The sequence below is a fragment of the Bradyrhizobium viridifuturi genome, from assembly GCF_001238275.1.
Taxonomy (GTDB): domain Bacteria; phylum Pseudomonadota; class Alphaproteobacteria; order Rhizobiales; family Xanthobacteraceae; genus Bradyrhizobium; species Bradyrhizobium viridifuturi.
Genome location: NZ_LGTB01000001.1, coordinates 338,252 through 392,507, shown reverse-complemented (window position 1 = coordinate 392,507; position 54,256 = coordinate 338,252). Strand labels below are relative to the sequence as shown.

Annotated in this window: 61 protein-coding genes, 2 pseudogenes and 1 riboswitch (2 of these 64 cut by a window edge); of the genes and pseudogenes, 21 read left to right on the top strand and 42 right to left on the bottom strand. The window is 65.3% G+C overall.

Translation table 11 applies throughout. The features are described 5' to 3' along the window. Positions 1-66 carry the start of a PIN-like domain-containing protein gene (locus ALC15_RS01975; RefSeq protein ID WP_050625801.1) on the bottom strand. 327 nt of this gene lie to the left of the window's left edge, so the window shows 66 of its 393 coding nt (coding positions 1-66); the start codon lies at positions 64-66; the stop codon falls past the left edge of the window. Beyond that, complete coding sequence (locus tag ALC15_RS01970; protein ID WP_050625800.1) at positions 54-497, bottom strand: DUF433 domain-containing protein; 444 nt, start codon at positions 495-497, stop codon at positions 54-56. The genes ALC15_RS01975 and ALC15_RS01970 overlap by 13 nt, the downstream gene beginning before the upstream one ends. Before the next feature lie 453 nt (positions 498-950). Between ALC15_RS01970 and ALC15_RS45820 the strand changes: the two genes are divergently transcribed. Both ALC15_RS45820 and ALC15_RS01965 read left to right on the top strand, forming a co-directional pair. Beyond that, positions 951-1,142, top strand: a complete 192-nt coding sequence (locus ALC15_RS45820) for a hypothetical protein (protein ID WP_244485884.1) — start codon at positions 951-953, stop codon at positions 1,140-1,142. Between the two features lies 1 nt (position 1,143). Further along, positions 1,144-1,884 carry a sterol desaturase family protein gene (locus ALC15_RS01965; RefSeq protein ID WP_244485883.1) on the top strand — a complete coding sequence of 247 codons (741 nt, stop codon included), beginning with the start codon at positions 1,144-1,146 and terminating at the stop codon, positions 1,882-1,884. On the opposite strand, the gene ALC15_RS01960 is transcribed toward ALC15_RS01965, so the two are convergent. Continuing rightward, positions 1,881-2,891: a helix-turn-helix domain-containing protein gene (locus ALC15_RS01960; RefSeq protein ID WP_050625799.1), complete on the bottom strand. Its 1,011-nt coding sequence runs from the start codon at positions 2,889-2,891 to the stop codon at positions 1,881-1,883. The two genes, ALC15_RS01965 and ALC15_RS01960, sit on opposite strands and share 4 nt — an antisense overlap. A gap of 159 nt (positions 2,892-3,050) precedes the next feature. On the opposite strand from ALC15_RS01960, the gene ALC15_RS01955 reads away from it, so the two are divergent. Further along, positions 3,051-4,214: an alkane 1-monooxygenase gene (locus tag ALC15_RS01955; protein ID WP_050625798.1), complete on the top strand. Its 1,164-nt coding sequence runs from the start codon at positions 3,051-3,053 to the stop codon at positions 4,212-4,214. 38 nt (positions 4,215-4,252) lie between these two features. Here ALC15_RS01955 and ALC15_RS01950 read toward each other — a convergent pair whose 3' ends face one another. From ALC15_RS01950 to ALC15_RS01925, 6 genes are all read right to left on the bottom strand, one after another. Continuing rightward, positions 4,253-5,029 carry a hypothetical protein gene (locus tag ALC15_RS01950; protein ID WP_128089400.1) on the bottom strand — a complete coding sequence of 259 codons (777 nt, stop codon included), beginning with the start codon at positions 5,027-5,029 and terminating at the stop codon, positions 4,253-4,255. Between the two features lie 149 nt (positions 5,030-5,178). Continuing rightward, a complete protein-coding gene (locus tag ALC15_RS01945; protein WP_050625796.1) occupies positions 5,179-5,550 on the bottom strand; it encodes an SANT/Myb-like DNA-binding domain-containing protein in 372 nt (123 codons plus the stop codon). 140 nt (positions 5,551-5,690) lie between these two features. After that, a complete protein-coding gene (locus ALC15_RS01940; protein WP_050625795.1) occupies positions 5,691-5,984 on the bottom strand; it encodes a hypothetical protein in 294 nt (97 codons plus the stop codon). Between the two features lie 89 nt (positions 5,985-6,073). Beyond that, positions 6,074-6,619: a zinc-ribbon domain containing protein gene (locus ALC15_RS41085; RefSeq protein WP_063781759.1), complete on the bottom strand. Its 546-nt coding sequence runs from the start codon at positions 6,617-6,619 to the stop codon at positions 6,074-6,076. Positions 6,620-6,775: 156 nt separating this feature from the next. Beyond that, on the bottom strand, positions 6,776-7,228 hold the full coding sequence (locus ALC15_RS01930; protein ID WP_050625794.1) for a MaoC/PaaZ C-terminal domain-containing protein: 453 nt from the start codon (positions 7,226-7,228) through the stop codon (positions 6,776-6,778). A gap of 128 nt (positions 7,229-7,356) precedes the next feature. Beyond that, the gene (locus ALC15_RS01925) at positions 7,357-8,220 is read right to left on the bottom strand and encodes a bifunctional 5,10-methylenetetrahydrofolate dehydrogenase/5,10-methenyltetrahydrofolate cyclohydrolase (RefSeq protein WP_050625852.1); all 864 of its coding nucleotides are present in this window, start codon (positions 8,218-8,220) and stop codon (positions 7,357-7,359) included. Positions 8,221-8,234: 14 nt separating this feature from the next. Beyond that, positions 8,235-8,314, bottom strand: a riboswitch (ZMP/ZTP riboswitch). Positions 8,315-8,531: 217 nt separating this feature from the next. Between ALC15_RS01925 and ALC15_RS01920 the strand changes: the two genes are divergently transcribed. Next, positions 8,532-8,939, top strand: coding sequence for a hypothetical protein (locus ALC15_RS01920; protein WP_050625793.1), 408 nt, complete (start codon positions 8,532-8,534; stop codon positions 8,937-8,939). A 120-nt stretch (positions 8,940-9,059) separates the two neighbouring features. Here ALC15_RS01920 and ALC15_RS01915 read toward each other — a convergent pair whose 3' ends face one another. Together ALC15_RS01915 and ALC15_RS01910 are read right to left on the bottom strand one after the other, a co-directional pair. Next, positions 9,060-9,593 (bottom strand): hypothetical protein, encoded by a 534-nt coding sequence (locus tag ALC15_RS01915; RefSeq protein WP_050625792.1) that lies wholly within the window; start codon positions 9,591-9,593, stop codon positions 9,060-9,062. Positions 9,594-9,811: 218 nt separating this feature from the next. Continuing rightward, positions 9,812-10,540, bottom strand: coding sequence for a hypothetical protein (locus ALC15_RS01910; RefSeq protein ID WP_050625791.1), 729 nt, complete (start codon positions 10,538-10,540; stop codon positions 9,812-9,814). 141 nt (positions 10,541-10,681) lie between these two features. On the opposite strand from ALC15_RS01910, the gene ALC15_RS01905 reads away from it, so the two are divergent. Continuing rightward, positions 10,682-11,068, top strand: coding sequence for a VOC family protein (locus tag ALC15_RS01905; RefSeq protein WP_050625851.1), 387 nt, complete (start codon positions 10,682-10,684; stop codon positions 11,066-11,068). A gap of 15 nt (positions 11,069-11,083) precedes the next feature. Here the strand turns inward: ALC15_RS01905 and ALC15_RS01900 are convergent, their stop codons facing one another. Then, positions 11,084-11,440 carry a hypothetical protein gene (locus ALC15_RS01900; protein ID WP_244485887.1) on the bottom strand — a complete coding sequence of 119 codons (357 nt, stop codon included), beginning with the start codon at positions 11,438-11,440 and terminating at the stop codon, positions 11,084-11,086. Positions 11,441-11,764: 324 nt separating this feature from the next. Between ALC15_RS01900 and ALC15_RS01895 the strand changes: the two genes are divergently transcribed. Next, positions 11,765-12,115, top strand: a complete 351-nt coding sequence (locus ALC15_RS01895) for a GrlR family regulatory protein (RefSeq protein ID WP_050625790.1) — start codon at positions 11,765-11,767, stop codon at positions 12,113-12,115. Positions 12,116-12,216: 101 nt separating this feature from the next. Here the strand turns inward: ALC15_RS01895 and ALC15_RS01890 are convergent. The 11 genes and pseudogenes from ALC15_RS01890 to ALC15_RS01840 all read right to left on the bottom strand — a co-directional run bounded on the left by ALC15_RS01890 (position 12,217) and on the right by ALC15_RS01840 (position 27,665). Further along, a pseudogene (locus ALC15_RS01890) lies at positions 12,217-13,300 on the bottom strand (SMP-30/gluconolactonase/LRE family protein). Between the two features lie 226 nt (positions 13,301-13,526). After that, positions 13,527-16,208, bottom strand: coding sequence for a PAS domain S-box protein (locus ALC15_RS01885; RefSeq protein WP_050625789.1), 2,682 nt, complete (start codon positions 16,206-16,208; stop codon positions 13,527-13,529). Positions 16,209-16,459: 251 nt separating this feature from the next. Next, positions 16,460-17,341: a DMT family transporter gene (locus tag ALC15_RS01880; RefSeq protein ID WP_050625849.1), complete on the bottom strand. Its 882-nt coding sequence runs from the start codon at positions 17,339-17,341 to the stop codon at positions 16,460-16,462. 35 nt (positions 17,342-17,376) lie between these two features. Then, on the bottom strand, positions 17,377-18,321 hold the full coding sequence (locus ALC15_RS01875; RefSeq protein WP_157860849.1) for an alpha/beta hydrolase: 945 nt from the start codon (positions 18,319-18,321) through the stop codon (positions 17,377-17,379). Positions 18,322-18,439: 118 nt separating this feature from the next. Next, positions 18,440-19,237: an NUDIX hydrolase gene (locus ALC15_RS01870; RefSeq protein WP_050625787.1), complete on the bottom strand. Its 798-nt coding sequence runs from the start codon at positions 19,235-19,237 to the stop codon at positions 18,440-18,442. A gap of 2 nt (positions 19,238-19,239) precedes the next feature. Further along, positions 19,240-20,196 carry a dihydrodipicolinate synthase family protein gene (locus ALC15_RS01865; RefSeq protein ID WP_050625786.1) on the bottom strand — a complete coding sequence of 319 codons (957 nt, stop codon included), beginning with the start codon at positions 20,194-20,196 and terminating at the stop codon, positions 19,240-19,242. Positions 20,197-20,321: 125 nt separating this feature from the next. Then, positions 20,322-21,200, bottom strand: coding sequence for an SDR family oxidoreductase (locus ALC15_RS01860; protein ID WP_021080621.1), 879 nt, complete (start codon positions 21,198-21,200; stop codon positions 20,322-20,324). Positions 21,201-21,279: 79 nt separating this feature from the next. Then, on the bottom strand, positions 21,280-22,140 hold the full coding sequence (locus ALC15_RS01855) for a MaoC family dehydratase (protein WP_050625785.1): 861 nt from the start codon (positions 22,138-22,140) through the stop codon (positions 21,280-21,282). 206 nt (positions 22,141-22,346) lie between these two features. Continuing rightward, the gene (locus tag ALC15_RS01850) at positions 22,347-22,736 is read right to left on the bottom strand and encodes a Zn-ribbon domain-containing OB-fold protein (RefSeq protein WP_021080623.1); all 390 of its coding nucleotides are present in this window, start codon (positions 22,734-22,736) and stop codon (positions 22,347-22,349) included. Beyond that, complete coding sequence (locus tag ALC15_RS01845) at positions 22,736-23,893, bottom strand: thiolase domain-containing protein (protein ID WP_050625784.1); 1,158 nt, start codon at positions 23,891-23,893, stop codon at positions 22,736-22,738. The genes ALC15_RS01850 and ALC15_RS01845 overlap by 1 nt, the downstream gene beginning before the upstream one ends. 277 nt (positions 23,894-24,170) lie before the next feature. Then, positions 24,171-27,665: an indolepyruvate ferredoxin oxidoreductase family protein gene (locus ALC15_RS01840; protein ID WP_050625783.1), complete on the bottom strand. Its 3,495-nt coding sequence runs from the start codon at positions 27,663-27,665 to the stop codon at positions 24,171-24,173. A gap of 234 nt (positions 27,666-27,899) precedes the next feature. Here ALC15_RS01840 and ALC15_RS01835 point away from each other — a divergent pair, with 234 nt between their 5' ends. Further along, entirely contained in the window at positions 27,900-29,198 is a 1,299-nt protein-coding gene (locus ALC15_RS01835; protein ID WP_244485881.1) for a c-type cytochrome, read from the top strand. Here the strand turns inward: ALC15_RS01835 and ALC15_RS01830 are convergent. Continuing rightward, positions 29,150-29,791, bottom strand: a complete 642-nt coding sequence (locus tag ALC15_RS01830) for a trimeric intracellular cation channel family protein (protein ID WP_050625782.1) — start codon at positions 29,789-29,791, stop codon at positions 29,150-29,152. The genes ALC15_RS01835 and ALC15_RS01830 overlap by 49 nt on opposite strands. A 145-nt stretch (positions 29,792-29,936) precedes the next feature. Here ALC15_RS01830 and ALC15_RS01825 point away from each other — a divergent pair, with 145 nt between their 5' ends. Then, positions 29,937-30,365, top strand: a complete 429-nt coding sequence (locus ALC15_RS01825; protein ID WP_050625781.1) for a hypothetical protein — start codon at positions 29,937-29,939, stop codon at positions 30,363-30,365. A 62-nt stretch (positions 30,366-30,427) separates the two neighbouring features. Here the strand turns inward: ALC15_RS01825 and ALC15_RS01820 are convergent, their stop codons facing one another. The 3 genes from ALC15_RS01820 to ALC15_RS01810 are packed head-to-tail and all read right to left on the bottom strand — an operon-like array spanning position 30,428 to position 31,994. Next, positions 30,428-31,246, bottom strand: coding sequence for an isocitrate lyase/PEP mutase family protein (locus ALC15_RS01820; RefSeq protein ID WP_050625780.1), 819 nt, complete (start codon positions 31,244-31,246; stop codon positions 30,428-30,430). Between the two features lie 56 nt (positions 31,247-31,302). After that, positions 31,303-31,653: an antibiotic biosynthesis monooxygenase family protein gene (locus tag ALC15_RS01815; protein ID WP_050625779.1), complete on the bottom strand. Its 351-nt coding sequence runs from the start codon at positions 31,651-31,653 to the stop codon at positions 31,303-31,305. A gap of 32 nt (positions 31,654-31,685) precedes the next feature. Beyond that, entirely contained in the window at positions 31,686-31,994 is a 309-nt protein-coding gene (locus ALC15_RS01810; RefSeq protein WP_050625778.1) for an NIPSNAP family protein, read from the bottom strand. Positions 31,995-32,161: 167 nt separating this feature from the next. On the opposite strand from ALC15_RS01810, the gene ALC15_RS01805 reads away from it, so the two are divergent. Then, on the top strand, positions 32,162-32,857 hold the full coding sequence (locus ALC15_RS01805; protein ID WP_050625777.1) for an ArsR/SmtB family transcription factor: 696 nt from the start codon (positions 32,162-32,164) through the stop codon (positions 32,855-32,857). 306 nt (positions 32,858-33,163) lie between these two features. Next, on the top strand, positions 33,164-33,433 hold the full coding sequence (locus tag ALC15_RS01800; protein ID WP_050625776.1) for a GCG_CRPN prefix-to-repeats domain-containing protein: 270 nt from the start codon (positions 33,164-33,166) through the stop codon (positions 33,431-33,433). A gap of 101 nt (positions 33,434-33,534) precedes the next feature. On the opposite strand, the gene ALC15_RS01795 is transcribed toward ALC15_RS01800, so the two are convergent. Beyond that, positions 33,535-33,780 (bottom strand): GCG_CRPN prefix-to-repeats domain-containing protein, encoded by a 246-nt coding sequence (locus tag ALC15_RS01795; RefSeq protein WP_050625775.1) that lies wholly within the window; start codon positions 33,778-33,780, stop codon positions 33,535-33,537. Between the two features lie 67 nt (positions 33,781-33,847). Continuing rightward, on the bottom strand, positions 33,848-34,153 hold the full coding sequence (locus ALC15_RS01790; RefSeq protein WP_050625774.1) for a twin-arginine translocation signal domain-containing protein: 306 nt from the start codon (positions 34,151-34,153) through the stop codon (positions 33,848-33,850). 290 nt (positions 34,154-34,443) lie between these two features. Between ALC15_RS01790 and ALC15_RS01785 the strand changes: the two genes are divergently transcribed. Next, positions 34,444-34,794 carry a cupin domain-containing protein gene (locus tag ALC15_RS01785; RefSeq protein ID WP_050625773.1) on the top strand — a complete coding sequence of 117 codons (351 nt, stop codon included), beginning with the start codon at positions 34,444-34,446 and terminating at the stop codon, positions 34,792-34,794. Positions 34,795-35,087: 293 nt separating this feature from the next. Here ALC15_RS01785 and ALC15_RS01780 read toward each other — a convergent pair whose 3' ends face one another. The 3 genes from ALC15_RS01780 to ALC15_RS01770 form a co-directional block, all read right to left on the bottom strand. Continuing rightward, positions 35,088-35,450, bottom strand: coding sequence for a BA14K family protein (locus tag ALC15_RS01780; RefSeq protein ID WP_244485880.1), 363 nt, complete (start codon positions 35,448-35,450; stop codon positions 35,088-35,090). Positions 35,451-35,665: 215 nt separating this feature from the next. Next, positions 35,666-36,013: a hypothetical protein gene (locus tag ALC15_RS01775; protein WP_050625771.1), complete on the bottom strand. Its 348-nt coding sequence runs from the start codon at positions 36,011-36,013 to the stop codon at positions 35,666-35,668. A 140-nt stretch (positions 36,014-36,153) separates the two neighbouring features. Further along, the gene (locus tag ALC15_RS01770; protein WP_050625770.1) at positions 36,154-37,686 is read right to left on the bottom strand and encodes an acyl-CoA carboxylase subunit beta; all 1,533 of its coding nucleotides are present in this window, start codon (positions 37,684-37,686) and stop codon (positions 36,154-36,156) included. 159 nt (positions 37,687-37,845) lie between these two features. Here ALC15_RS01770 and ALC15_RS01765 point away from each other — a divergent pair. Continuing rightward, positions 37,846-38,246, top strand: a pseudogene (locus ALC15_RS01765) (DUF4260 domain-containing protein). Here ALC15_RS01765 and ALC15_RS41310 read toward each other — a convergent pair. After that, a complete protein-coding gene (locus ALC15_RS41310; RefSeq protein ID WP_050625769.1) occupies positions 38,239-39,039 on the bottom strand; it encodes a PilZ domain-containing protein in 801 nt (266 codons plus the stop codon). The pseudogene ALC15_RS01765 and the gene ALC15_RS41310 overlap by 8 nt on opposite strands. A gap of 163 nt (positions 39,040-39,202) precedes the next feature. Between ALC15_RS41310 and ALC15_RS01755 the strand changes: the two genes are divergently transcribed. Further along, positions 39,203-40,204 carry a dienelactone hydrolase family protein gene (locus tag ALC15_RS01755; RefSeq protein ID WP_050625768.1) on the top strand — a complete coding sequence of 334 codons (1,002 nt, stop codon included), beginning with the start codon at positions 39,203-39,205 and terminating at the stop codon, positions 40,202-40,204. A gap of 3 nt (positions 40,205-40,207) precedes the next feature. Here the strand turns inward: ALC15_RS01755 and ALC15_RS01750 are convergent, their stop codons facing one another. After that, a complete protein-coding gene (locus tag ALC15_RS01750; RefSeq protein ID WP_050625767.1) occupies positions 40,208-41,119 on the bottom strand; it encodes a DMT family transporter in 912 nt (303 codons plus the stop codon). Between the two features lie 154 nt (positions 41,120-41,273). Here ALC15_RS01750 and ALC15_RS01745 point away from each other — a divergent pair, with 154 nt between their 5' ends. Then, positions 41,274-42,629, top strand: a complete 1,356-nt coding sequence (locus ALC15_RS01745; RefSeq protein WP_050625848.1) for an aminotransferase-like domain-containing protein — start codon at positions 41,274-41,276, stop codon at positions 42,627-42,629. A gap of 24 nt (positions 42,630-42,653) precedes the next feature. On the opposite strand, the gene ALC15_RS01740 is transcribed toward ALC15_RS01745, so the two are convergent. The 6 genes from ALC15_RS01740 to ALC15_RS01720 form a co-directional block, all read right to left on the bottom strand. Next, the gene (locus ALC15_RS01740) at positions 42,654-43,310 is read right to left on the bottom strand and encodes a carboxymuconolactone decarboxylase family protein (RefSeq protein WP_050625766.1); all 657 of its coding nucleotides are present in this window, start codon (positions 43,308-43,310) and stop codon (positions 42,654-42,656) included. 82 nt (positions 43,311-43,392) lie between these two features. Then, a complete protein-coding gene (gene blaOXA, locus ALC15_RS01735) occupies positions 43,393-44,205 on the bottom strand; it encodes a class D beta-lactamase (protein WP_050625847.1) in 813 nt (270 codons plus the stop codon). Between the two features lie 99 nt (positions 44,206-44,304). Beyond that, entirely contained in the window at positions 44,305-44,568 is a 264-nt protein-coding gene (locus tag ALC15_RS01730; RefSeq protein ID WP_050625765.1) for an EscU/YscU/HrcU family type III secretion system export apparatus switch protein, read from the bottom strand. After that, the gene (gene fliK, locus ALC15_RS45815) at positions 44,565-44,936 is read right to left on the bottom strand and encodes a flagellar hook-length control protein FliK (protein WP_244485879.1); all 372 of its coding nucleotides are present in this window, start codon (positions 44,934-44,936) and stop codon (positions 44,565-44,567) included. The genes ALC15_RS01730 and fliK overlap by 4 nt, the downstream gene beginning before the upstream one ends. Then, entirely contained in the window at positions 44,903-46,144 is a 1,242-nt protein-coding gene (locus ALC15_RS01725) for a hypothetical protein (protein WP_244485878.1), read from the bottom strand. Before ALC15_RS01725 ends, fliK begins: the two co-directional genes overlap by 34 nt. Positions 46,145-46,208: 64 nt before the next feature. Continuing rightward, positions 46,209-46,991 (bottom strand): ATP12 family chaperone protein, encoded by a 783-nt coding sequence (locus ALC15_RS01720; RefSeq protein ID WP_050625846.1) that lies wholly within the window; start codon positions 46,989-46,991, stop codon positions 46,209-46,211. Positions 46,992-47,061: 70 nt separating this feature from the next. Here ALC15_RS01720 and ALC15_RS01715 point away from each other — a divergent pair, with 70 nt between their 5' ends. The 7 genes from ALC15_RS01715 (at position 47,062) to ALC15_RS01695 (ending at position 53,605) form a co-directional block, all read left to right on the top strand. Beyond that, complete coding sequence (locus ALC15_RS01715; protein WP_050625764.1) at positions 47,062-47,517, top strand: hypothetical protein; 456 nt, start codon at positions 47,062-47,064, stop codon at positions 47,515-47,517. 412 nt (positions 47,518-47,929) lie between these two features. Next, on the top strand, positions 47,930-49,669 hold the full coding sequence (locus ALC15_RS01710) for a multicopper oxidase family protein (protein WP_094193595.1): 1,740 nt from the start codon (positions 47,930-47,932) through the stop codon (positions 49,667-49,669). Further along, entirely contained in the window at positions 49,669-50,604 is a 936-nt protein-coding gene (locus tag ALC15_RS47475; protein ID WP_063781758.1) for a hypothetical protein, read from the top strand. Before ALC15_RS01710 ends, ALC15_RS47475 begins: the two co-directional genes overlap by 1 nt. After that, entirely contained in the window at positions 50,550-51,158 is a 609-nt protein-coding gene (locus ALC15_RS47470) for an alkaline phosphatase family protein (protein WP_063781757.1), read from the top strand. The genes ALC15_RS47475 and ALC15_RS47470 overlap by 55 nt, the downstream gene beginning before the upstream one ends. Further along, positions 51,155-51,844: an alkaline phosphatase family protein gene (locus ALC15_RS47465; RefSeq protein WP_063781756.1), complete on the top strand. Its 690-nt coding sequence runs from the start codon at positions 51,155-51,157 to the stop codon at positions 51,842-51,844. The genes ALC15_RS47470 and ALC15_RS47465 overlap by 4 nt, the downstream gene beginning before the upstream one ends. Before the next feature lie 141 nt (positions 51,845-51,985). Next, entirely contained in the window at positions 51,986-52,444 is a 459-nt protein-coding gene (locus ALC15_RS01700) for a GNAT family N-acetyltransferase (protein WP_050625762.1), read from the top strand. Between the two features lie 102 nt (positions 52,445-52,546). Next, positions 52,547-53,605, top strand: a complete 1,059-nt coding sequence (locus ALC15_RS01695) for an MBL fold metallo-hydrolase (RefSeq protein WP_157860848.1) — start codon at positions 52,547-52,549, stop codon at positions 53,603-53,605. Between the two features lie 21 nt (positions 53,606-53,626). Here ALC15_RS01695 and ALC15_RS43980 read toward each other — a convergent pair whose 3' ends face one another. Both ALC15_RS43980 and ALC15_RS47090 read right to left on the bottom strand, forming a co-directional pair. Next, positions 53,627-53,797 carry a hypothetical protein gene (locus ALC15_RS43980; protein WP_157860847.1) on the bottom strand — a complete coding sequence of 57 codons (171 nt, stop codon included), beginning with the start codon at positions 53,795-53,797 and terminating at the stop codon, positions 53,627-53,629. Positions 53,798-54,039: 242 nt separating this feature from the next. Next, positions 54,040-54,256: the 3' portion of an amidohydrolase family protein gene (locus ALC15_RS47090; protein WP_050625760.1), read on the bottom strand. Its footprint extends 152 nt past the window's final position; 217 of the gene's 369 nt are visible here — the last part of the coding sequence; its start codon lies off the right edge, out of view; it ends in the stop codon at positions 54,040-54,042.

Here is a 54,256-nt window from a genome sequence, read left to right as displayed (position 1 = left end):
CGAAGCCAGCGCCTTTGGCAGCCGGGTACCGAATGTTCTGTCAAAGAAAAATACTAATGTGTCCACTTGTTGGGCCGATCAGGATCGACCTCAATGCGCTCAAAGCGCAGCGCTGCGGTCACCAAATCTTTTGGAAGAACGTAGTCATCAGCAATATCAGCTAGGCTGTCTCCGACCTTCCATCGGTCGCGGAGCACCCACGTCGCAATGCCGTTTACATTGGGTGAACCGAACGCGATGCGTGGATCAATCCGTATCGGGCTATCGATCCCGTCCACCTTCCATCGAAGAACAGTCCCGGCTTCCGCGTCGTATTCAAACTCTTGTAATAGGTCGCTCAGAATTTCATTCCAAGCTAGTTGCCCACGCTCAGTCACGTTCAACAACTTGTCCTTTTCGGATTGAACGATCTGGTCGTAGTCCAAAAAGAGGGCCTTGCCGTCCGTTTTGAAACGATATTGGGCGAACGGGAAAGGTGAATTAAACTCCTCTGCCATGTACTGGCGTGCGTCACGGATCGTATCAAGCTGACCTTCGACTTCCGCATTGCTGCGACGACGCCAACTTCGATGAGTTGGAGGTATGAGAGGTCCTCGCCAGTATCACGCGCGGTTACAATGCGGTGATTGCCCCTGACCTTCTCCCAATTGCGGATCGTTTGATTGGACGTGCGCGCGTAGCGCGCCGCCTCCATGATGCGGTACGCCGGCGTAGCCAATCGTTCGCGCCAGAGTTCCGTATTGGCCGTAGCCACCTTGCCGCCTCGCTTAACCCGTCCCCCACGGGAAACGTGGCATATTCGCCTCGGTTTCTCAATCGGGCGTTGATTCTTTGGTTGACGGGTATCCAGCCGCTTGCGCATGGCAAGGGCCTCAGATCGCGGGCGCGCCAGCGCCGGTCAGGGCGCGGCTAGGAATATTGTCCATGTCCAGTGCTTTGTCAAGGTTATAATGCTGCTTTTCTTCCTATTGACGCAGTCGGGAGCCAAGGTGATAGGCTACCGGCATTTCAAGGCGGCCATTTTGAATGCGCGATTTGTTGGGATTGAACCAGCTTTTGCTGGCGTTTTTGATCTTCGTGCCTTTCGAGCGACTGTTCGCTGCGAGGCCTCAGAAGATTTTCAGGCGTGGCCTGCTGACTGATATGGCCTTCCTGTTCATCAACACGTGGCTGGTGATGGCCGGCGTGATCGCCATCGTGACGGTGGCCATTCTGGTCAACCGGTCGGTGCTGCCTGCGGCTTTGACGCGGGCGGTCGGCGATCTTCCTTACCTCGTCCAGGTGCCCATCGTGATCCTGATCGCGGACCTCGGCATCTACTGGACACACCGCATCCTGCACATCGTACCCGCCATGTGGCAGATCCATTCGGTTCATCATGCGGTCGAGGACCTGGACTGGCTCGCTGCGATTCACCAGCACCCGCTCGACGTGCTCTTCATGAAGGTCGGCGCGCTGTTTCCGCTTTACGCGCTCGGCTTCTCCACCGAAGCGATCGCGACTTACCTGGCCGTCTACTTCTGGCAGACATGGCTGGTTCATGCCAATGTGCGCCTGAACTACGGACCGCTGCGCTACATCCTGGTGTCGCCGGAATTTCACCACTGGCACCACAGCAGCGAGGCCGAAGCCAGGGACAAGAACTTCGCCGGGTTCATCTCGTTCTATGATGTGCTGTTCGGGAGCGTCTACCTGCCGAAGGCGAAGAAGGCGACGACGTTCGGCATCGATCATCCAATGCCCACCAGATATCTGGCGCTGCTCGCCTACCCGTTCATTGCGTGGGCCTCGAAGCGGCGGAGCAACAATTCCTCGGCCGTGCAACATCAGCTGTCAAATGACGGCGCGCCCGCGCAGCCGCGCCAAAGCGCACCGCTGAGCTAGCCCCGCATTCCCCTCTCGCCAAACCAGCGCCGGCAGGCGCGGCTGAAGCTCGTCGCATCGGTATAGCCGAGCGCGGCCGCCATCTCGTCGCGCGAGCGCGTGCCATCCGCGAGCATGGTCCGCGCGCGCTCGCGCAGCACGCCGTCGAGCAGCGGCCGGAATGCGCAGCCCGCCTCGGCCAGCCGCCGCACCAGCGTCCGCCGCGAGGTGCCGACCAGGCGCGCGGCTTCCTCTTCGCCGAGGCGATGCGGCAGCCGTGCCGCGATCAGGCTTTCGACCATCCGCGCCAGCGCCGCAGTATCTGAACGCGGCTTCTCGACCGCCTCGAGGGCTTCGATCGCCTTGGCGTGCAATTCCGGATCGGCAAACGGCGACGGCCGCGCGCACAGAGCGTTCGGTACATCGAAGACGAAGGCGGCCGCGTTGAACTTCACGGCGCAGGAATAGTGCTGCGCCAGCCGCTCTGCGCCTTCGGGCGGCGGCCAGGGAAATTGCAACGTCGCCTGTCCGATCGCATCCTCGAGCAGCTGCACATAGGTTGCGTGGATATTGAGACTGACGGCCAACGCCACAGCGCGCCACAACACGCCTTCCATGGGCACCGCGGGTGCGATCTCAATCTGGGCCGAGCGCGCGGCCTTGCGCAACCGGTTGCGGATGAAGGGCGCGCGGGTCGATCCGAAGCGCGCGCCGATGTTCATCGCATCCGCGATGGTCGGTGCCGTCCTGGTCGCGACATCGAGCGCCCCTTGCAGTGATGTCGACCAGACCGCCGCGGCCGACAACGGCCACAGCTCGCCATGGGCACGGGTGATGTTGGCGGCCAACATCACCAGCGCAGAGACCGGCATGTAGGCGCCCGGTTGCTCGAGCAGGTCCTGGTCGACGCCGGTGCCCTCGAGCAGCTCGTCGCGCTCGCCCCGCGTCTTGCCGAACGCCCGCACCAGCGCCCGCGCATAGCTCGCGGACACCGGCACGCGAAGCGTGTCCGCCTCCGATTCCTGCATGGCGTTGGCGCCCCTCCCGCGCGTGCGTCCAGCCAAATGGTTTGGCGCAAAATGCCACAAAATTGGCCTATTGGGAACTGGCGGCGCAGGCCCGCCTCGCGGCATCCTCAGCACAACAACGGTGAATGCCGCCTCGAAAGAGCAGCTGGAGGGAATGCGATGATCTTCACGGGCACCAATGCCGCTGGCGAAACCATCACCTACAAGGACGGCAAGCGCTATCTGTGGATGCTCTCGTTCATCCCGCCGCTGATCCCGCTGCTGTCCTATTGGCTGTTCCTGCGGACGCATAATCCGCTGGTGACGCTGATCCCCTTCGTCTTCATCTTCATCCTGATCCCGCTGCTCGACGTCCTGATCGGCGAAGACACCCACAATCCGCCGGCGGAGGTGGTCGCGGCGATGGAGGCCGATCCGTATTACCTGCGACTAGCGCGCATCACCGTGGTGTTTCCCTGGATCAACTACGTCGCGCTGATCGCCTTCTTCGGCACGCAAGAGCTGCCATGGTGGTCCTACCTCGCCCTGCTGCTCGGCGTCGGCACCATCAATGGCGGCGCGCTGCTGATCGGGCACGAGCTCGGCCACAAGCCTGATCGGCTCAACATCTTCTTCGGCATGCTCGCCAATTGCGCGGTGGGTTACGCCCATTTCCGTGTCGAGCACAATCGCGGCCACCACACCTGGGTCGCAACGCCGGAGGATCCCGCCTCCGCCCGCTTCGGTGAATCGATCTATGCGTTCGCAACGCGCGAACTGCCGGGCGCCTTCAAGCGCGGCTGGCGCAACGAGGCCGAGCGGCTGACCCGTCGCGGCGAGCCGGTCTGGTCGGTCAACAACGAGATCCTGCAGGGCTTTGCGCTGACGCTCGTCGTCGCCGCCATCCTGATTGCGTTGTTCGGCTGGAAGGTCGCGCCGTTCATCGTCGCGCACCATTTCCTCGGTTGGTACGCGCTGACCCAGGCCAACTATGTCGAGCACTACGGCCTGTTGCGCGAAAAGCTGCCGAACGGCCGCTACCAAGCGGTCGAGCCGCGCCACTCCTGGAACACCAACCACATCGTCTCGAACCTGATGACGTTCCATCTGCAACGTCACTCGGATCACCACGCCAACCCGATGCGCCCCTACCAGTCGCTGCGTGATTTCGACGACATCCCGCGGCTGCCGAACGGCTACACCGGCATGTTCGGCCTTGCCGCGATCCCGCCGCTCTGGTTCCGCGTGATGGACCCGAAGACACTGGCCTGGGCTGGCGGCGACAAGAGCAGGCTGAACCTGGGCGAGCGGCCGCACACCGAGCCCGGCATTGCAACGTCGTAGCTGGCATCGCCCGGCTTCCGGGCAGGCGGCGGTGGTCCTTACGCGGACCGCCGCTTCATCGCGCCGATGCCGAGGAAGGCGCCGTTGACGGACGGATACTGGCTGGTGAACTCGAACGTGTCGAAGCCTGGCGCTTCGAATTGCTTCAGTGCCGTCCAGAGCAGCGTCGTATCCGGGCAAGCCTGGGAATGGATGTCATGATGCACGATGATCCTGGCGTGCGAGCGCACCAGCAAATGATCCAGCATCGCGCCGCGCAGGCTGTGATCCCCGTCGATGAAGACGAAATCGGGCTTCAGCTGCTCGACATGCGCCGCGACCAGCGGTGAGGTTGAAAAGTCCTGCACGTAGATCGGCTCGATGCCACCCTGCTGCTGCAGCAGATCGAAATAGGTCGAGATGAACGGCGTTGGCGCGATCGGATCGAGCGCGATCACGGTCTTGAGGTCGGCACCGCTGGTCCTGAGCCACTCCGTCACCAGAATGAACATGCCGCCCCAACGGCAGCCGATTTCCATGTAGGAGGCAATGCCGGACGCGTTGCGCGCAAGCCAGGCCAGATACGGCGCGAGCTGGTTCGGATACTGCCAGAGGTGAAGACCTCTGCCGAAATACGGCGCAAGCTCCGGCGGCTGCTCACGCAGCAGCTCGTCGTTGAGGCCCAGCGCAGGGATGAACTCCCGTTCGAGGAATTCCACGTCCAGACGTTGAGCCGGGGTCAGTGCTGCGATGATGCCGATCGCCTCGCGGACAAACGGCGCAAGATCGGCGAAACGCTGGTACCGGTCGGCTGGAGCAAACTGGGCGGTGAGCATCGGCGCAATCACGTACGGCTGGAGTGAGACGCGGAGACCCAGGTCGTCGCGCCTCCGATGATTGAACGGATAGGACATCCGTCTCGGGCGCAAAATCTTGCAATTGGCCTCAAATAGTTCCGCTGTCACGAACCGTTGCCGCGCTGCCTTCACCCACTCGGGATCTTGGCCCGCACCGCCTCCACGCCGGCATCGGTGACGCGATAGCGCCGCCCCAGCTCCGGGACGATCCAGCCCTTGTCGATCATTCCGGCAATGGTGCTCGGGCCGACGCCCGCAGGAAACGAGCGGCGGTTTCGAATCGCGTCGATCGCTACTCTTTCGAGATGGGTGGCGACGTGCGACGGGCGCGCGCGAAATGCCTTCGCCATGATGAGGACCGACAGGACCTCGGCTCGCCGCCGCACCGCCGAAGCGCTGCGGGTCAGTTCGTTGCTGATCTCGAGAGCGTTCTTGCCGGCCCTGGCGAGTTCTCTGAGCTTCTCGTCCTCGTCAGAGCTCCAGCGCCGCACGATCCCCATCTGCCCCTCACCGCCTGGATACCCATCTCGAACGATGCATACGCAGGCAGAACTGATTTGCCATGTGACTTTCGGCACCTCTTGAGGTGACGTTGGAGACTGTCGCCATCAAGAGGGCCGATCGTCGATCGTTGTCTCACTTAGTGTTTGCTGGGTTCAAGCGTGATGAGCACGCCGGTCGGCTCGGGCTCGTGCGGCCGCAGCGAGGTCAGCTCCGGATCGCTCCATTCGGCAAGGCTCACTACCTCGCCGGTTTGTCCCGCCATGTCGGAACTCTGCGCGGGTTCGAGGACCTTCAGTCCGCTGGTGTCGACGAAGAATGTGTGCTCGCCAAACACGCTGTTCAGCTGCGCCACCGCCGGATGATCGTCCGGAAGCACCTGGGCGTTCAGTTGCGTCATGGTCTGCTTGACTTGCGTGGAATTAAGCTTCATCCGCTGCTCCTTCTCGTTGGTTCCGGCCGTAGTCCTTGTCGGGTTTTCCTTGGCTGGTTCCTCCCCGCCCGCACCCCTCGCCGGGGGCTTCAAGGTCTCGAACCGATCAGGCAACGAAACGTTCCGCACGCGCGACGCATTGACCGCCCGCGCGCGGGGTTCCACATCCATCGCTGTGTGAAGTAGCGGCGTGACGCCACGCGCGCCCGCTCATGATGAGGCGGAAGGCTTCTTCCTGGCGAGCCTTCCAGATGCACGCGGCGCGCAGCGGATTTGCGCACGCGCTGCCTGGTGCGACAGGCGCGACAGCGCACGGCCTTGGTGAACACGTCGCCCTTCGCGGTCTCGTACCACCATTTCTGCTGTAGCGGCGTCCAGACCTCGGCAACGCCGCAATCCTTGCAGACGAAAGGCTCCGGCCGATAGGTTCCGCGTTCGACGAAATCCGGAATCGAAAAGCTGTTCGAGGGCGCGAGCTGGCTGGTCACCACCGGAACCTCGTCGCGCGCCAGCGCAATCTTGTAGTCACGCAGGCGCTGGCGCTCGGCCGCGCGTTGAGCCAGCGTGTGACGCCACTCCTCGGCCTTGCGCTGCTTGGCCTCGATCCCGCCACGCGTCTGCTTGCTGCGTTTCACGTCGGCACCATCCGCCCTGCACCACATCGGCGAACTTGCTGCGCGGCCTTATCAAGGACGACGTCATTGATGCGCTGCAGTTCCGCCGCAGGCCCGCCATACTAGCCGCGGCATTGCGCTAGGACCAGATCGAACGACCAACGGTCCGCGCTGAGCCTATGTCCGCGCCTGCTCCACGGGGCGCATGTGGATCAGCGCATCGAGCACGAGGACGAGCACGGGACGCTGCTCGTCATTGACGAGCTCGGTCTTGAAGATCACGACCGCGTCGCGCCGCTCCGGCCTGATCGTGATCCTCTGGATCTGGGATTGGCCCGTCAGCGTGGCGCCCGGGCGGACCGGAGCCGGCAGGCGGATCTCGAAGCTCCGCCCGACGATGCCCGCTACCTTGCTCCAGATCGCCTCCACGACGAGCCGCTGATAGATCGCGATGGTGTTGAAACCGCTTGCGATCAGGCCGCCGAACGGGCCCACCGCAGCGGCCACGGGATCGGTATGGATCGGCACCGGATCATACTTCCCCGCGAACTCCAGAATCTCCGCCTCGCCGATCGTGTAGGTCCCGAGCTTGAATGTCTGGCCCTCGGTGAGATCTTCCGCATAGAGCATCGCGCGCCTCCGTCTGTCGCATGACGATAGCCGAACGCTGCGGGCTTTCCATTACCTCCGAGGTCATGATCTTCGCGCACGGGCGCGAGCGACCTCCGCCGCTCGCGCCTAGCCCTCAGCGTTCTGCGCTATTGCAGCCGGGCCGTCCTCGCCTTGGCGGCTTTCACGGTGTTCTCCATCAGGCAGGCGATCGTCATCGGCCCGACGCCGCGCGGCACCGGCGTGATCGCGCCCGCGACCTGCACCGCCTCGTCGAACGAGACGTCGCCGCATACCGCGTAGCCGCCGTCCGGCTTCGCGACGCGCGTGGTGCCGACGTCGATCACGATCGCCTGCGGCTTGATCCAGTCGCCGCGCACGAGGCCAGCCTTGCCCACCGCGCTGACCAGGATGTCGGCCTGCCGGCAGATGCTGCTGATGCCGCGGGTGTGGATGTGGGTCTGCGTCACCGTCGCGTGCTCCTGCAGCAGCAGCGCGGCCATCGGCTTGCCGACGATGTTGGAGCTGCCGATCACCACGGCATGCGCACCGGTGAGATCCGGCCGGATCGACTTGATCAGCCTGAGACAACCGAGCGGCGTGCACGGCACCAGCGCATCGTCGCCGTGAAACAGCCGGCCGGCGTTGAGGGCATGCAGGCCGTCGACATCCTTGGCTGGATCGACCGCGGCCATCACCCGCAGGGCGTCGATATGCGCCGGCAACGGCAACTGGATCAGGATGCCGTCGACATCGTTGCGGGCATTCAGCGCCGCGATCCTGGCAAGCAGGTCGGCCTCGCCGGCATCGTCCGGCAGGCGTTCGACCTCGCCGCGCAGGCCGAGCCGCTCGGCCATCCTGACCTTGCTCTGCACATAGATCTGGCTCGCCGGGTCACAGCCAACCAGCACGACCGCAAGTCCCGGCGCGCGGGGCAGCCGGTGCAGTTCACTCGCAACCTTGTCGATAACAATTTGGGCATGTGCATGCCCATCAAGAATGTTCGCCGTCATGGCACCTCCGTTCGAAGCGGTGCCCAGGCGCGCGGCGTTCAGTCTCTGCGCTCCCCGATGGTGGTCCATCCAAGCGCCAGTCGCGCAGATGGCGCCGTGATAGCCGCCCGGCCCGGCAAAGGCAAATCACGCTTCGTTTGCAGTCGGACCGGCGACGAACTGACCTGCTTTTGCCGGTGGATCGGTGCCGGGCGGGTCATCTCTGGGGGTAGGATTCGGGCAGAACTTGCGATAAGCCTCGGCACTTGCCGGGCTTTTCCGATCCCCGGCGCCATCCTTCCGGTCATCACGCCATTTCGGACATTTTCAACATGAGACATATCATCCTCGCGCTGGCGCTCCTCTGCCCGGCTGCCGCGCTTGCCCAAGGCACCACTCCGGCCCCGGCGCCCGCCGACAAGCCGGCGGCGACCTCGCAGCCGATGGTCGGCGACAAGCCGCTGGTCCAGGTCGGCAAGAAGTCGGCGGCCAAGAAGGGCGAAAAGGCCGCAGCGCCCGGCAAGCCGCAATCGGTCGCGCAGAAGCTCCAGGCCTGTCAGGACATCGACGACGCCACCAAGGAGCGGCTGATGTGCTACGACGAGATCTTCAAGCCGCAGCCCAAGCCGAAGGCCGCCCCCGCCAAGGGCGTCAACGAGTGCCGGTTCGTGAAGGAAGAGGACGAACGGCTGACCTGCTACAACGGCTTCGCCGACAAGATTCCGCGCCTGCCGCGCTAACCGGCGTGAACGGCCCGGACGGCCGTCTGCGTCCGGTTGCCGCCCGATCTCGCGGACATGAAAATGCCGCCGCAAGCATCTGCGGCGGCGTATCGGTTGCCGGCTACGGCGCGACCCTGCCTACCAGGTGCCGAAACCGCCGAAGAAGCCCATGCGCGGCTGCTGCTGTGCGACCCGGTAGGGCTGATACATGCCGGGCTGGGCCAGCCGCATCGGCTGCTGGGGATGCGCATGGTAACGCGCAACCTTGTGCTTTTTCGGTGCCTGCGGCTGGGCCTGCAGCGGCTGGTCGGCCGGCTTGGCGTCGGCCACGATCGCGCCCTTGCGCGCGTCAGCCTTCTCCGGCGGAATGAACTGGGCGAAGGTGTCACGAACGCGGGCCTGCGCCGAGGCATCGCTGGCGGCCGCCGGGGTCGCCGCGGCAACCGCGTTGACCTGCGCCGGAACGATGGTCGGCAGGTTGGTATCATAGACCACCCGCTCCGGCAGTTTCTGGGTCGACCTGATCCGGACCATGGTCTTGTCGACGCCCGGCGATGAGATGGTCTGGCTTTGGCCAGGAACCACCGCCTCCTGCGGCACGATAGCGTTGACGACGAAGAGCAGCGCGAGCAGCACGCCACCAACGAACAGGAAATAACGCGCCACAGGCATCTTGGTAGCTCCCCCCGCGCCACGGGCGCGGTTCATCTCTGCGCGACGACAACAGTCATCGCGCGGGCGAATTCATCGTCTGCGCATGATCACCCGGACAGACGCCATCCCGCGCTTCCGGGTCGTTCTCTAACGGTCGGCTTATTAGTTAGTTCCTGCCTGGCCGTTACGGTTCACCCGGCAAGTCAATTCCCGCTCACTTTTTCGAGATGCAGGTTTCAGGCGCGGCTGGCGGTCACGACAGAGCATTTCGCCTTGTTTGCGTTAACGTTTACGAAGCCGATGAGCATCTGCGAATAGGTCTTGCGGCTCTTCATGGCGATGGTGTCCGGAATCAGGCGCTTGCGCTCGGTCATCGGGCTGCCGTCGCGGCGGATGAAGGCGCAGGCGATCTCGATGTCCTTGACCGCAAAATCATTGGCGTTGCGCAGCGTCAGGGTGACCAGCACCTTGGATCCCAGCCCGCCGCGGCGCCACGATTGCGAGGCGATCCGCACCCGGTCCAGCGGCGATCGTTCGGCGCCCGAGCCGGGCTGTCTGGCCTCCTCGGCCGGCTGCTGGGCGGTGGCGACGCCGACCGTGGCCGGCTCATCGGCCGGTGCGGCGAGCGCCTCCCTCGCGACCTGGGTCGGCTGCGCCCCGGTCGGCACATCCTGCGCGGTGCGGATGGCGGCCGATGGCACCGGCCAGGTATCCTGATCTCCGGCGTCGCTCGGCTCGGGGAGCATGAACCAGGCGGCGATCCCGGCGATTGCGATCAACGACAGCAGCAGGCTGGCATAGAAGCCGCCGTCACCGAGACGTCCGGCGGCAACCTTTCGAAACGACGCCAAGCCGATCCGCATCGTCGTGCCCTCACCCCTCGACGCCCGACCGTGCCGCCCCATCGCCGCATACGGCATGCAGGACGGCCGCAGGTCGAGCGGCCACGCAAGAACAATCGCCATCGGCCGAAATGGTTTCATTCCGGGACGACAATCTTGCGACGCGCAGCACGGGATGGCATCGGAGCCAGCCGATCGCTAGATTGCGCCGCCCGAGCGCGGGTGCCGCGCACCGCAGCGCGCGAGAACAACAAGGAGATCGCAATGCCCGTCGTCGTCACCTGGGACCACGTCCATCTGCGCAGTCCCGATCCCGAGGCCACCGCGGCCTGGCTGCGCGACATTCTCGGCGGCGAGATCATCCGCGGTCCCGGCCGCATCGACGTCCAGCTCGGCGGCGCCAAGGTCTTCATCGCGGAAGTGACACAAGGCGACGGCGTCAACGCCCCGCCGGTGACGCCCTATCAGGGGCTCGATCATTTCGGGCTGACCGTGAAGGACATCGACACGGTCGCAGCCGAGATCAGGGCCAAGGGGGTCGAGTTCACCAAGGAGCCGACCACGATCCGCCCGGGCGTGCGGATCTGCTTCATCCGCGGCCCGCAGGGCATCTCGATCGAGCTGCTCGAGCGCGACAAGAAGTACGCGTGAGCGACGACTGCCGCGCTACGTCATGCTGCCAGGCATGAAGCAGCGGATCGTCACGCCCATGTAGCTCTTGATCGGCCAGACCATCGCGCGGCCGGCCCGGTTGGGTTCGGTGACCACCGCCTCGTCGGGCACGTCGATCCACGTCCCGTCGAGGCGCACGCGATAGTGCCCGTCTTTCGATTCCCAATCGACATCGCTGACCGCACTGCCGTCGGCATCCGAGCAGCACGGCCCCTTGCCGCTGCGCAGACCGTCGAACCATTCCTTCAGCGGCGAATTGGCGTAGCGGCCGTCTGGATCGCGCGCCTGCGCAAGCTGCGCAGCGGTGACCGATACAAGCGCGACCAGACCAAGCGGCAGAAACACTTTCATCCGGCCGCGGCGACGGCCAACCAAGGTTCCGGGATCGTCATTCCGGCCTGCCAAGCGGCCGCCAGCTTCCAACCTGTCTGTCATGTATGTTGCTCCAGCACTCACCGGCCAGTGCAACCAGAGCTATGCATTTCGCGGGCCAGTTCGATTCGCGCGCACGGTCCGCTGTCATCGCGCCGTCACACCGACTGGCAGGAACCGAGGGTTCACGGTCACTCCGGACACCCCCCGGAATCAACCTGCCGCATTGCACGAGGTTGCTCGCTTTGGCATAAAAAACCAATCCGGATTGCTGCGGGCGCGGCAGCCGGACCATGGGACGTTATGAAGAACGGGCTGTATTCAATCCACGTCACCCTGCTTGACGGACGCGTCGGCAAGGGCAGCGGAGTGATTCTCTTCCGCAACGGGCAAATTCTCGGCGGCGATGCCTATCTCTATTACACCGGCAGCTACACGGTGAAGGGTGACGCGTTCAAGGGCGAGGTCCTGGTGCAACGCCACACCACGCCACGCGACACCGACAACCCGCTGTTCGGCGGGCCCGCGCCGGTCGGTATCGGCGTCTCCGGCACCTTCACCGACACCCGCGGCACCATGAGCGGAACCGCGCTGGTCGGCAAGGCGAGCCTGATTTTCAGCGCCACGCTGCACAAGCTCGCGGATATCAATTAGCGGTTTGGGAGTTTTCTGACCTGTCATCCCAGCGACAAAGGCAAAGCCTTTGCGCGGGGATGACGGGGATCGTGCGCGACTGTAGCTGCTTTCCCTATCCCTCACGTCGCGCCGTGCGCGTCGACGTAGAGCGCGTAGATCGAATGGCATGACGCCATGTACAGGCGGTTGTTCTTCGGCCCGCCGAAAGTCAGGTTCTCGCAGCGCTCCGGCAGGCGGATAAAGCCGAGCGGCTTGCCCTGCGGGCTGAACACCATCACGCCGTCGAGATCCTCGGGCCTGCCCTTGAGCTGATAGACCTTGCGGCCATTGACATCCGTTGGCTCCGACTGCAGGGCGCCGTTGCTGCCCCAGCCGCACCACAGATTGCCGTCGCGATCGACGCGGAAGCCGTCGAGCGATCCCTGGTCGGCGGCGTCGATCAGCTTGCTCTTGTTGCCGACAGTGCCGTCGGCGTTGACGTCGTAACTCCAGATGCTGCGGTTCGGCGTGCCCTTCCACTCGACCACGTAGAGCTTCTTCTCGTCCGGCGAGAACGCGAGCCCGTTCGGATTGACCAGATCGGTGATGACGGCCGTCAGCTTGCCGTTGGCGCCGATCCGGAACACGTTGGTGTTGTCCTGCTCGCGCTTGGCCTTGAAGCCTCCCACTCGCCGGCGATGCCGAACACCGGATCGGTGAACCAGATCGTGTCGTCGGACTTCACCACGATGTCGTTCGGCGCATTGAGGCGCTTGCCCTCGAAACTGTCGGCCAGCACGGTGATCTTGCCGTTCTTCTCGGTCCGTGTGATCCGCCGCGTCACCGAGTGCTCGCAGGTCACGAGCGGCCCTGGCGGTCGCGGGTGTTGCCGTTGGCGAAATTGGCGGGGCTGCGGAAGACGGTGAGACTGCCGTCCTTCTCGCTGTACTTCATGATGCGGTTGTTGGGGATGTCGCTGAACAGGAGATAGCCGCCATCGGAGAAATAGGCGGGCCCTTCCGCCCAGCGCAGGCCGGTCGCGACCTGCTCCAGCGTAGAGCTGTAGAGGCGGTACTTGGCAAAGCTCGGGTCGAGGATTTCGACGGCCGGATCCGGATAGCGCTGATTGGGCTTGAACGGGAACGACTGCGCCATGGCACGGCCGGCCGCAGCACTCGCCACGCCTGCGCCAATGCCGGCTACCAGATTGCGCCGTGAAATCATGTCTTCCTCCCCTGCTCAGACCGCCCGTTGATCCCAGGGTCGGCTGAGCGAGCCGTAGGTGCGTTGTCGCACACGGTCCAATGCCGTTCGGGCATTGATCGATGCCAATCGAATATGGATTGTCGCGCGCACCTCCACGATCGCGCACCCACTGCCCAACCCGTCATCCCGAGGCGCGAGCCTCTTCGGCGAGCCTCAGGATGACGGGTTGGGCAGCGCGACTTCGCTACTCCGCGGCCTGCTCCAGCGGCGCGACGCGCGGCAGGATCATCTGGATGCGCGTGCCGTTGCCCGGTGCGGAATCCAGCGAGAGCCGGCCGCCGAGGCGCGTGGTGACGATGCTGTAGACGATGTGCAGCCCGAGCCCGGTGCCGCCCTGGTCGCGCCGCGTCGTGAAGAACGGATCGAAGGCGCGGCGGCGAACGTCGAGGCTCATGCCGCAGCCATTGTCGGCGAAGATCACCTCGACATAGTCGTTGCCGGAGGCGTGGACCTGGATCTCGACCTCGCCGGCCTTGCCGTCCGGGAACGCATGCGCGACCGCATTGAGGAACAAATTGGTCAGCACCTGGCCATACGGTCCCGGATAGGAATTCATGATGAGGTTCGGCTCACAATCGACGTTGAGCATCAGATTGTGCTTGCGCAGGCCGGGCCGCAGGCTCATCACCACCTGCTCGGTGAGATCGCCGAGATCGAAGGTGCGCTGGTCGGAATAGTTGCGGTCGGCAGCGACCTGCTTGAACGACTGGATCAGCTCCGCGGCGCGGTTCAGATTGGCGACGAGCTGCGAGGAGGCGTCCCGCGCCGTGTTCAGGAAATCGTTCAGGCTGGAGCGGCGCAGATCGCCGCGCTCGACCTGGGCGCCGAAATTCGCGGTCTTGCGCTCCAGCGCGGAAGCGACGGTGAGGCTGATGCCGACGGGATTGTTGACCTCGTGGGCGACGCCGGCCACCAGGCGGCCGAGTGCGGCGAGCTTCTCGGCCTCGATCAGCGAGTTCTGGGTTTCCCGCAGATTGCGCAGCGCGGCCTCGGCGGAATCCCTCGCCTTGCGCATCTCCTGCTCCGATCGCTTGCGATCGCCGATGTCGAGCGCCACTGTCACGATGTTCTCGATGTCGCCCTGCGCATCGAGGATCGGCAGCTTGTTGACGAGCCATTGCCGCATGTTACCGGCTGCGTCCTTGTACTCCTCCTCATAGAAGCCGAGCTCGCGCCGCACCGACAGCACGCGCTTGTCGTTCTCGTCGGTCTTGGCGGCGCCATAGCGCTGCATCAGCTCGGCGGTGGTCCGGCCGATCGCGTCCTGCGGCTCGACGCCGAAGATGCCCGCCATGTAGCGGTTCATCAGCACATAGCGCAGATTGCGCTCCTTGACGTTGATGACGGCCGGCACCGTGTCGATCACCATCTGCAACATGCGGCGGCCTTCGGCAACGGCATCTTCGGCGCGCTTCTGGTCGGTGATGTCGCGAACCGTGCCCTCGTAGCGAACCACCTCACCCTCGTCGTTGCGCACGACGGTCGCGGAATCCGACAGCCACAGCACGGTGCCGTCGCGCGAGCGCACCTGATACTCGTAGTCACGCACCGTGCCGTCGCGCAGCATCAGCTGCTGGTACTGCTCCCGCGCCGCCGGATCGACATAGACCGTGGAGGCGATGTCGCCGATGCCATTGATCAGGTCCTGCGGCGTGGCATAGCCCATCATGCGCGCCAGCGCCGGATTGGCGTTCAGCAGCGTGCCGCCCGGCGTCGTGACGTAGATGCCGTCGACGGATGCCTCGAACAGCTTGTGGTAGCTCTCCTCGGCCAGCCGCTGCTCGGCGAGCGCGCGCAGCGCGGCCTCGCGCGCGCTGTCCGCGTCGACCAGGGTCTGGCGGAACACCTCGGCGGCGCGCGCGATGTCGCCGATCTCGTTGTCGAGGTCGGCGCCGGGGATGAACGCGCTCTTCTCGCCGCCCGCGACCTTGCGGATCGATCCCGCGATCCTGGCCAGCGGACGGACGGTGCGGCGCACCACCAGCACCGACGCGAACAGGCCGATCAGCACGCCCGCGGTGCCGAGCACGATGCTCTGCCATTTCGCCTCAGCCAATGTCCGCGCAAAATCGCGCGACAGCACATGGCCGCGGCGGGAGCTGAGCTCGCGCAACAGTTCGGTGACCTTCTGAATCAGGCGGCCCTCGGCGCCGAGCACCTCCCGGTCGATGTCGGCGATCTGGCCCTCGCGCACCGAGATCGCGCTGATCGCCTCGGCATAATTGTCGACCGCGCTGCGCAGGCTCGGATCGGCGATCGTCATCGCCTGCATGCTTTGCGCGGCCTGCTCGGCGGCCGACGTGTTGTGCGCCAAGAGCGCGGTGGCGATTCGGCTCTGGATCTGTGACAGCGTGTTCGCAAGCGTGGCGTCGTTGCTCTCGGCGACCGCTTTGTCGAACGCGTCGCGCAGCGGCGGCAGTCCGGCGACGATCTCGGCGCGCCGGCTGAGCAGCGCCGAGATGCGCTCGATCCCGCTGCGATAGGTCGCCAGCCGCTGGGTGACGCCGTCGATCATGTCCTGCTGCTCGGGCGCCAGCTCGATCCGGGTCTTTTTCAGGATCTCGCTCAGTGACTGGGCAGCCTGCGCCACCTGGGCCGACTGGTTGCCGGGCTCAGTGACGAAGTCCCTCGCCGCCAGCCGCAGTTCATTGGTGCGACGGTCGATATCCTCGGCGATATCGCCGACGCTTTGCAGCCGCTGCAGCTCGGCAAAGGTCGCGTCGATGTGCCGAATCGCGATCACGCTGGCCGTCGACGTGATGATGATCACAGCCAGAACCAGCAGGAAGCTGCCGAACGTGAGTTGGCCAATCGAGAGGGAGAACGCACGCGGCGCTTGCGAATTCGGCGGCAATTCAGCGGTCATGTCATCAAGGCCGGGGTCCAATGCACCCCAATATACGGGAAATTACGGGCCTTGGGGAAACATGCTGAAGGGTCCGGCCGGTGTGACCGGCATCACCCCGGCAGCCGCGCCCCTGACCGATTCCGGTACAGGCAGCCCATACAGGTAGCCCGGCGCCCGGTCCGCCGGGACACCGGCCTCCTCCATCACCCTGACCCTGGCCAGATCGCCCGACCCGTGGCGATCCGGAAGCCGTCATCGCCGCGATGACCTTACGCCGTCGCGGTCTTTCGTGCCGGGATCGTCATCGCGGCAACGCCGATCACCACGCAGGCGAGCCCGAGCCACGCCGTCGGGCTCAACCGTTCGCCAAGGAATGCGACGCTGAGCGCAACCCCGATCGGCACCCGCAGATAGGCCTGCGCGGTGGTGCCGACCGAACCGAGGGTCTGGATCAGGCGGAAGTAGATCACGAAGGCGATCGCGGTCGAGAACACTGCAAGCGCCAGCAAGGCGGCGAGCGAGCTGGTCGACGGCGTCAGCGTCCAGGGCCGTTCGACGGCGAGGCTGAGCGGGATCAGGATCGCGGCGCCCGCGAGCAGCGAGCCCGCCGCCGGCGCCATCGGATCGAGCCCCTTGAAGCCGCGGCTGAAGATCGCGGCGCAGGCATAGCAGATCGTGGCAGCGACGATCGCGACCTCGGCCACAATGCCCTGCCCGAGATCGCGGAAGGCATCGACGCCGACGATCAGGCAGATGCCGGCCATCCCTGATATCACCCCGAACAGCTTGCGCGGGCTCGCGGCCTCATGGCGGGTGATCGCGACGGTGAACAGGAAGGTGAAGATCGGCGAAGCCGAATTGAGGATGGTTGCGAGCCCGGCATCGACGAAGCGCTCGCCCCAGGCGATCAGCGTCCACGGGATCACGCTGTTGAGACAGGCCTGGAAGACGAAGCGCCGCCAGGTCGCTCCGTCGGTCGGCATCGTCACACCACGCATCCGCATGATGACGACGAGCAGCAGGCCCGCGATCGCGGTGCGCGCCGCGATCAGCGTGATCGGCGGGATGGTTGCGACGCCGAGCTTGATGAATGTGTAGGAGCCGCCCCAGAGGGTGGCGAGCGCCAGCAGCAGAGCCAGCTCGATGCTCATATTGGGCTGGCGCGCGTCGCCGGTCGCGGGGCCGCTCACGACGCGCTCCTTGCAAGCCAACCGGCGGTCGCAGCAAACAGGCCTTCCCGCCCGTGCTCAAGGTGCATCAGATGCGTTGCCTTGGGCACGACGACATCGGCCTTCTCCGTGGCGCCCAACGCATGGGACAGCCAGGCGGCGTCGGCATCCTGACAGAGATTGTCCCATTCGCCCCGCACGATCAGCGTCGGGGCGAGGACACGGCGCGGCTCGTAGGGGAGCTTGCCCGACAGCGCGGCGATGATGTCGGCCTGCGGTCCGTTTGGAATCCGGACCGCCGGCGGGTTGCGTCCGGCCGCGCCGGCGTCGGTGGCGAGATAGGCCGGCCCCCACCCGGCGAGGTCTGGCTCGATCAGCACCGGCGGATGCGACGGCGGGACATCCTCGACAAATCGCTTCAGTTGATCCGCGGTCGTGACCTCGCGCCATGCGCCGATGCTGTCAGGCGGCGGCAGCCCTTGCAGCTCCCGCTGCACGATCGGCCCGAACAGCACGAGGCGGCCGACCGCGTCCGGACGATGGCCGGCAAACAGGCCGGTAGCGATCGTGCCCCATGAATGCGCGACGATGTGGACCGGCGCGCCGGCGCATGCGCGGCGGATGTGATCGACGACCGCACCGACCTGAGCGGCGGCTTCCGGCGCACGGCCGAGCGGCGCGATCCCGCTTGCGGACAAGGACATCTGCCGCGGCCTGCTCGAGCCGCCGAAGCCGATGAAATCGAACGCCCAGACGTCGAGACCAGCGGCCCTCAGATCGTCCGCCCAGGACCGCCCGCCGAAGCGATAGCCGACCGACAGCGACGAGGGAAACGTCGCGCCGTGAACGTAGAGCACGGGATCGCCCTCGCCCGGCCAGTGCCGCAGCAGCAAGCTGTCGTCACTGCCGGACAACGTCAGATGGATTTCGTAGGATATTGACGCTTCAAAAGTTGCTTGCACGTCGGCTCCTTTTGCGCCGGGCAATTGGCCCGGCGCGGTGACCGACGTGGTTATAGCGAGCTTCCGGTGGTGATACTTCGATACTCGCCGAAGTTTTGCGGCGCTGACGCGAGCGGCGTCAGCCCATCGCGCCGACGTCGAATACCTCGCCGTCGTAGCCCGCTTCCTTGGGGATACGGAGCTGGCGGCCGGTGGCGGTCTTGGTCATGACGGGGGTCACGGTCACGATCGACATTTTTCTGGCGTCGCTAAGCGCGTCGCCGACATTCGGCTGCTTGCCGAGCCGGATCAAATTGCGGGTGGTCGGGAACGGCAGCTTGAAGCGGCCGGTCTCGCCGCCCTCGAGTGCCTCGCGCGTCGATACCCAGATCGAGTCGGTCGATTCCTTGCCGTCATGCGCGCCGAGCTGCTCGGGCGGCGCCGCGGCCAGGAAGAACCAGGTGTCGAAGCGCTTCGGCATGCCCTCCGGCGTGATCCAGTGCGCGTAGGGCACGAGCTCGTCGAGTGCGAGCACCATGCCGTTGTCTGACAGCACCTTGAGGAAGCTGATCTTGCCTTCGTTCAGCGCCGCGCGATGCGCGTCCGCGATCTCGTTCGCGCGCTTGGCGTCGACCAGATCCTTCGAGCCCTGCGGCCGCGCCAGCAGGATGCCACTCTCTTCGAACGTCTCGCGGATCGCCGCGATGCGGAAACCCAGCGCGTCGCCGTCGAGCCCCTCCCTGCCCGAATAGAGCGCGGGATCGGCGGCGATCTCCTTGTCGTTCTTGTCGACGCTGCCGCCCGGAAACACCAGCGCGCCCGAGTTGAACTCGATCTGGTGATGGCGGACCATCATGAAGACCTCGATTTCGCTGCTGCCGCCGTCACGGAGCAGCAGCACTGTCGAGGCAAGGCGCGGGGCAACGATCTCGGTCATTATTAGCCTGCTGCACTGGATTGCGGTTGCAGATTGGCGCGACGGTCAACGCGCGCCACGCGGGAGAGCAGATAGTCGACTTCCGCCCGCGCCTGCGACGTGATGACGGCGCCGGGCTTGCGCTGGGCGCTGGAGGCGATGATGCCGCGCTTCTGCAGCACGTATTTGCGCACGGTGAGGCCGACGCCGGGCTGCTGCTCGTAGCGGATCAGCGGCAGATGCGCGTCGAACAGATCGTGCGCGGCATCGCGCTTGCCGGCCTTCGACAGGTTGACGACGTCGATCAGCAGTTCAGGGAATGCATAACCCGTCATCGCGCCGTCGGCGCCGCGCTCCATCTCGAAATCGAGGAACAGACCGCCGTTGCCGACCAGGATCGACAGCGGCCGCAGCGAACCGTCCTTCTGGAAGTTGCGCAAGGTCGAGATCTTCTCCAGGCCCGGCCAGTCCTCGTGCTTGAGCATTACGCAGGACGGCGAATCCATCACGATCTTGCGGATCACGGCGGGCGTGAACACGACAGTGAGCGTCAGCGGATAATCCTGCAGCACCCAGGGAATGTCATCGCCGATCGCTTCCTGCGCCTGCTTGAAATAACTGATGATCTGGTCATCGGTGCGCAGATGCGGCGGCGGCGCGATCATGACGCCGGCGGCGCCCGCATCCATCGACTTCTTCGCCAGCGAGCGCATCGTGGCGAAGCCCGGCGCCGAGACGCCGACGATCACCTGCAGCTTCTTGGCGCGCTTGACGAAGCGCAGCGCGACCTGCTCCGCCTCGGCAGCATCGAGCTTCGGCGCCTCACCCAGGATGCCCAGCACCGTGACGCCGTCGCAGCCGACCTCGGTGTAGAAATCGGTCAGCCGGTCGATCGATGCCTCGTCGATGCGGCCGTCGTCGTGGAACGGGGTCGGCGCGATCGCAAAGGTTCCTGCGGCCTGGGCGGTGAGTTTGGTCATGGCTATCCTCTTGTCCGTCATTCCGGGGCGATGCGTCAGCATCGAACCTCAGGTGCGCAATTGCGCACCGGGGAATCTCGAAGTTCCGGGTTCGTCCTTCGGACGCCCCGGAACGACAGGTAGCATCAGAACCGCCGCGCGCCCATCTTGATCTGCTCCTCGGAGAAGAAGATCTCCTTGGCGTGGGTGGCGATGTCCTCGGCCTTCCAGCCGGTAAAGGGCGGCTTCCAGCCCTCCATTTCCATCATCCGCATCTCGCGGACGCCGCGCGGGCCCGAGACGCCGAGCACCTTGCCGGTCTGGTCGCCCGACAAATCGCTGACCATGTAGAGCACCGCCGGCGCGATGCCGTCAGGCCCCAGCGCCGCACCCGGGTTCTCCTTGTAGCGGGGCAGGTCCGCGGTCATGCGGGTCAGCGCACCCGGCGCCAGGGTCCAGATCCGGATGTTGTACTTGCGGCCCTCGATCGCCAGCACGTTGGACAGGCCCCAGATGCCGCCCTTGGCCGCGCCGTAATTGGTCTGGCCGAAATTGCCGATCAGGCCCGAGGTCGATGACGTGTTGACGATGACGCCGCCGCCATTGTCGCGCATCCATTTGAACACCGGCTGGGTGCAGCAGAAGGTGCCTTTGAGATGCACCTTCATCACCCTGTCCCAGTTGGCTTCCTTGGCCTTGTGGAAGGTCTCGTCGAGCAGGATGCCGGCGTTGTTGACCAGAATGTCGGCGCGGCCGAAATGCTTGATGGCATCGTCGAACACCGACTGGCCGCCGGCCATCGTCGAGATGTCGGCGCCGTTGGCGACGGCACGGCCGCCCTCGGCCTTGATCGCGTCGACCACCTTGTCGGCCATCGACTTGTCGGAGCCCGAGCCGTCACGCGGGCCGCCGAGATCGTTGACCACGACAGCCGCGCCCTCGCGCGCAAACAGCTTTGCGTAGGCCTCACCCAGTCCGCCGCCCGCGCCCGTGATCAGCGCCACCTTGCCGTCGAGTAATCCCATGGTTGTTTCTCCGTTGTTGTTTCTTCTTCACCTCTCCCCGCAAGCGCGGGGCGAGGGAGCCGACGGCCGTCGCAGGACGCTAACCCAGCACCGTCTTGCCGCTCTTGATCACGGTAACGCCGCGCGACTTCACCTTGGCCTCGAACGACACCACGTTGCCGTCCTTCCACAGCTCCATCGTCACGGTCTCGCCGGGAAACACCGGCGAGGAGAATCGCGCCGCGTGCTGCCTGAAGGCTGCAGGGTCATAGTCGGCATAGGTCTGCAGCACGCCGCGGCAAGTGATGCCGTAGGTGCACATGCCGTGCAGGATCGGCCGCGGGAAGCCGGCCTTCTTGGCGAACTCCGGATCGGAATGCAGCGGGTTGCGGTCGCCGCAGAGCCTATAGATCAGCGCCTGATCGGGCCGCGTGGTGATGTCGACCACCTTGTCCGGCGCACGCTCCGGAACCTTGTGCGGCTCGGGCTGGCCGTCGGACGGGCCACCGAAGCCGCCATCGCCGCGGGCGAAGCGGGAGGCGACGAGCGTTGCAAGCTTGTCGCCCTTCTCATCCCTGAGCACGGTCTGGTGGCGGATCACCGCGCCCTTGTCCTTGCCCTTGTCGAACACGTCGAGCACAGTCGAGTCGGCCGTGATGTGCGCGGCAGTGGCGAACGGCTTGTGGAAGGTGATGTCGCGCTCGCCGTCGACCACCATCACGCGGTTGAGGTTCATCTCACCGGGACCGGCGCCCCAGGCCGCGACCGACGCAAACGTCGGCACCACCTTGAGCGGCCGCGGCGTCAGCACGCCCTCGTTGACGAAGGCCAGCTCCTTTTCGTCCATCGGATCGGCACCGAGCCCGATGCCGTAGGCGTAGAGCATCACGTCGCGGTCGGCGTAGCTGTATTTCTGGCCCAGATTCTTCAGAGCCATCAGCTGTTCGTACACGATTGGCATTGTTGTTTCTCCCCGAACTGTTCTTTCTTCGCCGCGGTGCTCGTTGCTGCGCCCTCTCCCCCTGCGGGAGAGGGTCGCGCCGGCTTCAAACGCAAACTCGTTTGGGAGAGGGGTTGCCTCCGCAGATGCAGCTTTCCCGTGGACAGACACCCCTCTTCCGACAGCCTTCGGCTGCGACCTTCCCCCGCAAGGGGGGAAGGTACTTCTCAGGCCGGCGTGAAGAACGGCAGCGGGGCGCCGTCGGTCGGCTTCCACACCACCTTGACCTTCTGGCCGATCTTCACCGTCTCCAGATCGCAATCGACGATGTTCGTCTGCAGCGACGGACCTTCCTTCAGCGTCACATAGGCGATCGCATACGGACCGGTCGGCGACTTGCGCATCAGGCTGTAGGTGTAGACCGTGGCCTCACCGCTCGACTCTTCCCACACCGTCTTGTCGGAGAAGCAGAACGGGCAGATCGCGCGCGGGAAGTAATGCGCCTCGCCGCAGGTGGTGCAGCGCTTGATCATGAACTTGCCCGCCTTCGCCGCTTCCCAGAACGGCGCCGTCTCCGGATTGGTCACCGGGGCATTGTACTTCTTGGCTTCAGACATCACGCACGCTCCAGAATACAGGTTGAGGCGGCGTGGCGAACGCCGAGCAGACCACCGGTGCCGTGGGCGATTGCGAGGTCGCAGTTCTTCACCTGCACCTTCGGATGCGCCTCGCCACGCAGTTGGCGGACGGCCTCGAGGATCTTGGTCATGCCGCCGCGATTGACGGGATGGTTGCTGCAGAGGCCGCCGCCGTCGGTGTTGAACGGCAGCTTGCCGACGCCCGAGATCAGGTTGCCGTCGGCGACGAACTTGCCGCCCTCGCCCTTCTTGCAGAAGCCGAGGTCCTCGAGCTGCATCAGCACCGTGATGGTGAAGCTGTCATAGATCGAGGCGTATTTGATGTCCTTCGGCGTCACGCCGGCCTCCTCGAACGCGCGCGGGCCGGACCACACGCCGGCGGAATAGGTCAGATCGAGATCCTTGCCGCCGCGCGGCCCCTTCATCGCCTCGCCGTGGCCGATCAGGCGCACCAGCGGCTTCTTCAGGCTCTTGGCGATCTCCGGCGTCGTGACGATCATCGCGCCGCCGCCGTCGGTGACCACGCAGCAATCCATCCGATGCAGCGGATCCGAGATCATCGGCGAGTTCAGCACGTCCTCGACGGTGACGACCTCCTTCAGCATGGCATGCGGATTGTATTGCGCGTGATGCGAGGCCGCGACCTTGATCCAGGCGAGCTGCTCGGAGGTGGTGCCGTAGTCGTGCATATGGCGCATGGCACACATGCCATAGGCATTGTGCGTGGTAGCCCCGTAAGCCAATTCGAAATCGGCCTCGGCGCCGGAGGCGCGCGGCGGCATCGGGCCGGTGCGCGGCTTGCCCGCCAGCGTGACCAGCGCGACCGAGCACTTGCCCGCGGCAATCGCCTCGGCGGCGTGACCGAGATGGATCAGATAGGAACAGCCGCCGGTCTCGGTGGAGTCGACGTGACGCAGCTTCTTGGTGTTGAGGCCGAGATAGTCGACCATCGGCCACAGCCCGCCCGGCGCATCGCCGGCGCAGAAATAGCCGTCGATATCGTCCTTGGTGAGTCCGGCGTCCTCGATCGCGCCCTTGGCGACCTCGGCATGTAGCTGCGCTGTTGATTTATCGGGTGCATGCCGGGTGGGATGTTCGTAGATCCCGGCAATGTAGGCCTTGCCCTTGATGGTCAAATCGCTCTCCGCTGGCGTTTTTCGCTCCAGCGTTTTTCTGAACCGACGTAGCGGCGTTGGCAAGCGCGGAAATATTCCGTCAGGCGAGACTGCGGTGAGTGCGTAATATGCACGCGATAAAACCAGTGTCGTCCCGGCGAAGGCCGGGACCCATAACCACCGCTGTTCGTCGTTGCGCGACGCTGGGGCCGCAGCTCAATCCAACAACACAACCCTGTGTTTATGGGTCCCGGGTCGCGCTTCGCTTGCCCGGGACGACGCTGAATATTTGGCGACCCTACTCCGCTGCCATCTGCCGCGGCGCGGGCGGCGGGTTGGCAAGGTCGGCGGCGAGTTGCGCGTAGCGAACCTTCGCCTCCTTGACCGCCTTCTCCTTCACTGGGCCGTAGCCGCGGATGCGCTCGGGCAGCGACAGCAATTCGACCGCGATGTCGTGATTGAGCGGCGACAGCAGGTTCAGTACCGTCGCGACGTCCTTCTCGTATCCCGCGATCAGATCGCGCTCGAGCCTGCGGTCGGCGTTGTAACCGAAGATGTCGAGAGGCGTGCCGCGCAGGAAGCGGAATCGCGCCATCACCCTGAAGGCCGACATCATCCACGAACCGAAGGCGCGCTTCTTCGGACGCCCCTGCGCATCGAGTCCACCGCCGAGGATCGGCGGTGCCAGATTGAAATTGAACTTGAAGTCGCCCTCGAACTGATCGCGCAGTTGCTTCTCGAAGCGGCCATCGGTGAACAGCCGCGCCACCTCGTACTCGTCCTTGTAGGCGAGCAGCTTGGCATAGTTGATCGCAACCGCGCGCGGCAGCGCCTCGCCATAGCCGCCCTTGGTGGCGGCATCGCGCACCTGGTCGACCAGCTTGCGATAACGCCTGGCCAACCGTCCGTTCTGATAGTCGGTCAGAAGACCCATGCGATGGGTGATGATCTCGTCGAGCGACATCGCATCCAGCGACTTGACCGGGGCTGCGTCGTCGTCCTGCCCCTTCATCATCGCAGCGAGCCGCGCCGGATCGGCCGCGGCCAGACGCCCGAGCTGGAACGCCTGCGTGTTCATCTTGATCGAGACGCCATTGACCTCGATCGCCTGCTGGATCGCCTCCGCCGACAGCGGCAGCAGCCCGCGCTGATAGGCAAAGCCCATCATCATGATGTTGGTGGCGATCGAGTCGCCGAGCAGCGCTTCGGCCGGCTTGGTGAAGTCGAAGAACGCGGAGTCCTTGCGCAGCTCGGTCTCCAGCACGCCGGTGACCTTGCGGCTCTGGAAGTTGAAGTCGCGGTTGAGGATGAAATCCGCGGTCGGGATGATGTGGCTGTTGATGATGCCGACGGTGCGGCTCGCGTCGCACAGCGTCATGGTGTCCTTCGAAACCGCAACGACTTCGTCAGCCGCAAGGACAAGATCAGCGGTGCCGGTCACGATGCGCGAGCAGGTCACGTCGGCGGTGTGCTCCGACAGCCGGACATGGCTCAGCACCGCGCCGCCCTTCTGCGCAAGACCGGACATGTCGAGGATCATGGAGGCCTTGCCCTCGATATGCGCGGCCATGCCGAGCAGCGCGCCGATCGTCAGCACGCCGGTGCCGCCGACGCCGCCGACCGCGATATTATAGGGCCGGTCGAGCGCGGGCTTCGAAGCCGGCTCCGGCAAGACGCCGATATCGCCGAGTTCGGCGGGCGCGCGACGCTTGAGGGTGCCGCCATCGATCGTGACGAAGGACGGGCAAAAACCCTTCACGCAGGAATAGTCCTTGTTGCAGGTCGACTGGTTGATGGTGCGCTTGCGCCCCAGTTCCGTCTCCAGCGGCTCGACCGAGATGCAGTTCGACTGCACCGAGCAGTCGCCGCAGCCTTCGCAGACCGCCGGATTGATCAGCACGCGGCGCGCCGGATCCTCCATCAGGCCGCGCTTGCGGCGACGGCGCTTCTCGGCCGCGCAGGTCTGCACGAACACGATCGCCGAGGTGCCCTTGGTGTCGCGGCACATCTTCTGGACGTTTTCGAGCTCGTCGCGATGGAACAGCTTGACGCCGGGCGCGATGGTGCCGGCCGGATAGGCGTCGGGATTTTCCGAGACCAGATAGATTTCGCGGATGCCCTCGGCGTGGAGCTGGAAGGTGATCTGCTGCGGCGACAGGTCGCCGTCATGGCGCTGGCCGCCGGTCATCGCGACCGCGTCGTTGTAGAGGATCTTGTAGGTGATGTTGGCCTTGGAGGCGATCGACTGGCGGATCGCGAGAATGCCGGAGTGGAAGTAGGTGCCGTCGCCGAGATTGGCGAAGATGTGGTTCTCGTTGGTGAAGGGCGCGATGCCGACCCACGGCACGCCCTCGCCGCCCATATGGGTAAATGTCTCGGTCGAGCGGTTCATCCACAACGCCATGAAGTGGCAGCCGATGCCGCCGAGCGCGCGGCTGCCTTCCGGCACCTTGGTCGAGGTGTTGTGCGGACACCCCGAGCAGAAATACGGCGTGCGGCTGACCGGCGCCGTCGCCTGCATCTGGCTCGACTGGCGGCCGTTGAACCAGTCGGCCTTGGCGCGCAGCATCTCGGCGATTTCAGGATTGAGATTGAGTCGAAGCAGCCGTTCGGTCAGCGAGCTCGCCAGCGAGGCCACGCTGAGCTCGGCGGCAAACGTCAGGAAGCGCTTGTCGTGATCGTCCATCTTGCCGACGATGCGCGGGCGCACGTCGTCGCGCCAGTTGAACAGCTCCTGCTTGACCTGGTTCTCGACGATCTCGCGGCGCTCCTCGACGATGAAGATCTCCTCGAGACCGACGGCGAAATTGCGCACGCCTTCCGGCTCCAGTGGCCAGGGCATGCCGATCTTGTAGAGGCGAAGGCCGATCTTGGCGGCGATCTCGGGCGTGATGCCGAGCTCGCGCAGCGCCTGGCGGATGTCCTCGTAGCTCTTGCCGGACGCCATGATGCCGTAGCGCGCGTTCGGCGAATCCATCGTGATGCGGTTGACCTTGTTGGCGCGGGCAAAGGCGATCGCGGCAAAACCCTTGTAGTCCTGCAAGCGCCGGTCCTGCTCGAAGCGGTCGTCGGGCCAACGGATGTTGAGCCCGCCCGGCGGCAACTCGAAATCGGTCGGGATGATGAACGGCGTCATCTCGTCGGTGAGGTCGATCTCGGCCGTGGTCTCGACCGTCTCGGTGATCACCTTCATGCCGACCCAGCAGCCCGAGTAGCGCGACATCGCGATACCCAGGAGGCCCATCTCGATCATTTCATGGATGCTGGAGGGGTAGAGGTAGGGCATCAGCGCGGAGATGAAGGCGTGGTCGGACTGATGCGGAACGGTGGAGGATTTCGCGCCGTGGTCGTCGCCGGCAAGGCAGAGCACGCCGCCATGCTTGGCGGAGCCTGCCGCGTTGCCGTGGCGGAACACGTCGCCGCAGCGGTCCACGCCGGGGCCCTTGCCGTACCAGATGCCGACCGCGCCATCATATTTGGCGCCGGGCGACAGGCTGAGCTGCTGCGAGCCCCAGATCGCGGTGGCAGCCAGGTCCTCGTTCACGCCGGGCTGGAATTTGATGTTGTACTGCTCGAGATGCTTGCGGGCGGCGAACAGTTGCTGGTCGTAGCCGCCGAGGGGGGAACCGCGATAGCCGGAGATGAAGCCCGCCGTGTTGAGGCCTGCGGCGCGGTCACGCCTGATCTGCGCCATCGGCAGGCGGACCAGCGCCTGGATGCCGGTCATGAAGACGTGGCCGGTGCCCTGAGTGTATTTCTGGTCGAGGCTGATAGGCCCTTGGTTGATTCCCATTTAGCCCTCTTTTCGCTGGCCGCGACGGCTGCTTTTTAGCTAGTCATCCGAACTTGTTAGAACCAGTCTATGTCGGATTTTCCGGCCCGCGCAGCACAATTCTGGGCGACCAAGCCCGTCGCTCAAAAATCGCAATATCGTGCCGGGAATATCCGAGGGCCGTTTCGGTTTCTGTCGCAGGACAGGCCCGCGGCGAAATGGCGTGACGCGTCTTGTGGACCGGAAGGTGATTGGATGCGGCGACGATTTCGGACGACGGGTGCGATTCTGGTCGGTGCGCTGTTGTGCAGTGCGTTCGCGGCCCGCGAATGCGCCGCTGCGTCAACCGACGACATCATCGCCCGCGGCAAGGCGCTCACGATCGCCGGCGACTGCGCAAGCTGCCACACCGCCGATCCGGCAAAGCCCTTCGCCGGCGGCAAGCGGATCGACACACCGTTCGGCGCGGTGTTCTCTGCGAATCTCACCCCCGATCGCGATACCGGCATCGGCGGTTGGAGCGACGACGATTTCCTCCGCGCGCTGCGGATGGGGGTCTCGCCAAGCGGGACGCATTATTATCCGGCCTTCCCCTACCCTTCCTTCACGAAGCTGATCCGCGACGACATCCTGGCGATCCGCGCCTATCTCGCGACGCTTCCGCCGGTGAGCAACAAGGCGCCGCCGCCGCAGCTGCGCTGGCCGCTGAACTATCGCGCGCTGATGCGGGCCTGGAATGCGCTGTTCTTCACGCCCGGCATCATCCAGCCGGACCAGAGCAAGCCTGCGCAATGGAATCGCGGCCGCTATCTTGTCGAGGCGCTCGGCCATTGCGGCGCCTGCCACACGCCGAAGAATGCCTTCGGCGCTGACAGGCGCGACCAGGCGCTCGGAGGCGGCATGGTGCAAGGCATGTTTGCACCGAGGCTCGACGGCGCCGAGCGCAGCGGGCTGAAATCATGGAGCGCCGCTGACATCGTCGAATACCTGCAGAGCGGCCGCAACGGGCACAGCCATGCCGGTCCCCTGATGTCGGAGGTGGTTGTCAATTCGACTTCGAAGATGGGCGACGCCGACGTGCGCGCCATCGCCGCCTATCTGAAGAGCCTGCCCCCCGGTGCGCCTGAGCCTGCGGTCACCCCGCCCGCGCCGGCGCAGATGAGCAACGGCGAGCGCATCTATCGCGGCGCCTGCGTCGCCTGCCACGAGCTCGACGGCTCCGGCGCGCCGCGGATCTATCCGCCGCTGCCCGGCAACGCCAATCTGCAATCGGCCAATCCAGCGAGCACGCTGCGCATCATCCTCGACGGCGCGCAGACACTCACCACGCCGCGCGCGCCCAACGCAGGCTCGATGCCGGCCTATCCGAAGCTCAGTGATCAGGACGTGGCCGATGTCGCGACCTATATCCGCAATTCCTGGGGCAATGCAGCGCCGGCCGTGACCGCGGACGAGGTCGCCAAGCACGGACGGCGAAATGAAGGCGCGAACGGGAAAGTAGCGCCTCACCGCTCCTCGCCGGAGAACACGAATTTCGGCATCTCCCATTTGTAGCGGATCGCGAGCATCCGGAAGCTCAGGCCGAGCGCGAAGGTCAGCAGCGTCCAGGCCGTAGGGTTGAGGTTCAACCCAAACGCGGTCGCATAGAACAGCCCCGTCACCACCGAGACGCTGGCGTAGAGCTCGCTGCGGAACAGCAGCGGCACCTCGTTGCAGAGGATGTCGCGCAGCACGCCGCCGGCGCAGCCGGTGATCATGCCGGAGACGATCACGATCGGCAGCGAGGCGTCGACCTGCCAGGCCACGTCGCAGCCGGCCATGGTGAACACCACGAGCCCGATCGCATCGAGCACCAGGAATGCAAGGTTGAGCCTGACCACCAGCCGCGCCAGCAGGATGGTGGCGAAGGCGCCGGCGGCGGCGATCGCGAGGTAGATCGGCTGTGCGACCCACAGCAGCGGATAATGTCCGAGCAGCACGTCGCGGATGGTGCCGCCGCCAAGCGCGGTGATCGCCCCGAGCATGCAGACGCCGGCCCAATCCATGCTGCGCCTGCCGGCCGCCAGCGCCGCCGTCATCGATTGCGCCGCAACGGCGATGAACGAGAGCACGTGCAGCACCGAATCGGTGGGCGGCATGGTCCACATTGAAAAGGCCTCACGGAACAGGTTTGGAACCCTCGGAATCGTAGGTTCCTGCATGAACAGGTTGCAACATTGGCGCGGAACATCCCGACGCGCCAGCCATTGTCCCCTGCGTTTAGCTTTGGGGTGCTAACGGAGGAACTTTGCAATGGCCTACAACCCTGACGATCCGTATCGCGCCAACCTGACCGATGACGAAATCCGCCGTCAGGCGCGCTTCAACAGCCTGGACAACGAGTTGCAGCCCGATCCGGAACTGCAGGAGGGACCGGCCAGCGGCACCAAGGTCGCGATGTTCGCAGTTGCGGTGGCCGTGGTGCTCGGCGCGCTGTTCTACGGGTTGAACAATACGTCGGTCCATGAGGCGGGCACGACGCCGTCGACGCAGACCGCGCAGCAACAGCCGGCCAATCCGGCCGGGGCGCCTCCGGGCATGCGCGACGTGACGCCGAAGCCGAACAGCCAGCCCGGCGTGACCACGGGCGCGGCGCCTGCCAGCCCGCCGACTGCGCCGTCGGACATGAACAAGTCCGACATGAACAAGCCGACCGCCCCGCCGGCCGAGAATTCGAAGTAACGCGTGACGCAACTGACCAGGCGCGAGCGGCGGGCCCAAGCGGCCCGCCGCTATTTCGAGGTCTACTTGAACATCTTGTTGAGTTCGCCGCCGGGATAGCCGTTGGCGAATTCGGTGAAGGTGCCCTTCTCGGCCATTTCCTTCGCCGCCTTCATGACACCGCTCCAGGCCATCCGCGCCAGCGCGCCGCCGACGCTGATCCGCCGCACGCCGAGATCGGCCACCGCCTGCAGCGTCAGCTCGGACGCGCCGCCGATCAGGAGATTGACCGGCTTCGGCGCGACCGCCTTCACGACCGCGGAGATCTCCTCCTTGGTCGAGATGCCCGGTGCATAGAGGACGTCTGCCCCGGCCTGCGAATAGGCCTGCAGCCGCTCGATCACCAGGTTGAGGTCTTTCTTTCCCCACAGGAACGCTTCGCAGCGGCCGGTGAGCAACACGCCGCTGTTGTCGGCATCGATGGCCTTACGCGCCGCCCTGATGCGCTCGACCGCGAGCTTGTGCTCGAACAGCGGATTGGCGGCATCTCCGGTGGAGTCCTCGATCGACAGCCCGGCAACGCCGGTCTTGACGCCGCGTGCGACATTGACCGCGACCTTGTCGGGCTCGACGGCGAAGCCGCCCTCGAAATCCGCATTGACCGGAATATCGACCGCCGTACAGATCGCGGTCAGGTGGTCGCAGACGTCGTCGATGGTGACGCGGTTGTCGGCCTTGGCGATGGTCCAGGCAAAGCCTGCGCTGGTCGAGGCCAGCGCCTTGAACCCGAGATGCTGCAAGGCGCGGGCGCTGCCGGCATCGAACGGATTCGGAATGATGAAGCATCCGCTCTCGTGCAGCTTCTTGAAGGCTGTGCGTTTGTCAGCAGTTGGCAGTGGCATTGGTCGCTCCCTGAAGTCATTGGCCGCGGACAGATAGGAACGGGTGCTTGCAGGCGCTAGTGCTGCTCATGCACTGCCCGGCTGTCTTTCGGCGCCTGCTCGCGTTCGTTCAATCCGTAGTCGCGCATCACACTCGCAACGCGCAGGCGATAATTGTCGAAAATCCGCGCGCGGCCCTTGGCCTGGGTGCGGCGGTGCTCGATGGTGTTGCGCCAGGCTTCTACCGCAGCCTCGTCGCGGAAGAATGACAGCGACACGAACTTGCCCTTCTCGGTGAGGCTCTCGAACCGCTCGACCGAGATGAAGCCCTCGATTTCCTGCAGGATCGGTTTCAGTTCGGCGGCGAGGTCGAAATACAGATTCCGGTGCTCCGGCTTCGGCCAGACTTCGAAGATCACGGCGATCATGGGCGCCTCCGCTCAATGTTGTTGCGGAACGACTATAGCTCGACCTTGCGCAAAAATGTCCGTTCCTCCGCGAGGATGAAACGGTTTTCTTCCGCGAAGTTGAAATTAGTCATGCCTTCCTTGTCCTGGCGCAGCCGCGCGCGATAGGCCTCATAGGCGGCAAGGCTCTCGAACGAGATCAGCGCGAAGCCGATGTTGTTGGTGCCTTCATGCGGCATCCAGTAGCCGAGCAGATCGCCGCCGCAGCGCGGGATGATCGAGAGCCAGTTCCGCGAATACTCCTCGAACATCGCGCGCTTGAACGGATCGAGCTGGTAGCGGATGAAGACGGTAATGGTCATTGATGGCCTCCGATATGTTTCCGTCGTCATTGCGAGCGCCAGCGAAGCAATCCATCGCACCGCGCGTGGGGTCGAATGGATTCGTCGCTGCGCTCCTCGCAATGACGACCGTACTGACAGCACACTACCGCCTTGCCCGACCTCGATGCTTCGGCTATCATCGAACTATGAAAGCAGGACCCGACATCTCCCGGATCGCCGCCTTGGTCGGCGATCCCGCACGCTGCAACATGCTGACCGCGCTGATGACCGGCCGCGCGCTGACCGCGAGCGAGCTGGCGCAGGAGGCCGGCATCACGCCGCAGACGGCGAGCTCGCATCTCGCCAAGCTCGAGGCCGGCGGACTGATCGAGCCCGAGAAGCAGGGCCGCCACCGCTATTATCGGCTCTCGGACCCCGACGTCGCCGATGTGCTGGAAGGCCTGCAGGGCATCGCCGCCCGCGCCGGCCACATGCGCGTGCGCACCGGGCCGAAGGATCCGGCGCTGCGCCGAGCCCGCATCTGCTACGACCACCTTGCCGGTGATCTCGGCGTGCAGATGCTCGACAGCATGAAGCGGCAGAAGCTGGTTCGCCAGAGTAAGCAGGCGATCGAGCTGACCGGCGAAGGCAAGCGCTTCATGGCGGAGGAGCTGCAGATCGACGCCGATGCGCTGACGCATCCACGCCGTCCGGTGTGCAAGGCCTGCCTCGACTGGAGCGAGCGGCGGCACCATCTCGCCGGCACGCTGGGTGCGGCGATGATGGACCGCTTCACCGAATTGAAATGGGCCGCGCGGGACATCACGCCGGGCAGCCGCGTCGTCAATTTCTCGCGCAATGGCGAGAAGCGGTTCGCGGCGCTGTTCGGCGCCGGCGAGTAACATCGCACATTCAAGTCAGCGTCGGCGATTTCATGCGCGCCCTCTCGGTCACGCTTGTCTCGCGCTCCGATCCATTTGCATCCGCGACGCGCGCTGCGCTCGCGCCTGCGAAATGTTTCGAAATGATGCTGAGCTTGCTTGCGGCGCACTGACGCAGCTGTGAGCTGCAACATTCATGTCGCATTCAGCCCGCAACATTATGTTCGGCGACATCGGGCACGGCTTCTGCAATGATCCGGCCGGGCGAATCGGTAGTCTGAAAGTTTGTTGCGGTGCCGCAGCGCGGCCCAAATAAAAGGAGAAGTCATGAAGTATCTTTTTGCAGCAGCCGTTTTGGTGACGACCGCTTTCGCCGGCATCAGTGCCGCTGATGCGGCCGGTGGCTGCGGCCCGGGCTGGCATCGCGGTCCCTATGGCGGCTGCGTCAGGAATCGTGGCCCCGTCGTGGTTGCGCCGGGCGCGGTCGTGGTTGAGCGCCCCGTCGTCGTCGCGCCCGGCCCGGTCGTGGTGGCGCCGCGCGTTCGCGCCTGCCCCTATGGCTTCGTCTGGCGATATGGCCGTTGCCGCCCGATCTGATCGCGGCGCATTTCGCACAAACAAAACCCCGCCTCGCGCGGGGTTTTTCTTTTGGGTGATCGCGGCAGGCTCGCTCACTTCTGCCTGCCGCATTCGACTGCTTACCAGTTGCGGAAGCAGCGGCGGCCGAAGGGGCCCGAGTGCCAGCCGCGCGGGCAATTGTACATCGGACGGCAGCCGCCATAGGGACCGCGGTGCCAGCCCGGCCCGCAGCCGCCGGCAACACGAATGGTGTTGTCGGATGCGGCCTGGGCCGGATCGAGCGGTGCGATCGGCATGGCGTGCGACGCCGACAGCGCCGCCAGAGTGAGACCGAACGCAAGCGCGGACGCAGCAATGATTTTCATGAACAGTCCTCTCCGCCGAAATGATCGCGCGTGAAAATACGTCTCACCCCGGCGGCAGACGGTTCAATCACCAGCGGCGCCAGTGATGATGACGGCGCCAATGGCGGTGGCGGTGGCGCCAGCCCCAATGCCGGTGGTGCCAGTGCCGATGATGCCAGCGTCCATGGCCATGATGCCAGTGCACCTGCTCGGGCTTCAAATGATCAACCTCGTCGCCGGTGGTGACGGCCGGATGCGCATCGCTGCCCGCCGGCGCACGTGCATCCTGGTTGAGGAGAAGCGGCGCGAGCGGCGCCGCCTGGGCGGTTGCTGCGAAAGCGGCCGCGCCGGCGGCGACGCCGAAGGCGATCTTCAGAAAATCCCTGCGTTCCATGAGCGTTTCCCTTTGTTGCTGGGTTGGATCAACCGCACCCGGCGAGTTTTTTCGCTCCGACCTGAACGCTCGCTGAACCGCGCGTTCACGTTTCGCGGAACTCGGTGCGCCGCGGCTGTTGTGACGTCACACAACCATCACGACGTCACGCAACAGCAAGGGCGGGTCGCATCCGTGCAACCCGCTCTGCGCACGCTGCCGCATCTTGGCCGTCATGCCGATTCCGGTGATGTGTCGCGCGATGAAACAGGACTAGCATTGCGCCACAACAACATCTCAGGGAGGCCGCCATGAAGTCAGGACAACCGCTCAAGGATGCCAGCCACCTCTACGAGGTCGAACGCCGCGCCCTGCACGCCGCCCGCCCCGGGTTCCGCATCATGGAGCTGCAGCTGTCGCCGACCCAGAAAGTGCCGTGGCACACCCACAGCAACATCTCCGACACGTTCTATGTGCTCGAGGGCCAGATGCGGCTGTTCCTGCAGGAGCCAAAGGAGGAAGTGAACCTGAAGGTCGGCGAAGTCTACGCCGTCCGCCCGAACCGCCCGCACCTCGTCACCAACGCCGGCACGAATTCGCTGACCTTCCTGATCCTGCAAGGCGTCGGCGAGTACGACTACGTGCCGCTGGCGATAGGCTAATATTGAGCGCAGCACTCTCAACTCTTCGTCCCTGCCTAGTGCGCAATTGCGCACGGGAGCAGCGACCCATGACCACAGGATTGCGGCGTTGAAGCGAGCTGGGGCTCCAGCTTCGTGGACCAACTGATATTCGTGGTCATGTGTCCCGGGTCGCGCTTCGCTTGCCCGGGACGACGTGGGGTGAGATTCCGGTTCACATCCCGAACAGCGATGAGGACAAGCATCCGTCGCTCGTCGGACCACAGTGATGCGAGGGCGCAACGCCCTCGCGACTGTCACCTTAGCGGCACGAATTACCGGCAGGGATAGCGGCGGCCGTCCTTGCCCTGGAACGTGCCGGTGCCAGGATCATAGGAGCGATAACGCTGCGCGCAGTAAGCATCATGCTGCTGAGCTGCAGCGGCCGCCTCCTGCTGCGCAGCGGCGTTCGCCGCACCGGCAACAATAGCGCCGCCGATGAGGCCGCCGATCAATCCGCCGACCGCAGCGCCGCCGCCTCCACCGCCGTCACAATAGCCATGATGGCACCAGACCTTGTGCGTGGCAGACGGCGCCTGAGTCTGCAGATCGCTCGGCAGCAAAGGCGCAGCATTCGCCGGAAGCGACGTTGCGAGCAGCGTGACGGACATCACAGCAACAGCAAAACGAGACAGCACGTTACAACTCCATTTCCAAAAAGCAGAATGTCCCAGTTAGCGGAGTTGTCCGGATTTTCAATCCCGAAAGTGTGGTTCCATGGGGACAGACCTCTCGGTTGCATTGCTCCATTGTTTGCATTGCAGGCCTGCGGGTTGGCGGCGGCCAATAACGCGCGGCGATGGTGACATCACTCACACATAAGTCGCGCTTATCCGGCGACGCGCGGTGCCGGTCACATCAGCTTCAGCGGCGCATCGTGAACCAGCCGCAGGTCGATGTTGCCGATCAGCCGCGCGCGGCGCGCCTCGGCGGTGCTAATCGCGGCCTCGGTCTGCCGCAAGGTGCTGACGTTCGATCCAAGGGACACGATGCCGCCAAGCACCAACGCAATCGATCCGAGTGCCGCAGTCTGACCAGAACTGAACAGGCCAAGCAGCGCAGCGAGCAACAATGCGAAGCCGGCTGCGATCGCGACCTTCGATCCGAGAATGATCCGCCGGGATCGTTCGGCGCTCTCGGCAAGCTCCTCGATCTGCGCCTCGATCTCGGAAATCTCGTCGGTCGGCTCGTCTTCGGTCATCGGATTCGAACCTGTAGGGCGGGTTAGGCGGAAGCCGTAACCCTCCGCGGATCGTGCGGAACGAAGGTGGTGGGTTACGCGGAGTTTATTATCGGGCCGCGCTTCGCGCGGACCCGTTGGCAACCCACCCTACGACAGCATTACAGCGGCAGATTGTCGTGCTTCTTCGCCGGGATCTCGACCTTCTTATCCTTCAGCATCGCGAGCGCCCGCGCGATCCGGCGCCTCGTCGAATGCGGCATGATGACGTCGTCGATGTAGCCGCGCTCGGCGGCGATGAATGGCGACAGGAAGCGGTCTTCGTATTCCTTGGTGCGCGCGGCGATCTTGTCGGGGTCGCCGATGTCACTGCGGAAGATGATCTCCACCGCGCCCTTGGCGCCCATGACCGCGATCTGGGCGGTCGGCCAGGCGTAGTTCATGTCGGCGCCGATCTCCTTCGACGCCATGACGTCGAACGCGCCGCCATAGGCCTTGCGGGTGATGATGGTGACGAGCGGCACCGTGCACTGCGAATAGGCGAACAGCAGCTTGGCGCCGTGCTTGATCAGGCCGCCATATTCCTGTGCGGTGCCCGGCAGGAAGCCCGGCACGTCGACGAAGGTGACGATCGGGATGTTGAAGGCATCGCAAAAACGAACGAAGCGCGCGGCCTTGCGTGAGGCGTCCGAGTCGAGCACGCCTGCCAGCACCATCGGCTGGTTGGCGACGAAGCCCACGGTCCGGCCGGCGATACGGCCGAAGCCGGTGACGATGTTCCGGGCGAAGGTCTCCGAGATCTCGAAGAAGTCGCCCTCGTCGACGACCTTCAGGATCAGCTCCTTCATGTCGTAGGGCTTGTTCGGATTGTCGGGGATCAGCGTGTCCAGGGACATGTCGACCCGGCCGATGTCGTCGAAGCTCGGCCATTCCGGCACGCCGTCTGTGTTGTTCGACGGCAGGAAGTCGATCAGCCGGCGCATCTGCAACAGCGCATCGACGTCGTTCTCGAAGGCACCGTCGGCGATCGAGGAGCGCGTCGCGTGCACCGAGGCGCCGCCGAGCTCTTCCGCGGTCACCACCTCGTTGGTGACGGTCTTCACCACGTCGGGGCCGGTGACGAACATGTAGCTGGTGTTCTTCACCATGAAGATGAAGTCGGTCATCGCCGGCGAATAGACGTCGCCGCCGGCGCAGGGACCCATGATGACGGAGATCTGCGGGATCACGCCCGAAGCCTGCACGTTGCGGCGGAACACATAGGAATAGCCCGCGAGCGCCGCGACGCCCTCCTGGATGCGCGCACCGCCGGCGTCATAGAGGCCGATGATCGGCGCCCTCGCCTTCATCGCCATGTCCTGAAGTTTTGTGATCTTCAGCGCGTGGGTCTCGGACAGCGAACCGCCGAACACCGTAAAGTCCTTGGCAAAGACAAAGGTCTTGCGGCCATTGACCGTGCCCCAGCCGGTGACGACGCCGTCGCCGGGGATCTTGGTCTTCTCCATGCCGAACTCGATCGAGCGGTGCTCGACGAACATGTCGAATTCCTCGAACGAGCCCTTGTCCAGCAGGAGCTCGATCCGCTCGCGTGCGGTCAGCTTGCCGCGGGCGTGCTGCGCCTCGATGCGCTTTTCGCCGCCGCCCAATTTCGCGCCGGCGCGCCGCTCTTCGAGGGTGTCGAGGATGTCTTTCATTTGTTTCCGCCCGTGTTAGCTACAGTCCGCGTCCCGGTGCGAGCCGGGTCCGCTTCGTTCGGAATGGCTTTAGCACGGCCATTTCGGAACCGGAAAGGCGCTTGTGGGCGGTATTGAGCGCCAAAACGGTAGGATTTTCCGACATCTGGGGAGACTGCAATGACCGACATGACGACTGAAGCCACCGGCGCCGCGACCGGCGGGTGCGCACCCTGCTCCGGCTGGAGGGGTTGGTCCTGTTCGTCGGGATGACCGTGCTCTACTACAAGTGGGAGGGTTCCTGGCTGGTCTATGTCCTGCTGTTCCTGGTGCCGGACTTAAGCTTTGCCGCTTACCTGATCAGCCCGCGGATCGGCGCCATCGCCTACAACGCCGCCCACACCTATCTGGCGCCGGTGGCGCTGATGACACTGGGCTTTGCCGGTGAAGGACCCTTGGTGCTCTCGATCGCGATGATCTGGCTTGCCCATATCGGGATCGACCGCGCGCTCGGCTACGGGCTGAAATACTCGACAGGGTTCGGCTACACCCATCTCGGGCGGATCGGCAAGCTCAGCTGAACTCGACCCCGATCCGGCCTTTCCTGCGCCAGACCACGCGGCAGCGCCGTTCGGTCGCTTCCATTTCCAGCACGAGACGGAAACTGTCGGGGATATCACCCGGATTGGTCGCCTCGACCGCGGCGCCGGTCGCGGAGAGGTTGCGGACGATGCAGGTCATGCTGCGCCGGGCGAAGCTGATCCGCGCCGCGCGCGCGACATTGCGCCGGGAAGCCCTGCGCTGGTCGCCGGCTGCGAGACTCGTCGCGCCGGTCGAGAAGCCGGCACGGACCCTGCCCTGCAGCCGCACGTCCGCCTGCATGTCGAAATGCTTGACGATGCGGGGCCTGCTTCCGACCGCCGTCAATTGCAGCGATGCGAGCAGATGCTCGACCTTCGCGCCGTTGCCGAACGGCAGCAGCAGCCGCTCGCAATCGACCTGCTGATCGTTGGCATCGATGGTCGAGAACACCATGTAGACCGCGCAGCCGCTTGCGGCGCATTCCTTCGCCGGCGTCAGCGTGATGCGCCGGAGCGACATCGGAACCACCTGCTCCATGGTCTTCCCGGCCCAGGCGGAATTGAACGCCTCGGCGACATTCTCGCCCTGATACATCGCGCGAAACTTGCGCAGGCGCCCCTCGCCTTCGACCGCCCATGCGACGAGTTGCCGGGGATCATGGATCGCGGGATCCGGCTTCAGCTCGCCGAAGGCGGGAAACGGCCGGCCGGCGGCCAGCTGATCCCACTGTGCCAACAGTGCACGCTGGCTTGCTGACCTGATCGCATCAGGCGCAATGAACCTGAAGGTCATCTGCCCCTCTGATGTCGCGTCAGCGCGGAAGGTGGTCGGCTCGGCTTAATGATCACTGAAACCCGCCCCGCAACAATGCGGGGCGATGCGGCCGTCACCATGAATTACCACTTGGCATGGTTAGCGCGCGCTTTACACTTCGGCCAGACCACAGGGGGAAATCATGCTCAGCTACGGTCGCCTGGCCGCCATCGGCGCAGTGCTTCTCAGCGCGCTGCTGTTCGCCTGCATCGAGACCAGCGCGCAGCAGATCCCGAAGGAGATCGCATCGCGCACCGAGATCTACGGCATCCCCTCGCTGACGATCTCCGACCACCAGTTCCTGACCGGCGACCGCAACGGCAAGCCGGTCACCGTCGGCGGCGAATTCCGGATCGCGCAAGGAACCGGCCGGCTGCCGGTGGTGGTGCTGATGCACGGATCGAGCGGCGTCGGCGCCGGCATGGACGGCTGGGTGCGCCACTTCAACGGCATGGGCATCTCGACCTTCGTGATCGACGGCTTCTCCGGCCGCGGCCTGACCGCGACCGGGCCGAACCAGGCGCTGCTCGGCCGGCTCAATTTCATCATCGACATCTACCATTCGCTGGAGATCCTCGCCAAACATCCGAGGGTCGATCCCGAGCGCATCGCGCTGATGGGATTCTCGCGCGGCGGCCAGGCCACGCTCTATGCGAGCCTCGATCGCTTCAACAAGCTCTGGAACAAGTCCGGCGTGCAGTTCGCCGCGTATATCCCGTTCTATCCGGATTGCTCGACCAGCTATCTCACCGACACCGAGGTCGCGGCGCGGCCGATTCGGATCTTTCACGGCACGCCCGACGACTATAACCCGGTCGCAAGCTGCAAGGCCTATGTCACGCGCCTGCAGGAGGCCAAGCGCGACGTGGTGCTGACCGAATATCCCGACTCTGCGCACGGCTTCGACGCCGGCCTGATCGGCAACAACACGGTGGTGGAGGCGAAGGGATCGCAGACCGTGCGCCACTGCACCATCAGGGAAGGCGACGGCGGCGTGCTGATGAACGCATCGACGCAGGCGCCGTTCAGCTACAAGGATGCCTGCGTCGAGCTCGGTCCGCACGTCGGCGGCAACCCGGCCACCGCGCTCGAGGCCCGCAAGGCGGTCAGCGATTTCCTGCAGGCGCTGTTCAAGCTGGGCTAGTCGTCAGGCGAAGCGGCGCGCGAACACCACGCAGACGACGACGAGCATGGTCGCCGCGATCATCGACCAGGCCACCGGCTCGTGCAGCAGCAGCCCGGCGAGCGCGAGCCCGAAGAACGGCTGCAGCAGCTGCAGCTGACCGACGCTGGCGATGCCGCCGAGCGCAAGCCCGCGATACCAGAACACGAAGCCGACCAGCATGCTGAAGATCGAGACATAAGCGAGCCCAAGCCAGGCCGGCGCGCCGATGCCCTGCCAGCTCGGCGGCAGCGTCATGATGGTCATCAGCAGCGTCACCGGCACCGAGAGCACCAGCGCCCAGGAGATCACCTGCCAGCCGCCGAGCCGGCGCGACAGCGCCGCACCCTCGGCGTAACCGAGACCGCAGACGACGATGGCCGCGACCATCAGGAGGTCACCGGTCAGCGAGGCCGATCCGTCGTTCGACAACGCGAACCCGGCCACCGTCGCGCCACCGATACTGGAGAACAGCCAGAACAGCGGCTTCGGCCGCTCGCCGCCGCGCAGCACGCCGAACACCGCGGTCGACAGCGGCAGCAGGCCGATGAACACGATCGAATGCGCCGAGGTGATGTGCTGGAGCGCCAGCGCAGTCAGCAACGGGAAGCCGATCACGACGCCGAGTGCGACAATGGTCAGCGACACCAGATCCCTGCGCTGCGGCCAGGGCTGGCGCAGCACCGCGAGCAGCACGGCGCCGAGCAGCGCCGCGATCGCAGCCCGCGCAGCGGTCAGGAACAGTGGCGAGAACCCGGCCACCGCGACGCGCGTCGCCGGCAGCGAGCCGCTGAAGATGATCACGCCGAGCAGGCCGCTGCCCCAGCCCTCCAGCGACGCGCCGCCGCCCGCCTCGCCGGTCCAGGACTTCCCCGACAATGTCTTCGAATCGCTCATCGCGCACCTCGTCTTTCGCGAGCGAGGATAGCGGCGGCGGGCTGGCCAAGGCAGCTACGGATCAGTACAATATCGCCAAACTGTATGGGCAAAGGTAGGCATACACTTGCAACACCCCTCCAATGCGCCGAAAGCGACCCGAACCACCGAAGTGATGAACGCGATCCGCGCCAGGATCGCGAGCCGCGCGCTCGCCGCCGACGACCGTCTGCCCTCGATCCGCAGCTTCGCCGCGACCATGGGCGTCTCGCCCTCGACCGTGGTCGAGGCCTATGACCGGCTTGCCGCCGAGGGCCTGATCCGGGCGCGGCCGGGCTCCGGCTTCTATGTCTCGTCGGCGGCGCTGCCGCCGCTTTCGCTGGCCAAGGACCAGCCGCAGCGCGACCGCGCCGTCGATCCGTTCTGGGTGTCGCGGCAATCGCTCGACGCCGCGAGTGGCGCGCTGAAGCCGGGCTGCGGCTGGCTGCCCGCCGACTGGATGCCGACCGAGGCGCTGCGGCGCGCGTTCCGCGGCCTGGCGCGGGCCGAGGACGCCGTGCTCGCCGATTACGGCGCAACGCGCGGCTCGCTGGCCCTGCGCCGCACGCTGATGGCACGGTTCGCCGACGAGGGCCTCGAAGTGTCGCCCGAGCAGGTGCTGCTGACGATGTCCGGCACCCAGGCGATCGACCTGATCTGCCGCTTCCTGCTGCGGCCCGGCGACACGGTGCTGGTCGACGATCCCTGCTATTTCAATTTCCGGGCGCTGCTGCGCGCCCATCAGGTCAAGCTGGTCAGCGTGCCCTACACCCCGTCGGGGCCCGACGTTGCAAGCTTCGAGGCCGTGCTCGAAGCCGAGCGCCCGCGCCTCTACATCACCGTATCCGGACTGCACAATCCGACCGGCGCGACGATGTCGCCGCAGACCGCGCACCGCGTGCTGAATGCCGCCACCGCCTGCGATCTCACTATCGTCGAGGACGACATCTTCGCCGATTTCGAGCCGGAGCCGTCGGCGCGGCTCGCGGCCCTCGACGGGCTCAACCGCGTGATCCGGATCGGCAGCTTCTCCAAGACGCTGTCGGCGTCGCTGCGCTGCGGCTTCATCGCCGCGCGCGCCGACTGGATCGAGCAGTTGGTCGATCTGCAGGTCGCGACCGGGTTCGGCGGCCCCTGCGCGGTCGCGACCGAAATCATCGCCAGCGTCCTTGCGACCGGCTTCTACCGCAAGCATGTCGAGGAGCTGCGCCGGCGGCTCGGGCGCGCCCGCCGCGATGTCGGCGAGAAACTGCAGCGCATCGGCATCGAGCCGTGGCTGATGCCGCGCGGCGGCTTCCAGCTCTGGTGCCGCCTGCCCGACGGCTGCGACTCCGCCGACGTGGCGCGCGCTGCGCTCGCCGACAACATCGTGCTGGCGCCGGGCAACGTGTTCAGCACTACGCAATCGGCCACCGGCTTCATGCGCTTCAACGTCGCGCAGTGTCGCGATCCGAAGCTGATGCCGGCGTTGCAGCGGGCGATCGGGCGCTAAAGCGCGCCCGATCAATGCACCGAACTACTTCTCCCCAACCTTGAACGGCTCTTCCTTGCCAGGCGGCACCGTCTCTTCCGCCATGGCCAGGATCATCGCGACCATCACGTAATTGCCGGCCAGCGCGGTGAGATCGACGATCTGCTGATCGTTGAAGATCTTTTTCGCCCGCGCATAGGTCTCGTCGGAAATCTTCTTGGTCGTGGTGAGCTCGGTGACGAAATCATACACGACCGCCTCGTCGTCGGCCATTTTCGACGGCCGGTTGCCGGCCTTCAACTCGGCGATGACGTCGGCCGACAGCCCGGCCTTGGCCGCGAGCGGTGCGTGCGCGAACCACTCGACCTGCGAGCGCCACTGGCGGCCGATGATCAGGATCGCGAACTCGTTGAGCCTGGTCGGCACCGAGGTCTGCCAGCGCAGATAATAGAACAGATCGTAGAGCCGCTGGCCGAGCACCGGGCTGCGGATGATCGGATTGTAGGGCCCGCCGATACCGACGCTCGACACTTTCATGATCTGCTCGCCGAGCGGCTTCTGCAAATCGTTGAGCTGATCCATCGTGAGCTGCGGGAAGCGCGGCTCCTTGCTCGTCGCGGGCACCGATAACACCGTGGCCGCGAGCCAGCCGCCCGCTGCGGCCAGCGTGAGCGACGAGAGCCAGACTGTTGCCGAATGCATGATTTCCTCCGCTTGATTTTATCGGAGGATGCTAGTCGAGCCGCGCAGCGCCTACCAGCTGCTGCGCGCGCAGGTCAGCCCGTCACAGCGCGACGATATCGGTCAGGCATTGCTGCGTGACGCTCATCCGCGCGTCGATCTGCGCCTGCGTCTTGCAGTCCATGTTCATCGCGAACACGGTGATGTCGCTGCCCTTCTCGGACCAGCCGACCAGCCAGCCGAGCGAACCGTGCTCCTTGTCGGTGAGGCCGGTCTTGGCACGGATGACGGCGTCGCCGACCTTCGTCACCGGGAGAATATCGCGCACCAGCTCCTGGCTGCGCTTGCCGACCGGCAGCACGCCGCGGCGCAGCCGGTCGAGGAAATCGATCTGCTGCACCGGATCGATCCGCAGGTTTCCCTTGACCCAGAACTGGTCGATGCCGCCGCCGATGTCGCGATTGCCGTAGTCGATCGTGTCGAGATACTTCTTCATCCGCTCCTCGCCGATGCGGCGGGCGATCTCCTGGAACACCGGAAAGGCCGACACCGCGATCGCCGAGCGCAGCGTGTGATCCTTGTTCCAGGCCTCGATGCTGCGGGTGACGCCGTCCCACTTGAAGACGTCCTTGTCCGGATCCTGCACCACGCCGGTGTCGAGCGCGATCAGCGCGTTCGGGATCTTGAAGGTCGAGGCCGGCAGCCTGCCCTCGCCCGAGCGAACCTTGTCGCTCGCGATGATCAGATAGTCGTCGATCTTGTAGCCGACGAAGGTGCCTTCGGTGCCAAGATCGAAGAACCGCTTCTGCAGGTCCTCGCGAAACTCGCTGCGCTGGTACGACACGTTGGCGAAGCTGCGCTGTGGCAGGATGGCGGCGGCAGCAAACAGACCGAGCGCATGGCGACGATGGATCACGGCGGGACTCACAGCAGAACCTGAGCGGCTCGGGTTGGCGACGATGGTGGATGGCATCATGGTGAAAGGATGGCAACAGGCACTGTCGATTGGATGCGCTCAGCGCGCCCGACCCGACAGCCGCAGCACGAACACCAGCACCTCGGCGACGGCCTTGTAGAGCTCGGCCGGAATCTCGTCGCCGAGCTCGACATTGGAGAGCGCGCCGGCCAGCACCTCGTTCTCCTCGATCGGGATGTCGTTGGCCTTGGCGACCTCGATGATCTTGGCGCCGATCGCGCCCTTGCCTTTTGCCACCACACGCGGCGCACCGGCATGGTCGTAATGCAGCGCGACCGCGAGCTGGTTCTGCGCCTCGCTCATGATGCGCGGTCCAGGAAATGGCCGGCGCGCGCGGGCGCGGGCTGCGGCGGGCTGCCGTCGCGGATCTCGATATCGCCGGGCGTAAGCTCGGCTCTGGACAGCGCCTGGCTCAGCTCAGCGGTGCCGGCGCGCAATTGCGCGGCGGTCGAGGGCCGTTCCGCCCACATCCGCACCGAGGTGCGCTCGCCGCTCAGCGAGACCAGCGCGTGCACGGGGCCAGCCGGCTCGACGTCGAGGGTGAAGCGCGCCCGCCACACCCGCTTGGCGGCTTCGACTTCGTTGCCGCCGCCGTCGCGGGAAATCTCGAACTGCGCCATCGCCGTGCCCTGCTGGGTCAGGAACGGGATCTCGAAATTCCAGCGCGGCACCATGGCGTCGAGTTGCGCGCGCGCAGCATCGTTGTGACCCGGCAGCGAGGCGACCTGCAGCAGCGTCTGCCGCGCCAGCGCCGCGTCGGTGTTTTCCAGCAGGCGGTGCGCCGTCGCCGCGAGCGGCGCCCCCGGCGCGATCGTGGCCTCGGCGACGGCCTGTGCCGACGGTAGCGCGCCATGAAACGGCGGTGGCGGTGGGCCGCCGCGCGCGGGCAGATCGCCGGGCAGCATCTCCCGCGGCGCGGCGCCCTGCCGTGCGGGGTTGCCGAGCTCATGCAGCGCTTCCTGAATGAGATTGAGCGCACCGCCCGCGGACGGCCCGGCATCGAGCGCATCTGCGAGCGCGCCTGCGAGCCGCGTGGCGCCACGCGTGAGATCCTCGGCAACCGGCACCCGCGCTGCGGCAACAGGATTTCCTGCACGTCGAGGCTGGGCGTGCCTGATGGCACGAGGCTCGGTGCCGCTCCGGCGCTGGGCAACACCGGTTGCTGCAGCGGCGTGGACGCGGGCCTCGTGGCATCGCCGGCGCCGAGCGAGGTCAGCGCCTGGCGCAGCACGATCAGCGCAGCCTTCAGATCGGGCACGCCGCCGCTCGGCGGCGCGACGCTGGAGGCCAGCGTCGCCTCCAACAGCAGGCCGGACTTCTGGAAGCCGGCCTTGACGGCATCGCCGCTCAAATTCTCATCGAGGCCGGTCTGCTGCGCCAGCACCTGCGCGATCGCCGCCTGCAGCTTTGGCGGCAGATTGGCGGACGCGACCGCGGTGAGATTGGCAAACAGCGGGGCCTGGCTGCCCTGCACCGCCGCCGCATGCTGGGCGGTGGCGGTGATGGTGATGCGCTCGAGCGGCGTCAGCGCGGCCTTCGGCGCCGTGGCGACCGGTTGCGGCGCGGCAGTGGCGTTGGCCGCTCCCGGCGACAGTTGCACCGCATCGCCGGTGTCCGCGCCTGATCCAACCAGTTGCAGACGGATGCCGTCATTGCTCTGCGACACCGCAAGCTGCAGGTTCTGGCCCTGCTGCAGCGGCACCTCGGTCTGGACGTCGATCGACAGGCTCGCGATCGCGATCCGCACCAGATCGGCCGACAGCACCTTCAGGACCTGGGCATTGACGACGCTGCCGGCCTCGAGCGTGAGGTCCGGCGCAACGCTGCCTGCCTCGTTCGAGGCGAGCACCGGCAGCACGGGTTTGATGGCGATAGCCATGTCGGAGGTCTCGGCCAGGCGCGAGGGACGTGCCGCAGGCTAGCCCGGCGCCGTAAACCCCTCGTTAACCCGGCTTAAACTCCCGGAGGACGCTGGCGGCGGCCCTGAAATCGACCTGTCGGGCGGCGCGGCGCGCCGCGACCTCCTCGTCGACGCCCCATTTCTCGATATTCCAGTCCTCGTCGACATGGGCGGCGGCCCAGACCTCGTCCTCGTCACGGACGCCATGCGCCAGCGCCAGCGCCAGCAGCGCCGAGCCGGTCAAGGTCGTCACCATATGGAGCGCCGCGACCGGCCAGGGATCGGTCGGGAACGCGGCACGCGCCGCCCGGATCGCGGGCTCGGGCTGGCCGACATGCATGACCCCTTCGGCCATCACGAAATGGGCGCCGAGCGCATCGGCGGCCCAGAACAGGATCGGGTCCCAATGCTCGGCCTCGCGCGCCACCAGCGTCTCGGGATGACCGGCGCGGTAGAACAGCAGATCGCTGCCGAGGAATCTTGCGGCATCGTCGGCGACCTCGTCGACGCGATCGATCACCCCCTCGATCACGCTGTTGGCCAGCCGGGTCACTGGCATGGTCACGGGATCGATGGTCTCGCCCTGCGCATTCCACTCGGCCGCGGCCGCGTCGGCAATGGCGCGGGTCGGCACCACGATCGGTTTGCCGGACGGCGACCGGATCTGTTTGCCGTCGAGCGCGATCGAATAGCCGCCGCCGTCGGCCTCGGCAACGCCGGCGCTGGCGTAGAAGCGCTTGCGCTGCGGCGTGCGGATGTGGCGCCGCACCGCCTCCTGCGGATCGAGCGGGGCTTGTTCAGGGATATCGTCGAAGAGTTCGCGCATCGCGCCGGCCGGCTTTCGTTTCAAATGATTTCCCTGCAAGATATGCCAGCGGCAGAGGCAAATAAAGCTGATGGGACGCGGCAAATTCCTCGCGGGTTTCTCGCTGGTTGCGGCGGTTTTCGGAGCCGCCGCCACCGATGCCGGGTTCCGCACGCCGGAATCGCTGATCCGCAACGTCTACGCCCATTATGGCAAGGGCAGCGCCGCGTTTTCCAATGGCCTGCCGCGCGACGAGGACACCGCTCGGCAATTCTTCGATTCCAGCCTGCGCCGCGCCTGGACCGCGCTGCACGACGCGCCCTACGATTTCCTGGTGCAGAGCCCGACCTGGCGGATCGGCCCGATCTCGATCGCAACGCCGCGCCGGCAGTTCGACAAGACCGATGTGACCGTGACCTTCGACAATGAAGGCCGCGCCGTCACGCTCAACTTCATCGTCGTCAACGGACCCGACGGCTGGGTGATTGCGGATGTCGAGAGCCCGCACGATTCCTTGCGGATGTTTCTGGCGCAGTTCAGGCGGTAGTCTCACTTGTCGGCACGACCGCAGATGACAGGATCGGCGACACCGAAAAATTTTCTGTCGATTGCCTGCGCGTCTTCGTATCTCCGCAATTCAGTCCGCGAATGCGCCATCCGATTGATCGCTCAGCAGGTTTGAACATCGCGCACGCCGCTGCGTCGAAGTGCCGCAAACTCCTGTCATCTGCGCGTTAAAAACCTGCCAGATTTCGGCAACAACGCGCGGCTAGCCTCGCATCACCAAACAGAAACTTTGTCGACCATTGCGGTCGCAAGACGTGGACTGACGTCATGCAAGACGTCGGTCGTGCCCTTGCGCGCGCGTGGCGGCGTATTGGCGGGGCGGCGTGACACGACGACTTTCGACCGATTGTTGTGTCATCGCTGCAGCTTGCCTCGGGCTTGCCGCGAGCGGCATGACGACCTGGCTCGCCGCAGCAGGCGTGCAGGATGCGCCGCGCACGCAACCGGACGTTTGTACCCGGCCCGCGCCCGGAAGCGCGATCGAGGAACCCGCCGAACTGCGCAGCCGCGACGGCGTGCTCGAAACCGAGCTCAGTATCCATGACCAGAAGCTACCCGACGGAACGAGCCGCTATTGCTATCTGGCGCCGGACGGGAGGCCGTCGCCGACCCTGCGGCTGAAGCCGGGCGATCAGCTCGTCATTCATTTCAAGAACGACCTCGTCGATCTCGATACCGCAACGCCTGCGATCGACCGCCCGCTCGCCGGCGCGCCGATCTGCACGACGCGGAAGCAGGCGGACATTTGCGCGAGCGGCGCGATGACGCCGATCTCGACCAATCTGCACTTCCACGGGCTGACCGTGCCGCCGGTCTGCCACCAGGATGACGTGCTGAAGACCTCGATCCAGCCCGACGACGCGCCGTTCGACTATCGCCTGCGCATTCCCGACGACGCGGCGCCCGGCCTCTATTGGTATCACCCGCACCTGCACGGCTTCAGCAAGACGCAGGTGCTCGGCGGCGCCTCCGGCGCCATCATCATCGAAGGCATCGAGCGTGCCGATCCACAGCTCGCCGGCCTGCCCGAGCGCGTCCTCGTGATCCGCGACCAGGATCTCGTCAATCCCGACGCACCGCCGTCGAAATTCGAGCCGGTCATGACCAAGAGCCAGCTCGACAATGACGGCGACGTCGCCAACTCCGGCACCGGCTTCGGCAAGCCGTCGAAGGATCTTTCCGTCAATTTCGTGCCGGTGCCCTATCCGAACTATCCGCCGGCAAGGCTGACGATGAAGCCCGGCGAACGGCAGCTCTGGCGGGTGCTGAACGCATCCGCGATCACCTATCTCAATCTCGCGCTGCTGGTCGGCCGCGTGCCACAGCAGATCGGCATCGTCGGGCTCGACGGCGTGCCGCTGCAATTCCGGGGCAGCCCATCGCCGCCGGTGCAGTGGGTCAACCATATCGGCCTGCCGCCGGGCTCGCGCGCCGAGTTCATCGTCGAAGGACCGCCGGCCGGTGCGTCCGCCTTGCTGGTGACGCGCGCGGTCGACACTGGCCCCGCCGGCGAAAACGACCCCAACCGCGCGCTGGTCGCGATCGCGGCCTCAGTCGATGCAAGCGAGCCGCAAGCCGTGCTGCCTGCGCATGCTGAGCCGCTGCCGCCGCCGGAGCACCCCTGGGTCGGCAACGTCGCCCCGGTGCGCATCAGAAAGCTGTTCTTCTCGGAGCAGCCGGAGAACCCGAACGACCCGAACAGCCCGACCAAGTTCTTCATGACCCTCGACGGCGAGACGCCGAGACCGTTCGATCCAAACTCCGACGTGCCCGACATCACCGTGCGGCAGGGCGACGTCGAGGATTGGATCATCGAGAACCGCTCGATGGAGCTGCATGATTTCCACATCCATCAGCTCCACTTCCAGCTGCTCGACTGGTCCGGCGTCGCGGTCAACGAGCCGTTCCTGCGCGATACCGTCAACGTGCCCTACTACAACGGCCGCATGCTGAAATATCCGAGCGTGCGCCTGCGCATGGATTTTCGCGATCCCAACATCGTCGGCACCTTCGTCTACCACTGCCACGTCCTCGAGCATGAGGACGGCGGCATGATGGGACGGATCAGGGTCGTGCCACGAGACACTGCAAGTTCCACCAAGCCGCTCACTCAGCAAAAAGGAGAGCTTTAATGCGCGACAGGCACAAGTCACGTTGGCTGCAAGGTTGCCGCCTCACACTCAGCGCACTGGCGCTGGGCCAGTTCACCGCCGGCCCCGTCCTTGCACAGGACTGGGATCACCACGGCGGACACGAGACCCGGACGCCGATCAAGCACGTGATCGTCATCATCGGCGAGAACCGCAGCTTCGACCATGTGTTCGCGACCTACGTGCCCGAGCGCCGCGACCAGAGCGTGTTCAACCTGCTCTCGCAGGGCATCGTCAAGCTCGACGCCGGCAAGAATGCGATCCCCGGGCCGAACTTCGAAATGGCGCATCAGCAGGCGGCCATGGATAACGGCCCGAACGATGCGTTCCTGCTGAGCCCGCCGAAGCAGAACTTCCCCAAGGATCAGCTGCCGTCTCCGCTGGTCGGCGGCCCCAAGGTCTCCTACATCCCGAACAAGTGCGGCAGCTCGCCGATCACCACCTGCGAGGCATCGCTGGTGCTGGCGCAGCAGTCGGAATCCGGCCTGCCGTCCGAGTACTACCAGTACCTGCTCTCCGGCGGCACTGGTCAGACCTCGCAGACCCCCGACCAGCGCATCAGCAATGTCAGCACGCTGCCCGCCGGTCCGTTCCAGCTCACCAACGCGGACGGCATGCCCTACGACTCCTATTCGGCAAGCCCGGTGCATCGGTTCTACCAGATGTGGCAGCAGCTGAACTGCAACCACTCGTCGGCCAGCCGCGACAATCCATCGGGCTGCGGCGGCAATCTGTTCGCCTGGGTCGAAGTGACCGTCGCGCCGGCGCCAACGGTGCGACGCAGCCCTCGAACTTCTCCACCGACTATTCGCCGACGGCGACGACCACGGGTGAAGGCTCGACGGCGCTCGGCTTCTACAACGTGCAGAAGGGCGACGTGCCCTACTTCACCTCGCTCGCGCAGAAATACGCGATGAGCGACAACTTCCACCAGTCCGTCAACGGCGGCACCGGTGCCAACCACATCATGTTCGGCCATGCCGACATGATCTATTTCAGCGATACCTACGGCAACGCAGCCGTCCCGCCGAACGGCACGCAGGTGTTCGGCGGCACACCCGACGCCGGCATCGTCCATCAGATCGAGAATCCGAATCCGGCGCCCGGCACCAACAACTGGTACACCGAGGACGGCTACGGCGCCGGCGGCAATGGCGGCTTCGCGCCGCCCTACCAGACCAACCCGGTGTCCGGCGGCGGCTCCTACAGCGACTGCTCGGATCCGGGCCAGCCCGGCGTCAAGCCGATCCTGGACTATCTGAAGAACATCCGGATCCACCCGAATTGCGAGCCGGGCCACTATTATCTTTTGAACAACTACAACCCGGGTTACTTCGGCAACGGCAAGAACGCCTACACCGACACCAACCCGTCCAACACCCCGTTCACGATCCCGCCGTCGACCCGCAAGAGCATCGGCGACAGCCTGAACGAGCGGAATATCTCCTGGAAGTATTACGGCGACCAGTGAACAACTACGTCAACGATCCTTACCAACTCAACTGGGGCGTGGCCGGTCCGACCGCCGACGAGTACTGCAACATCTGCAATCCGTTCCAGTACGACACCTCGATCATGTCGCACCCGGAACAGGTCGCAGCCCATATCAAGGACTCGGTTGATCTGTACTCCGATCTCTCCAAGCACTCGCTGCCGGCGGTCTCGATCGTCAAACCAAGCGGCTTCACGGACGGTCACCCGTCGTCGTCCAAGCTCAATCTGTTCGAAGGCTTCGCGAAGAAGATCGTCGATCAGGTCCAGGCCTCGGACTACGCCAAGGACACTGCGATCTTCATCACGTTCGACGAAGGTGGCGGCTACTTCGACTCCGGCTACGTGCAGCCGCTCGACTATTTCGGCGACGGCACGCGTATTCCGATGATCGTGGTGTCGCCGTACGCGCGGCAGGGCCACATCTCGCATGAATATGCCGATCACGTCTCGATCCTCAAATTCATCGAGCGCAACTGGCGCCTGGAGCCCATCACCCATCGCAGCCGCGACAACTTCCCGAACCCGGTTGCGGCGCCCGGCAATCCCTATGTTCCGGTCAACAGCCCGGCGCTCAGCGACATGTTCGACTTCTTCGACTTCGACGGCGGCGGCCATCACCACCATGGTGACGGCGACGACCAAGGTGGCAACTGGAACCACTGACGAGCGCACCGCGCGACACAGACCAATCCGCCGGCCCGAAAGGCCGGCGGATTTCGTTTGCGCCGGACCGGATGTCCTTCTCCTGCGCGAGCCTGTAACCTGTCCAGTGACACCGATCCCGCCTCAATGGAATCCCGTTCAATGACGTCAATCGCCTTCCGCCCAGCTCAGCCCGCCGACCTTCCGGCGATCATTGCTCTGCTCGTCAACGACATGCTGGGGGCGCAGCGGGAGGATTCGAGCTCGCCACCCAACCCGCGATATGTCGCTGCGCTCGAAGCCATCCTCGCCGATCCCAACCAGTTGCAGGCCGTTGCGACCCTGGACGATGCGGTGATCGGCTGCCTGCAGCTCACCTTCATTCCCGGACTGGCGCGCATGGGGGCCTGGCGCGGACTGATCGAAGCGGTCCGAATTGCCGAAACGCAACGGAGCTCAGGCGTTGGACAGCAGATGTTCAAATGGGCGATCGCGCAATGCAGGGCAAGAGGCTGCGACCTCGTGCAACTCACCACCGACAAGGCGCGCCCCGACGCGCACCGCTTCTACGAACGGCTCGGATTCGTCGGCAGCCACATCGGCTACAAGTTGAAGCTTTGACGCGATTGCCGCCGGCATCGCTGCGACGCGGCCGTGCGCTTGTGGCCCATCGCGAAGTCCGGCAATCTGCACGGCACCGGAATGACGACGGGAGCCGACAGCATGCAACGCCTCTCTCTTCCGATCGCCCTGCTGACGGCCGCCTGGTTGCACGTCTCATTGCCCGCTCAAGCGGCGCCCTGCATGCTCGTCACCCTGACCGGCACGATGAGCGGGCCGGCCCTCATCAATGGCGTCGCCGGCGCCGGCACCCTCGTGCGCTACGGCGACGACAGCACCGGCTGCAGCACGACGAAGCTGCAGTTCGACGCCGGCCGCGGCACCGTTTTACGGCTGTCACAATTGAATATCGATCCAGCAGAGATCGATGCCGTGTTCTTCACCCATATGCATTCGGACCACACCGAGGGCTTTGTCGACCTCCTGCTCGCGCGCTGGAACTGGAGCTCCAGCGGAGCCAAGGTCGATGTCGTCTGCAGCAGCGATGCGCCTTCACCGCTCGGCTTCACCATGAGCTGCGGCAAGTTCTTGACACATATCGGTGATGCCTTCGTCCAGTCCGGCGAAATCGCGCAACGGGTTTCGGAGGACAAGAGACGATTGGCGGGCGGACCTGCCGAGCTCGCGCACCTCATCACGTTCGAGCCGAGCGACGAGCCGCAGCTGGTTTGGACGAAGGGCGACATCAAGGTGAGCGCGATCCGCTCGACCCACGTTGCCGGCCACGCCTCGTTCCGCGTCGACACGCCTGCCGGCAGCGTCGTGATCGGCGGCGATGCCAGCAACGACAGCCCGGCCCCGCCCCGCCCGACCTCGACATCGGCGCAAGTCGAGAAGCTGGCGCAGGGCGCCGAGGTGATCGTGCATTCGACCATGCACCCGATCATGGGTCCGGAACGCGACAGCGGCATGCCGCCCCCGGTCTACTATCGCCAGAGCCTGACACCAGACCTTGGCGCCATGGCGAAACGCGCGGGCGCCAAATACCTGATGCTGACCCATCTGGCGCCGCAGGTCGGGGCGACGCATCACGGTCCCTACAAGGTGCCTGGCGGTGCGCTGACCGAAGCCGACTACCGCAGCGCCGCCGAGGCGGGCGGCTTCACCGGCACGACGATCGTCGGCTCCGATCTCGCCACGCTGCGGCTTCCGGCTCGATAGCGCGGTCCGGATTCTGACGTGTCACTCGCGCGTGTTGGCGCAGGATCGCGAATAGGCGGCGCGATCACTCTGGTTCAATCCTGAGGCTGCGGCCTCGTCGAGGCACCGGTTGATACGGTCGCCGAACGAACTGCGCGCGGGAGCACGCAGGTTCGGCTGCGTGACCGCGTCCATCTTGGGAACCGGCGGCACCTCGATCTTGGGGGGCGGCGGTGGCGGTGGCGGCGGCGGCAGCGTCGGATTGTAGATCGAGCCACCGGGCCCGAGGATCTGCCTTTGCGCAAAGGCGCTCGCGCGCCGATGACCCAGAGCAAGGTGCAGGCAACAATCAAGGATCGCTTCATAGCCTATATCTCGTGACGGCGCGGCGCTGGTTCAAGTGATCGCCAGCTGCGTCAACGCCGCCGTTGATATGCGAGTTCCCCGGCCGGCCTTCACGGCTTCTGATAGATCACGTGACCGGCGCGGATGGTGGTGCTCACTTTCGCGAGATTGGCGACGTCGCTGAGCGGATCGCCGTCGAGCACCACGAGATCGGCGTCGAAACCCTGCTCCACCTTGCCCTTCCTTGCGGCCTTGAAGAACCGCGCCGGATTGGTCGTCAGCGACGCCAGCACCTGGCGTTCCGACAGCACGCGGTGCATCAGCTGA

Coding starts and splice junctions, on each gene's coding strand:
- ALC15_RS01905 (WP_050625851.1), top strand. CDS start 10,682: ATGCCCGTCGTCGTCACCTGGGACCACGTCCATCTGCGCAGTCCCGAT.
- ALC15_RS01730 (WP_050625765.1), bottom strand. CDS start 44,568: ATGAGCGAGGCGCAGAACCAGCTCGCGGTCGCGCTGCATTACGACCAT.
- ALC15_RS01695 (WP_157860848.1), top strand. CDS start 52,547: ATGCAACGCCTCTCTCTTCCGATCGCCCTGCTGACGGCCGCCTGGTTG.
- ALC15_RS01855 (WP_050625785.1), bottom strand. CDS start 22,140: ATGCCAATCGTGTACGAACAGCTGATGGCTCTGAAGAATCTGGGCCAG.
- ALC15_RS01970 (WP_050625800.1), bottom strand. CDS start 497: ATGGCAGAGGAGTTTAATTCACCTTTCCCGTTCGCCCAATATCGTTTC.
- ALC15_RS01820 (WP_050625780.1), bottom strand. CDS start 31,246: ATGCCACTGCCAACTGCTGACAAACGCACAGCCTTCAAGAAGCTGCAC.
- ALC15_RS01955 (WP_050625798.1), top strand. CDS start 3,051: ATGATCTTCACGGGCACCAATGCCGCTGGCGAAACCATCACCTACAAG.
- ALC15_RS01940 (WP_050625795.1), bottom strand. CDS start 5,984: ATGAAGCTTAATTCCACGCAAGTCAAGCAGACCATGACGCAACTGAAC.
- ALC15_RS01725 (WP_244485878.1), bottom strand. CDS start 46,144: ATGGCTATCGCCATCAAACCCGTGCTGCCGGTGCTCGCCTCGAACGAG.
- ALC15_RS01750 (WP_050625767.1), bottom strand. CDS start 41,119: ATGAGCGATTCGAAGACATTGTCGGGGAAGTCCTGGACCGGCGAGGCG.
- ALC15_RS01910 (WP_050625791.1), bottom strand. CDS start 10,540: ATGGCGATTGTTCTTGCGTGGCCGCTCGACCTGCGGCCGTCCTGCATG.
- ALC15_RS01925 (WP_050625852.1), bottom strand. CDS start 8,220: ATGACGGCGAACATTCTTGATGGGCATGCACATGCCCAAATTGTTATC.
- ALC15_RS01710 (WP_094193595.1), top strand. CDS start 47,930: ATGACGACCTGGCTCGCCGCAGCAGGCGTGCAGGATGCGCCGCGCACG.
- ALC15_RS01840 (WP_050625783.1), bottom strand. CDS start 27,665: ATGGGAATCAACCAAGGGCCTATCAGCCTCGACCAGAAATACACTCAG.
- ALC15_RS01920 (WP_050625793.1), top strand. CDS start 8,532: ATGAGACATATCATCCTCGCGCTGGCGCTCCTCTGCCCGGCTGCCGCG.
- ALC15_RS01965 (WP_244485883.1), top strand. CDS start 1,144: ATGGCCTTCCTGTTCATCAACACGTGGCTGGTGATGGCCGGCGTGATC.
- ALC15_RS01740 (WP_050625766.1), bottom strand. CDS start 43,310: ATGCATTCGGCAACAGTCTGGCTCTCGTCGCTCACGCTGGCCGCAGCG.
- ALC15_RS01805 (WP_050625777.1), top strand. CDS start 32,162: ATGAAAGCAGGACCCGACATCTCCCGGATCGCCGCCTTGGTCGGCGAT.
- ALC15_RS01720 (WP_050625846.1), bottom strand. CDS start 46,991: ATGCGCGAACTCTTCGACGATATCCCTGAACAAGCCCCGCTCGATCCG.
- ALC15_RS01785 (WP_050625773.1), top strand. CDS start 34,444: ATGAAGTCAGGACAACCGCTCAAGGATGCCAGCCACCTCTACGAGGTC.
- ALC15_RS01770 (WP_050625770.1), bottom strand. CDS start 37,686: ATGAAAGACATCCTCGACACCCTCGAAGAGCGGCGCGCCGGCGCGAAA.
- ALC15_RS01810 (WP_050625778.1), bottom strand. CDS start 31,994: ATGACCATTACCGTCTTCATCCGCTACCAGCTCGATCCGTTCAAGCGC.
- ALC15_RS01860 (WP_021080621.1), bottom strand. CDS start 21,200: ATGGGATTACTCGACGGCAAGGTGGCGCTGATCACGGGCGCGGGCGGC.
- ALC15_RS01775 (WP_050625771.1), bottom strand. CDS start 36,013: ATGACCGAAGACGAGCCGACCGACGAGATTTCCGAGATCGAGGCGCAG.
- ALC15_RS01790 (WP_050625774.1), bottom strand. CDS start 34,153: ATGGAACGCAGGGATTTTCTGAAGATCGCCTTCGGCGTCGCCGCCGGC.
- ALC15_RS01945 (WP_050625796.1), bottom strand. CDS start 5,550: ATGGGGATCGTGCGGCGCTGGAGCTCTGACGAGGACGAGAAGCTCAGA.
- ALC15_RS01850 (WP_021080623.1), bottom strand. CDS start 22,736: ATGTCTGAAGCCAAGAAGTACAATGCCCCGGTGACCAATCCGGAGACG.
- ALC15_RS01755 (WP_050625768.1), top strand. CDS start 39,203: ATGCTCAGCTACGGTCGCCTGGCCGCCATCGGCGCAGTGCTTCTCAGC.
- ALC15_RS01895 (WP_050625790.1), top strand. CDS start 11,765: ATGAAGAACGGGCTGTATTCAATCCACGTCACCCTGCTTGACGGACGC.
- ALC15_RS01800 (WP_050625776.1), top strand. CDS start 33,164: ATGAAGTATCTTTTTGCAGCAGCCGTTTTGGTGACGACCGCTTTCGCC.
- ALC15_RS47475 (WP_063781758.1), top strand. CDS start 49,669: ATGCGCGACAGGCACAAGTCACGTTGGCTGCAAGGTTGCCGCCTCACA.
- ALC15_RS01915 (WP_050625792.1), bottom strand. CDS start 9,593: ATGCCTGTGGCGCGTTATTTCCTGTTCGTTGGTGGCGTGCTGCTCGCG.
- ALC15_RS01870 (WP_050625787.1), bottom strand. CDS start 19,237: ATGACCGAGATCGTTGCCCCGCGCCTTGCCTCGACAGTGCTGCTGCTC.
- ALC15_RS01950 (WP_128089400.1), bottom strand. CDS start 5,029: ATGCTCACCGCCCAGTTTGCTCCAGCCGACCGGTACCAGCGTTTCGCC.
- ALC15_RS01960 (WP_050625799.1), bottom strand. CDS start 2,891: ATGCAGGAATCGGAGGCGGACACGCTTCGCGTGCCGGTGTCCGCGAGC.
- ALC15_RS01795 (WP_050625775.1), bottom strand. CDS start 33,780: ATGAAAATCATTGCTGCGTCCGCGCTTGCGTTCGGTCTCACTCTGGCG.
- ALC15_RS01745 (WP_050625848.1), top strand. CDS start 41,274: ATGAACGCGATCCGCGCCAGGATCGCGAGCCGCGCGCTCGCCGCCGAC.
- ALC15_RS01715 (WP_050625764.1), top strand. CDS start 47,062: ATGGGACGCGGCAAATTCCTCGCGGGTTTCTCGCTGGTTGCGGCGGTT.
- ALC15_RS01865 (WP_050625786.1), bottom strand. CDS start 20,196: ATGACCAAACTCACCGCCCAGGCCGCAGGAACCTTTGCGATCGCGCCG.
- ALC15_RS01900 (WP_244485887.1), bottom strand. CDS start 11,440: ATGAAAGTGTTTCTGCCGCTTGGTCTGGTCGCGCTTGTATCGGTCACC.
- ALC15_RS45820 (WP_244485884.1), top strand. CDS start 951: ATGCTGCTTTTCTTCCTATTGACGCAGTCGGGAGCCAAGGTGATAGGC.
- ALC15_RS01880 (WP_050625849.1), bottom strand. CDS start 17,341: ATGAGCATCGAGCTGGCTCTGCTGCTGGCGCTCGCCACCCTCTGGGGC.
- ALC15_RS41310 (WP_050625769.1), bottom strand. CDS start 39,039: ATGACCTTCAGGTTCATTGCGCCTGATGCGATCAGGTCAGCAAGCCAG.
- ALC15_RS01815 (WP_050625779.1), bottom strand. CDS start 31,653: ATGATCGCCGTGATCTTCGAAGTCTGGCCGAAGCCGGAGCACCGGAAT.
- ALC15_RS01835 (WP_244485881.1), top strand. CDS start 27,900: ATGCGGCGACGATTTCGGACGACGGGTGCGATTCTGGTCGGTGCGCTG.
- ALC15_RS01830 (WP_050625782.1), bottom strand. CDS start 29,791: ATGTGGACCATGCCGCCCACCGATTCGGTGCTGCACGTGCTCTCGTTC.
- ALC15_RS01825 (WP_050625781.1), top strand. CDS start 29,937: ATGGCCTACAACCCTGACGATCCGTATCGCGCCAACCTGACCGATGAC.
- ALC15_RS01930 (WP_050625794.1), bottom strand. CDS start 7,228: ATGCTCTATGCGGAAGATCTCACCGAGGGCCAGACATTCAAGCTCGGG.
- ALC15_RS01700 (WP_050625762.1), top strand. CDS start 51,986: ATGACGTCAATCGCCTTCCGCCCAGCTCAGCCCGCCGACCTTCCGGCG.
- ALC15_RS01885 (WP_050625789.1), bottom strand. CDS start 16,208: ATGACCGCTGAATTGCCGCCGAATTCGCAAGCGCCGCGTGCGTTCTCC.